Here is a 55,310-nt window from a genome sequence, read left to right as displayed (position 1 = left end):
GCCGCGGGTCATGACTACGCGCACTTCGGCGCCCTGGTCCAGAAGCCTGCGAACCAGCTCTGCGCTCTTGTAGGCGGCAATGCCGCCGCCGACGCCGAGAACGATGCGTTTCCGATACAGACGCTGCATTGGTTTGCCTTTCCAGTTCAGTGATGCCAGTTCAGTGACGCCTGCGATGCCCCCTCCCCAGGAGAAATCGCACGCAAAAAAGAGGGCTTAAGATAACACAGCGTCCGCCGGGCAACAGCGGCGCACATGCACACGGAGGTGGGATGAGTATTCGCGATTGGCCTGTGGCGGAACGTCCGCGGGAGAAGCTTTTGGAATGGGGCGCGGCAATGTTGTCGGACGCCGAACTGCTGGCGATCTTCCTGCGCACCGGGGTGTCGGGCAGAAGCGCGGTCGACCTGGCGCGCCATTTATTGGCGCAATTTGGTGGCCTTCGCCCGCTGCTGGAGGCCAACCAGACGCTGTTCAGCCAGCATTTGGGGTTAGGGCCGGCAAAGTTTGCCCAGTTGCAGGCGGTGCTGGAGATGTCCCGGCGGCACATGGCCGAGCGCCTGCGGGCGGACTCGGTGCTGGAAAGCCCGCTGGCCGTGCGTGATTACCTCAAGGCGCTGCTGCGCCATGAACCCCACGAGATCTTTGGCTGCCTGTTTCTCGACTCGAAGCACCGCGTTCTGGGGTTTGAGGCGCTGTCCCAGGGCACCATCGACACTGCCATTGTTTACCCGCGGCAAGTGGTCAAGCGTGCGTTGGCGTACAACGCTGCAGCGCTGATTCTGTGTCACAACCATCCTTCGGGGAGTGTCGAGCCGAGTGCGGCTGATCGAAAATTGACCAAGTTGCTGCAAAAGGCGTTGGAGGTGGTGGATGTGCGGGTGCTGGATCACATCATTGTCGGCGATGGTGATCCGTTGTCGATGGCGGAATACGGGTGGATGTAGCCCCGCCCACAAGGGCGGGGCTGGTCATCAGGGCTTGACGCTGACTTTCGAGAAGTCCTGGCGCCCGAACGGGCTCACCTGATAGCCCTCGACATTCTTGCGTGTCAGGGCAAACGCGGTCGGATGCGCCAACGGCAGCCACAACGCCTGCTGCTGGATCTGCGCCTGAGCCTGTTGATACAGCTTGGTGCGCACGCCTTGCTCGCTGGTGGTCTTGCCGGCGCTGATCAGTTTGTCCAGCGCGGGGTCGCAGTAGCGGGCGAAGTTGGTGCCGGATTTCACCGCCGCGCAAGAGAACTGCGGGGTCAGGAAGTTATCCGGGTCGCCGTTATCGCCGGCCCAGCCCATGAACAGCAGGTCATGTTCACCGGCCTTGGCGCGGCGAATCAGTTCGCCCCATTCGATCACACGGATCTCTGCCTGGATGCCGATCTTGGCCAGGTCTGCCTGCAACAGTTGTGCGCCCAGGTTAGGGTTGGGGTTCAGCAAGCTGCCGGTTGGGCGTGTCCAAATGGTGGTCTTGAAACCGCCTTTGAGCCCCGCGCGGTCGAGCAGCGTCTTGGCCTTGGCGATGTCCTGTGGATAACCCGGCAGGTCTTTGGCATAGCTCCAGGTATTGGGTGGATAAATGCCATTGGCCGCCTCGGCGGTGCCTTCAAACACAGCCTTGAGGTAGCTGTTCTTGTCAAAAGCCAGGTTGATTGCCTGGCGCACTTCCGGCTTGTCCAGCGGCGGATGCTGGCTGTTGATGGCCACGAATGCAGTCATGAAGGCAGCGGTTTTCTCCACCTTCAATGCCGGGTCTTTTTCGGCCTCGCCTACATCCAGCGGCTTGGGCGAGAGGGCGATCTGGCATTCGTCGCGATGCAATTTCTGCAGGCGCACGTTGGCGTCCGGGGTAATGGCGAACAGCAAGTTATCCACAGCCGGTTTGCCGGCGAAATAGTCCGGGTTAGCTTTGTAGCGAACCACGGCATCTTTCTGGAACCGTACGAAAACAAACGGGCCGGTGCCGATCGGTTGGCTATTGAGTTTCTCCGGGGTGCCGGCCTTGAGCAGCTTGTCGGCGTATTCGGCCGGGTAGATCGAGGCAAAACCCATGCTCAGCGCGGCGAGGAAGGTCGAGTCGGCGTGATCGAGCGTGAAGCGCACGGTCAGCGGGTCGAGGGCGTCGATCTTCTTGACCAGCGTCGGCAACTGTAGCGACTGGGCATGCGGGAAACCGCTCTGGGCGATCTTGTGCCATGGGTTGGCCGGATCGAGCATGCGCTCGAAACTGAAGCGCACATCTTCGGCGGTGAGAGTGCGGCTCGGGGTGAAGTATTCAGTGCGGTGGAATTTCACATCCGGGTGCAGCTTGAAGGTGTACGTCAGGCCATCTGGCGAAACGTCCCAACTGTCCGCAAGGCTCGGCACCAGCTTACCGCTGGCGGCGTCGTAATCCACCAGGCGGTTCATCAGGACGTCGGCCGAGGCATTGGTAGTGGTCAGCGAGTTGTATTGCACCACATCGAACCCTTCAGGGCTGGCTTCGGTACACACGCTCAAACTGGTAGCAGCCAGGGCCGTCGGCGTAATAAATAGAGGGGCTAGCAATAGCGGTAGGGCAGCGAGGCGCATGTTCGGTTTCCTTTGCAGATCGAAGGCCCATCTGCGAGTGCAGTCTGGAAAAAGCCTACCGTAGTGGTCTGATTGATAAATGACCAGTCCATTTTTGCCTGTGCTTTTGGCGCAAATGCTGTTTTGATGGCGCCTCAGCGCGTTTCGCCGTGCACTTCATCGTGCGTGCGGGCGCTGTAAATCATTCTGTGCGACGAGCGGTCGGCTGTGACAGCGGCCACTCCTGGCAACGGTTCAGGCGTCTGTCGCCAAGATTTACGCCGGTAAAAACACACGGGCTGTTGTTGCACCTTGGTCTTTCTGGTATAAAGCAGCGCTCTTTTCTAGGGGCCCGGTTCCTTCACTGTAGGTGTAGCCGGTAAGACCCTTAAAGAAACGCGGCGCCTGGCGCCAAATGACTGAGAGATTAAGCGGCCAACCCATGCCGGGTTGGGCATGTGGTTTTAGAGGGCTGAGGCATGTCGAGAGTCTGTCAAGTTACCGGTAAGGGTCCGGTGACTGGGAATAACATTTCCCACGCAAATAACAAAACCCGTCGTCGTTTCCTGCCGAACCTGCAGCATCACCGCTTCTGGGTTGAAGAAGAGAAACGTTTTGTTCGCCTGCGTGTATCTGCCAAAGGCATGCGTATCATCGACAAGCGCGGCATCACTGTCGTGCTGGCCGAAATCCGCGCCGCTGGCAAGATCTAAGGAGCTTTATCATGCGTGAATTGATTCGAATGATCTCTAGCGCCGGTACTGGTCACTTCTACACTACCGACAAGAACAAGCGTACTACCCCGGACAAGCTCGAAAAGAAAATGTTCGACCCGCGCGTTCGCAAGCACGTGATCTACAAAGAAGGCAAAATCAAGTAATTGATTTTCTTCCTTGTGAAAAAAAGCCCGTCTCTCACGAGTCGGGCTTTTTTTTGCCTGTGATTTGCTGATCAGGCTTTCTGTTCGAACACCACGTAGATCTTGCGGCACGGTTCCAGCACTTCCCAGGTGCCGCTGAAACCTGCGGGGATCACGAAACGGTCGCCCGCACGCAAGGTCTTGGCGTTACCGTCGGCATCGCGCAGCACCGAAACGCCCTGCACGATTTCGCAGTACTCATGCTCGCTGTAGTTGACCTTCCATTGCCCGACTTCACCTTCCCAGACCCCGGCGCTCATCTGGCCGCACGGGCTGTTGTAGTGGTTGTAGAGGGTTTGCTCGGGATCGCCCTTGAGGACTTTTTCGGCAGCAGGCCGGTAGCGTTCGGGGGCGGTATTGGCTTGGCTGAAGTCGACGATGTCCTGGATGCTCATGTGCGTGTCCCGTCTGGCCTGCGGTTGGAGAGTCCAAAGTCTATGTTTATTAAAATGAACATCGCAAGGGCGTTTACCGGCGTTGTGTCAAATATATTGAAACACCCCCAGCCGCTGGTTTAGGGTGGCAGCTGCCTTGAGCCGAACAGCAGGCTGGCCGGGCAAGAATTCTTTGAGGCTGCCGGGGGACATCACCTGGCCCTTGTATTCAATAAGAGGAGGACACTCGCATGACCACCCTGACCCGTGCCGACTGGGAACAACGCGCCAAGGATCTGAAGATCGAAGGCCGCGCCTACATCAATGGCGAATACACCGCCGCTGTTTCCGGTGACACGTTCGAATGCATCAGCCCGGTCGATGGCCGTCTGCTGGCAACCGTCGCCAGCTGCGACGCCGCCGACGCCCAGCGCGCTGTAGAAAATGCCCGCGCCACCTTCAATTCCGGCGTCTGGTCACGTCTGGCACCGGCCAAGCGCAAGTCCGTCATGATCCGTTTCGCCGCGCTGCTCAAGGCCAATGCCGAAGAGCTGGCCCTGCTCGAAACCCTGGACATGGGCAAGCCAATCAGCGACTCCCTGGGCATTGACGTGCCTGGCGCAGCCAACGCGCTGAGCTGGAGCGGCGAGGCCATCGACAAGATCTACGACGAAGTCGCCGCCACGCCGCACGATCAATTGGGCCTGGTGACCCGCGAGCCGGTCGGCGTTGTCGGCGCGATCGTGCCGTGGAACTTCCCTCTGATGATGGCCTGCTGGAAACTCGGCCCGGCGCTGTCCACCGGTAACTCGGTGATCCTCAAGCCGTCCGAAAAATCCCCGCTGACCGCCATCCGCATCGCGGCCCTGGCCGTTGAGGCCGGTATTCCAAAAGGCGTGTTCAACGTGCTGCCGGGCTACGGCCACACGGTTGGCAACGCGCTGGCGCTGCACATGGACGTCGACACCCTGGTGTTCACCGGTTCCACCAAAATCGCCAAGCAGCTGTTGATTCGCTCCGGCGAGTCCAACATGAAGCGCGTGTGGCTGGAAGCGGGCGGCAAGAGCCCGAACATCGTGTTCGCCGATGCTCCGGACCTGCAAGCGGCGGCCGAATCCGCCGCTGGCGCCATCGCCTTCAACCAGGGCGAAGTCTGCACCGCCGGTTCGCGTCTGCTGGTGGAGCGCTCCATCAAGGATAAATTCCTGCCGCTGGTGATCGAGGCCCTCAAAGGCTGGAAGCCAGGCAACCCGCTGGACCCGGCAACCAACGTCGGTGCGCTGGTGGACACCCAGCAGATGAACACCGTGCTGTCGTACATCGAAGCGGGCCACGCCGACGGCGCCAAGCTGGTTGCGGGCGGCAAGCGCACCCTGGAAGAAACCGGTGGCACTTACGTTGAGCCGACGATTTTCGACGGCGTGACCAACGCCATGAAGATTGCCCAGGAAGAAATCTTTGGCCCGGTTCTGTCGGTGATCACCTTCGACAGTGCCGAAGAAGCCATCGCCATCGCCAACGACACCCAATACGGCCTGGCCGCAGCGGTGTGGACGGCGGATATCTCCAAGGCGCACCTGACGGCCAAGGCCTTGCGCGCCGGTAGCGTGTGGGTCAACCAGTACGATGGCGGCGACATGACCGCGCCGTTTGGTGGCTTCAAGCAGTCCGGTAACGGTCGCGACAAGTCGCTGCACGCGTTCGACAAGTACACCGAGCTGAAGGCGACCTGGATCAAGCTGTAACCCTGTAGGAAACACCGCAGGCCAAATGTGGGAGCTGGCTTTTGTGGGAGCTGGCTTGCCTGCGATAGCATCACCGAGGTGTGACTGACACACCAAGGTGCTTGCATCGCGGGCAGGCCCGGCTCCCACCTAGGCTCGCTCCTACAGTTCGTTTGAAACCCTGAAAATTATCCACAGGAGCGTGGACATGCGTTGGGCGACTTATTTCGCCGTCCTGGCCTCGGTACTGAGCGTCGGCCTGGCCCTGGGCGTCAGCATGCCGCTGGTGTCCCTGCGCCTTGAAGGCTGGGGCTACGGCAGTTTCGCCATTGGGGTGATGGCCGCCATGCCGGCCTTCGGCGTACTGCTGGGCGCGAAGGTCTCCAGCCGCATGGCCTCATGGCTGGGCACCGCCAACCTGATGCGCCTGTGCCTGTGGGCCGGTGCAGTGTCCATCGGCCTGCTGGCAATCCTGCCCAGCTATCCGGTCTGGCTGGTGCTGCGGCTGATGATCGGGGTGATCCTGACCATCGTGTTTATCCTCGGTGAAAGCTGGATCAACCAATTAGTGGTGGAGCAATGGCGTGGCCGCCTGGTGGCGCTGTATGGCTGCAGTTATGCCTTGAGCCAGCTGTCGGGGCCGCTGCTGCTGGGTCTGATCGGCACCGACCATGATTACGGCTTCTGGGTGGGCGTAGGCCTGCTGATGGTCGCGCCATTGCTGTTGCTGGGGCGCTCCGGCGCGCCGACGGCTGAATCCTTCAGTGTCACCTTTGGCGACTTATGGCGTTTTTGCCTGAGCCTGCCGGCGATTGCCTGGGCGGTGGCTTTATTCGCGGCGTTCGAAGCGATGATTCTGACGCTGCTGCCGGTGTATTGCCTGCAACAGGGTTTCACGGCCGAGGTCGCCTTGGCCATGGTCAGCACGGTGGTGGTGGGCGATGCGCTGTTGCAATTGCCCATCGGCGCATTGGCTGACTACCTGCCGCGTCGCACGCTGTTCTTGAGCTGTGCGGTGCTGTTGCTGATCTCGAGCCTGGCGATTCCGCTGCTGATGCACACCCCGCTGATCTGGCCGGTGTGGGTGATCTTCGGCGCCAGTGCCGGTGGGTTGTTCACCTTGTCGCTGATCCTGATCGGCGAGCGTTACCGCGACGATGCGCTGGTGCGCGCGAATGCTCACGTGGCGCAGTTGTGGGGCATCGGTTGCTTGATAGGGCCGTTGGTGGCCGGTGCGGGCAGCCAGTGGATCAGCGGGCATGCGTTGCCGTTGCTGATGGCCGCCGGCGCGTTGGGGCTGGTGGTGCTGCTGTTGCGCCAGGGTGCATTTGGCGTCGCACAGCCCGCCTGATTTGAAACGGGATTGAATGTGGGAGCGGGCTTGCTCGCGAATACGGTGTGTCAGTTAACGGCAATATTGACTGATCCACCGCATTCGCGAGCAAGCCCGCTCCCACACTGGATCTTCATTGTTCCTAAAGCATCCGCTCCAGACCGACTGAAGTGGCAAACCAGGCATTAAACCGGCGCCACCAATTGCCGGGTTCATCGGTCAGCGTATGCAGTTGGCCGTTATCCTCAGTGACCCATACCACTTGGCCATCCTGCAATTTCGCCTGGTAGCTCAACGCCGGCGCCATACCTTGCAGCGCCAGGTTGCGCACGTGTTCCGCCAGCTCGGGGCTGTCCACCAGCACGCCGACTTCGGTGTTCCACAGCACTGAGCGCGGGTCAAAATTGAACGAGCCGATAAACGACTTTTCCCGATCAAAGATCATCGCCTTGCTGTGCAGGCTGGAGTCCGAGCCGTGCAGCGAGCCCCGGCGAAACAGATGCGGGCCGCTGCCTGCACTGGGGTCGCCGGGTTGGCGGCGCAGCTCGTAGAGTTTTACGCCGTGCTCCAGCAGTGCCTTGCGGTACGGCGCATAGCCGCCATGTACCGCCGGTACATCGGTGGCTTCGAGCGAGTTGGTCAGCAAGCTCACAGACACTCCCGCGTCAGCTCGGCCGGTCAGGTACACGAGCCCAGGCTGGCCGGGGACGAAATACGCCGAAATCATGATCAGCTCATGGTTGACGCCTTCAAGCTCCGGCGCCAGTTGAGTGGTCAGCAGCAACTGCGGGTCCGGGTCGGCCTTGGCCAGCACCTTGCTCGGCGCGTCCCACAGCGCCTGGTTCCAGGCCCAGATCAACTCGCGGCGCCAGATGTCCATGCGGGGTTGGGTCTGGTAGGTGCGCAAGCGGTTGTACAGCGCATGGTTCTGCTGGCGGGACTCGGCGAGCGAATCTTGCAGGCGCACGCGGGCGGCGGCCAGGTCACGTTTGGAGGGGCTGTTGGAGACGAAGTCATCAATCGGCTTGCTCAGTGCGCTGTTCCAGTACTGATCGAAGCTGTGCCCGAGTTGCTCGGCCACCGGGCCCACGCTGAGCATGTCGATATCGGTGAAATTCAAGTTGGGCTCGGCGTCGAAATACTCGTCGCCCAGGTTGCGGCCGCCGACGATGGCGACGCTGTTGTCCGCCAGCCACAACTTGTTGTGCATGCGCCGATGTTGCAGCGACAGGTTGAACAGGCGCCCCATGGCCCGCGTGACGCCGGTGCTGCGGCCCAGGTGCAGCGGGTTGAACAGGCGAATTTCGATCTGCGGGTGGGCGGCGAGGGTAGCGATGACCTGGTCGAGACCGTCGCTGGTGGTGTCATCCAGCAGGATGCGCACGCGCACGCCGCGGTCGGCCGCCTTGAGCAGTTCATCCACAAGCATGCGCGTGCTGATGCCGTCGTGGACGATGTAGTACTGCAAGTCGAGGCTGCTCTGGGCGTTGCGGATCAGTTCGGCGCGGGCCATGAAGGCTTCGCTGCTGTTGGGCAGCAAACGAAAACCTGAGCGGCCTTGATGCGGCGCCGCCTGCGCCTGGATCGACCGGCCGAATGAGGATTGCGCGGCGGGCAGGGCGTCGCTGGGGATGCGCGGCGTGTCGACTGTTGCGCAGCCGCCCAGCGCCAGAGCGCCCAGCAGGAAAAACGGTAAAAGCCGTTGGATCATCAAGGGCGCTGCTTCCAGGTCAGGGCGATTGTGGGCATATGACGGCTAATTCCGGCGAAAGGTCAGTCTGGCGTCTCGGCGAGCATCTTGATCGCGGCGGCGCCGACTTTGCGTACTGCTTCTTCAATTTGCGGCGTCGGCTTGGCAGCGTAGTTCATGCGCAGGCAGTTGCGGTATTTGCCGGAGGCGGAAAAGATACTGCCTACCGCCACCTGTACGCCCTGTTCGACCAACACGCGGTTGAGCTTGAGCGTGTCGAAGCCTTCCGGCAGCTCCACCCACAGCATGAAGCTGCCTTGAGGCCGGCTGGCGCGTGTGCCGGCCGGGAAGTAGCGGCTGACCCAGTCGAGCATCAGGTCGCGATTGCGCTGGTATTGAGTGCGCATCCGCCGTAAATGCGGTTCGAAATGGCCGTTTTTCAAGAACTCGGCAATCGCAATTTGTGGTTGGGTCGCGGTGGAACCGGTGCTGATGTATTTCATGTGCAGCACCCGCTCCAGGTAGCGCCCGGGCGCTACCCAGCCAATGCGTAAACCGGGCGCCAGGGTTTTCGAGAACGAGCTGCACAGCAGCACGCGGCCGTCTTCATCGAAGGATTTGATCGTGCGCGGGCGAGGGTAGCTGTAGGCCAATTCGCCATACACATCGTCTTCAATGATCGCCACGTCAAAGCGCTGGGCCAGGGTCAGCAACGCACGTTTGCGTGCCTCCGGCATGATGTAGCCCAACGGGTTGTTGCAGTTGGGCGTCAGCTGGATGACCTTGATCGGCCACTGTTCCAGCGCCAGTTCCAGCGCTTCAAGGCTGATGCCGGTGATTGGGTCCGTGGGGATTTCCAGGGCTTTCATGCCCAGGCCCTTAAGGGTCTGCATGGCGCCGTGAAAGCTTGGCGAGTCCACCGCGACGATATCGCCCGGTTCACAGATCGCGTGAATGCTGGCGGACAGCGCCTCATGGCAGCCGGTGGTGATCACAATGTCTTCGGCTGTCAGCTGGCAGCCGGAATCCAATGACAGGCGTGCAATTTGCTCGCGCAATTCCATACAGCCGAGGATGTTGTCGTAATACAGCCCCGGCAGATCCTGGCGGCGACTCACACGCGCCAGGCTGCGCAGCAAGGGTTTCATGGTCGGTGACAATACATCTGGCATGCCACGGCCCATCTGTATGACGTCTTTGCGTGGCACCGCGCGAATCAGTTCCAGCACTTGGTCCCATTGCGAAATTTCCACCGGCCGCTGGGCCGGGCGGCCTACTTCGGGCAGCGCCGGCAGCTCGCGCCCAACCGGCACAAAGTAGCCGGATTTGGGCTTTGGCATTGCCAGGCCGTTGTCTTCCAGCAAGCGATAGGCTTGTTGCACGGTGCTCAGGCTAACCCCATGTTCAACGCTCAATGCGCGCACAGACGGCAAGCGATCGCCGGGGCGATAGAAGCCCTGTTCGATGCGCGTGCCGAGCAATTCGGCGAGGTTGACGTAAAGGGTCATGGCGGTCGCTCCCGAGGACCAGTACAGATAGGCGGAAAATACAGGATTCAGGCGATCATGGGCAGTATCTGTATGGATTTAATAAAGATGCGTTGAATCTGTCATGGTTTTGCCGTTGCGCTCACGCTAGTCACTCATGGCAACAAGCAAATGAGGGGCAGCAAAATGAGCGGCATAAGCGATGTGCGTCTGATGTTACACAGTCAGGAATTGCAGGCAGGGCAAGAGCGCGCGACGGCGCCGCGGGATATCAGCCGCTGGCGTTTGTTCTGGCATCGCTGCCACACGCGCAAGGCTTTGCTGCATTTGACCCGCGAACAACTGCGCGACGTCGGGCTGAGCGTCGAGCAAGCGCGCGAGGAAGGCCTGAAACCGTTCTGGCGCGATTGATCAGACCAGCTCTTTGAACCGGTGCCAGAGCATTCCCAATGCCAGTAGCGGCGAACGCAAATGTTTACCGCCGGGGAAGGTGATGTGCGGCACTTGGGCGAACAAATCGAAACGACCCTGCTGCTGGCCGCTGATGGCTTCGGCCAGCAGCTTGCCGGCCAGGTGCGTGGCATTGAGGCCGTGGCCGGCGTAGGCCTGGGCGTAATACACATTGGGTTGATCGGCCAGCCGGCCAATCTGTGGCAAGCGGTTGGCGCCGATGCCGATCATGCCGCCCCATTGGTAGTCGATCTTCACGTCGGCCAGTTGTGGGAACACCTTGAGCATTTTTGGGTGCATGTAGGCACCGATGTCCTGTGGATCACGCCCGGAATAATGGCAGGCACCGCCGAACAACAGGCGGCGGTCAGCGGACAGCCGGAAGTAATCCACTGTCACCCGTTGATCACACACGGCCATGTTCTGCGGCAGTAGTTTGGCGGCCTGGGCTTCGCTCAATGGTTCGGTGGCGATGATGTAGCTGCCGGCGGGCAGCACTTTGCCGCTCAGGTGTGGGTTGAGGCCATTGAGGTAGGCGTTGCACGCCAACACCAGGGTCTTGGCGCGCACATTGCCAAGGGCGGTGTGCACGTTGACTTCAGGGCCATAGTCGATGCGTGTCACTTCGGACTGCTCGAACAGCTTCACGCCCAGCTTCTGCGCGGCGGCGGCTTCGCCGAGGGCCAGATTCAGCGGGTGCAAATGGCCGGAGCCCATGTCGATCATGCCGCCCACGTAGCGGTCGGAACCGATCACGCTGCTCATCTGGTTGGCTTGCAGCAGGCGCACTTCATGGCGATAGCCGAGGCTGCGCAGTTCTTCGGCATCTTCGGCCAGGTCGTGCAGGTGCTGAGGTTTGTTCGCCAGGTCGCAGTAACCCCAGGTCAGGTCGCAGGGGATTTGATAGCGCTCGACGCGCTCGCGCACGATCTCCACGGCTTCCAGGCCCATCAACTTCATCTGGCGCACACCGTCGGTGCCGATCACGTTGGCAAACTGGTCCAGGCCATGGCCGACGCCGCGAATCAGCTGGCCGCCGTTACGACCACTGGCGCCCCAGCCCATCTTGCGCGCCTCCAGCAACACCACGCTGTAACCGCGCTCGGCCAGTTCCAGGGCGGTGTTGAGCCCGGAGTAACCGCCGCCAATCACGCACACATCGGCGCTGACCTCGCCCGTCAACGCCGGGTAATCGGGTTGTGGGACGCTGCTGGCGGCGTAGTAGGAAGCGGTGTGCCGGGCGCTGGCGGTCATGGGGAGCATCCCTGTTTGGAAAATTTGACGCAGGATACAGCGGTCGGACGAAGCTGTCTGCGCAGGGCGTTTTGCGTCAGAATCCACGCCTATTCGCCGTCCGGTATGTGTTCCGATGAGTTGCAACAGTCAGAAAATCAGCGCGCTGCGTAGGCAGATTCCTTCGTTCGAGTGTGTTCCGGGTTGCCACGATTGCTGTGGGCCGGTGACCACCTCGCCCGAGGAAATGTCGCGCCTGCCACGCAAGACCGCAGCCGAGCAGGACGCCGCCATGGACGAGCTGAACTGCGTGCACCTTGGGCCCAACGGCTGCACGGTGTACGACGAACGCCCGCTGATCTGCCGGTTGTTTGGCACCACCAAGACCTTGCCGTGCCCCAACGGGCGGCGGCCGGTGGAGCTGATTCATCCGCGGGTTGAGAAGCAAATCCACGAATACATGGCCAGCACCCGGCAAGTCTTGGTCTAGGGATGTACTCGGTCAAAAATGTGGGAGCTGGCTTGCCTGCGATAGCGGTGTATCAATCACACCGCTATCGCAGGCAAGCCAGCTCCCACCTTTGCGCACGTTGAATCAGTTAATCCGGAATCGGCAGGTTCAAGCTTTCCTTCACCTCTTCCATCACGATATAGCTCTTTGATTCGCGCACATGGGGCAGTTTGAGCAGGATATCGCCGAGCAATTTTCGGTACGACGCCATCTCGGAAATGCGCGCTTTCACCAGGTAGTCGAAGTCACCCGACACCAAATGGCACTCCAGCACATGGGGCAGTTTGAGCACGGCGCGGCGGAATTCTTCAAAGGTGTCGCCGGACTTGTAATCGAGGCTGATCTCGACAAATACCAGCAAACTGCCCTTCAAATGCTGCGGATTGAGCCGCGCGTTGTAGCCCATGATGATCCCTTCGCGTTCCAGGCGGCGTACGCGCTCGGTGCACGGCGTGGTCGACAGCCCGACTTTTTCCCCCAGCTCCGTGAATGAAATGCGCCCGTCGGTTTGCAGGATGCGCAGGATATTGCGGTCGATCTTGTCCAGCTCCCGCTTGGTCTGGGTGTTGGTACGCATAGGGGATACGCCTCTGTGAAAAGGGTTTTTGCCGAGAATTGTCGCCAAATATAGGCATTTATATAGTGAAATGCACTGGCAATTGCTTTTTATACTGCGCTCATCATTGCTCCAATAACACACGTCAGCGGCCAAGCCCGCGATGAGGATATAAAAATGCGCGTTCTGGTCTTGGGTAGCGGCGTCATTGGTGTGACCAGTGCGTACTATTTGGCGCGGGCCGGCTTTGAAGTCGTCGTGGTCGACCGTCAGCCAGCCGCTGCCATGGAAACCAGTTTCGCCAACGCCGGCCAGGTGTCGCCTGGTTACGCCTCGCCCTGGGCGGCCCCGGGCGTGCCGCTCAAGGCGATCAAGTGGCTGCTGCAGCGCCACGCGCCGCTGGCGATCAAGGCCACCGCCGATATCGATCAATACCTGTGGATGGCGCAGATGCTGCGCAATTGCACCCAAAGCCGTTACGCAGTGAACAAGGAGCGCATGGTCCGCCTGTCCGAGTACAGTCGCGACTGCCTCGATGAACTGCGTGCCGAAACCGGCATTGCCTACGAGGGTCGCAGCCTCGGTACAACGCAATTGTTCCGCACCCAAGCCCAGCTGGACGGCGCGGCCAAAGACATCGCCGTGCTCAAAGAGTCTGGCGTACCGTTCGAGCTGCTCGACCGCGCCGGTATCGCCCGCGTTGAGCCGGCCCTGGCCAGTGTCACGGATATTCTTGCTGGCGCACTGCGCCTGCCGAATGACCAGACGGGCGACTGCCAGATGTTCACCACGCGCCTGGTCGACATGTGCAAACAGCTGGGCGTGGAGTTCCGCTTCGAGCAGGACATCCAGCGCCTCGACTGCGCAGGCGACCGCATCAATGGCGTGTGGATCGACGGCAAGCTGGAAACCGCAGACCGTTATGTACTGGCCCTCGGCAGCTACTCGCCGAAACTGCTCAAGCCGCTGGGGATCAAGGCGCCAGTGTACCCGCTCAAGGGTTACTCGCTGACCGTGCCGATCACCAACCCGGCGATGGCACCGACCTCGACCATTCTGGACGAGACCTACAAGGTCGCGATCACCCGTTTCGACAACCGCATCCGCGTTGGCGGCATGGCTGAAATCGCCGGTTTTGACCTGTCGCTGAACCCGCGCCGGCGTGAAACCCTGGAGATGATCGTCAACGACCTTTATCCTCAGGGCGGCGATTTGACCGAAGCCACGTTCTGGACCGGCCTGCGCCCGACCACACCCGACGGCACGCCGATTGTCGGTGCCACGCCTTTCAAGAACCTGTTCCTCAATACCGGGCACGGCACACTTGGCTGGACCATGGCCTGTGGCTCTGGTCGTCTGCTGGCCGACCTGATGGCGAAGAAAACCCCGCAGATCAGCGCCGAAGGCCTCGATATTTCCCGTTACGGCAACCACCAGGAGTCCGCAAAACATGTCAATCCAGCGCCAGCTCACCAATGAGCGCATGAGCCAGATCGTTGTTCACAGCGGTACCGTGTATCTGGCAGGGCAAGTCGGCGACGACATGAGTGCCGGGATTGAACAGCAGACCCGTGAAACACTGGCCAACATCGAGCGTTTGCTTGACTTGGCCGGCACCGACAAATCCAAGCTGCTGTCGGTGACGATCTACTTGAAAGACATCGACGCCGATTTCGCCGGCATGAACGCGGTGTGGGACAAGTGGCTGCCTAAAGGCGTTGCCCCGGCCCGTGCCACCGTTGAAGCCAAGCTGTGCGAACCGGAAATCCTGGTAGAGCTGTCCGTCGTGGCCGCGCTGCCTTAACCAACGATCCCTCTCCCGGTGCCGGCGCTGTCTGTCGGTGCCGGGTTTTTCTTCACTCTGCCGCCTAGAAGCCTGTCGCCATGCGTCCTGCCCGTGCCCTGATCGACCTCCAAGCCCTGCGCCACAATTACCAACTGGCCCGTGAAGTCACGGGGGCCAAGGCCCTCGCCGTGGTCAAGGCCGATGCCTATGGCCACGGCGCCGTGCGCGTGGCCCAGGCGCTGGAAGCTGAGGCGGATGGTTTCGCCGTGGCGTGCATCGAGGAAGCGCTGGAGCTGCGTGCCGCGGGGATTCGCGCGCCGGTGCTGTTGCTGGAAGGGTTCTTCGAAGCCGACGAGCTGCCGCTGATCATCGAGCATGATTTCTGGTGCGTGGTGCATTCGCTGTGGCAGTTGGACGCGATTGAGCAGGCCCGGTTGAGCAAGCCGCTGACCATCTGGCTCAAGTTGGATTCGGGCATGCATCGTGTCGGCCTGCATCCCAAGGATTACCACGAGGCTTATCAGCGCCTGCTGGCCAGCGGTAAAGTGGCGAAAATCGTATTGATGAGCCACTTCGCCCGTGCCGACGAGCTCGATTGTGTACGCAGCAATGAACAAGTGGCGGTGTTTGAAGCGGCGCGCCAAGGCTTGTCGGCCGAGGTGAGCCTGCGCAATTCGCCTTCCGTGATGGGCTGGCCGAACGTCTCCAGCGACTGGGTGCGCCCAGGCATCATGCTCTACGGCGCCACGCCATTTGGCGAAGACCAGGCCATTGCCGCCCGCTTGCAGCCGGTGATGACGCTCGAATCCAAAGTCATCTGTGTGCGCGAACTGCCGGCCGGCGAGCCGGTGGGCTACGGCGCCAAGTTCATCACACCCAAACCGATGCGGATCGGCGTGGTCGCCATGGGCTATGCCGATGGTTATCCACGTCACGCGCCCACTGGCACACCGGTGTTGGTGGCGGGCCAGCGCAGCCAGTTGCTGGGCCGTGTATCCATGGACATGCTGTGTGTCGACCTCACCGACGTGCCGCAGGCCGGGCTCGGTTCCACCGTGGAGCTGTGGGGCAAAACCATTCTCGCCAGCGACGTTGCGACTGCTGCCGAGACCATTCCCTACCAGATCTTCTGCAACCTGCGCCGCGTGCCAAGGCTCTATTCCGGGGCTTGAACAAGGCCTACGAGTGGAGCTGACCAGGATTTAGGCCCAAGTGTTGTAAATACTGAACGCTGTCGCCATGATAACGCTCAATTACAACAACGCCTGAATCCTAGGAGGCTCCTGCATTGGACGTCGGCGAACGACTGCAATCCATCCGTAAACTGAAGGGTCTTTCCCAGCGCGAGCTCGCCAAGCGCGCGGGTGTCACCAACAGCACCATTTCGATGATCGAAAAAAACAGTGTCAGCCCCTCAATCAGCTCCTTGCGCAAGGTGCTGGGCGGCATTCCCATGTCGATGGTCGAGTTCTTTTCCGAGGAGATCCTCCAGGAAAAACCGACCCAGATCGTCTATAAAGCCAATGAGCTGATCGACATATCGGACGGCGCCGTCACCATGAAACTGGTCGGCCGCGCACACCCCAGCCGGGCGATCGCGTTTCTCAACGAGATTTACCCGCCGGGCGCCGACACCGGCGAAGAAATGCTCACCCATGAAGGCGAGGAAACCGGAATTCTGGTGGAAGGTCGCCTGGAGTTGGTGGTCGGTCTTGAAACTTTTGTGCTCGAAGCCGGCGATAGCTACTACTTTGAAAGCACCAAGCCGCATCGTTTTCGCAACCCGTTCGACGTGCCGGCGCGACTAATCAGCGCAGCCACACCCGCGAACTTTTGACACAAGAGGCGTGCTGCCAGCGTTGCAGACACTCCCGTAGCTGTACGCCGCAGGGCTGAATCTCCCTTTATTTAATAGGGTTGTTTCGGCCGGACGGGCTAACCGTTATACTTTCGCCGCCTGCGAAACCGTGGCCGCAGGCGTGAATAGCCACCATTGAGGGTGAACGCGTGAACCTAATTATGAAAATGCTGGCTGCACCAGCAACCGTACTGGCCCTATGGGCTGTCAGCGCTCAAGCTGCGACCAATGATGAAATTGCCAAGCGCCTGGAACCTGTCGGCCAAGTCTGTGTTCAGGGCCAGGAATGCAAAGGGATGGAAGTGGCGGTGGCAACCGGTGGCGGCGGCGGTGCAAAAACGCCGGATGACGTGATCGCCAAGCACTGCAACGCCTGCCACGGCACCGGCCTGCTGGGTGCACCGAAAATCGGTGACACCGCTGCCTGGAAAGACCGCGCCGATCACCAGGGCGGCCTCGACGGCCTGCTCGCCAAGGCGATCACCGGCCTCAACGCCATGCCGCCTAAAGGCACCTGCGCTGATTGCTCGGACGACGAGCTTAAAGGTGCGATCGAGAAGATGTCGGGGCTTAAATAAACCGATCTTCGCCAAAAAGCCGCTGCCCAGCGGCTTTTTTGTGCCCGTGATTTAAGTTTGCAGGCTGTTCATTGCAGCAAAGACCCGGCAAGCTCGGTCCAACCCCTAATCATGGAATGTTCAGGAGGGTCGGATGGTGCAGTTGTGTTCAATCGAGCAAGCAGTTGACGACGTATTGGCGCGCTTGCCCGCGCATATCCACATGGGCATGCCCCTGGGCCTGGGCAAGCCCAACCTGTTCGTCAACGCGCTGTACCGGCGCATCGCCAAGTTGCCGGAGCGGGCGCTGACGATCTACACCGCGCTGGCCCTGGGTCGTCCGACCTTGGGCGACGGTTTGCAGAAGCGCTTTCTCGAGCCCTTCATCGAACGCGTATTTGGCGACTACCCCGAGCTGGATTTTCTCGCCGACCTGCACAAGGACAGCCTGCCCGCGAACATCCGCGTGCAGCAGTTCTTCATGCAGCCCGGCAGCCTGCTCCACAGCGCATCGGCGCAGCAGGATTACGTCAGCAGCAATTACAGTCACGCGGCGCGCGACATCAACGCCGCCGGCCTGAATCTGGTGGCGCAACTGGTGGCCAGCAGCACTGAGCATCCGGATCGCCTGAGCTTGAGCTGCAACCCCGACATCACACTCGACCTGCTGCCGATGATCGAAAAGCGCCGTGAGGATGGCGAAACCATCCTGATCGTTGGCCAAGTGCACTCCGATCTGCCCTACATGCCGGGCGATGCCGAACTGGGCATGGACGCGTTCGATTACCTGATCGACGAAAAGGACAGCACCACGCTGTTCTCCACACCCAATATGCCGGTGGGCTTGCAGGACCACTTTATCGGTGTGCATGCCAGCACGCTGGTGCGCGATGGCGGCACGTTGCAGATCGGTATCGGCTCCATGGGCGATGCGCTGACCGCCGCCTTGCTGGCGCGCCAGGCGGATAACGAGGCTTATCGACTGCTGCTCACCGAACTTGATGTGTATCAGTGGGCGCCCCTGATCAGCCGCGAAGGCGGTGTGTCGCCCTTTGCCCGTGGCCTGTATGGCTGCAGCGAAATGTTCGTCAACGGCCTGCTGGTACTGGCCGACGCCGGCATTATCCGGCGCAAGGTTTACCCGGATGTGGCGACCCAGGCGCAAGCCAATGCCGGCACGCTGGACGACGCGGCGCAACCTGACGGCGTGTCGATCCATGGCGGTTTCTTTCTCGGGCCGCGCAGTTTTTACCAGCGCCTGCAGGAAATGACGCACGCCAAGCGCCTCGAATTCAACATGACGCGCATCAGCTACATCAACGAGCTGTATGGCCAGGAAGAGCTCAAGCGCCTGCAACGCCTGGACGCGCGGTTTATCAACAGCGCGATCATGGTGACCTTGCTCGGCGCAGGTGTGGCCGATCAGCTGGAAGATGGCCGCGTGCTCAGCGGCGTCGGCGGGCAGTACAACTTTGTTGCGCAAGGCCATGCATTGGAAGGCGCGCGTTCGATCCTGATCCTGCGCAGCTGGCGCGAGTCGGCTGGCGAGGTCAGTTCCAATATTGTCTGGGAGTACGGCCACTGCACCATTCCCCGGCACCTGCGCGATATCGTCATCACCGAGTACGGGATTGCCGATTTGCGTGGGCAGACAGACGCCAAGGTGATCGAGGCGCTGCTGAATATCACCGACTCGCGCTTTCAGAACGACTTGATCGAACAGGCACAAAAGGCCGGCAAATTACCCAAGGATTTCCAGCTGGACCCACGCTTTGCCGACAATACGCCCGAGCGGCTCAAGGGCATTCAGGCGCGGCATCACCGGCTGTTTCCGGAGTATCCGCTGGGCACTGACTTCACGGATGAGGAGAAGGATTTGTTGCGCGCTTTGAACTGGCTCAAAAGCAAATTCAAGCTGACGGAGATTCTGGAGTTGGGCAAGGCGGCGCTGGATGCACCGGAGCCGGAGGCGTTTCCTGAGCATCTCAAACGGATGCGGTTGGATAAGCCGGACGGGCTGAAAGAAGATCTGTACCAGCGCCTGTTGCTCGCCGGCCTACAGGCCACCGCACACTAAAAATTTCCACGAAACCAAATGTGGGAGGGGGCTTGCCCCCGATTGCGGTGTATCAGTCACCCATGTGTTGGCTGACCCACTGCTATCGGGGGCAAGCCCCCTCCCACATTTTGATCTGTGTTCACTTGGGGTTTGCGGTGCTGCCCATTACTCGATGAACGTGACCACGCCACCGGCCAGCGACTTCACGCGCGCCAGCGATTCAACTCGATAACCCTGCGCATCCAGCTCGGCACGGCCACCCTGGAACGACTTCTCGATCACAATCCCCAAACCCGCAACAGTCGCGCCGGCTTGTTTGATGATCGAGATCAGCGCCTGGGACGCCTTGCCGTTGGCCAGGAAGTCATCGATCACCAGCACGCGGTCGCTGCTGGTTAAGTGACGCGGGGAGATCGCCACGGTGCTTTCGACCTTCTTGGTGAAGGAATACACGGTCGCCGACAGCAGGTTTTCCGTCAGGGTCAGGGACTGCTGCTTGCGGGCGAAAATCACCGGCACGCCAAGGTTAAGGCCGGTCATGATCGCCGGCGCAATGCCCGAGGCTTCGATGGTGACGATCTTGGTGATGCCCGAGTCCTTGAAGCGCTCGGCGAATTCGTCGCCGATCAGTTTCATCAGCGCCGGGTCGATCTGGTGGTTCAGAAAGGCGTCGACCTTGAGTACCTGATCGGAAAGCACGATGCCTTCTTCGCGAATTTTCTTGTGCAGTGCTTCCACGGAAAGCTTCCTCTAATGGCGCGGTGTGCGCCGAAAGTAGATTAAAAAGTAGTCGATTCTAGCGCTTTAACATCGCGCGTATGTCCGCCAAGGCGGTATTGCCGCGAACGGCCTTCACCTCGGTCGGGGTGTCGTCATTGCCTTCCCAGGCCAGATCGTCCGGTGGTAGTTCGTCGAGGAACCGGCTGGGGGCACAGTCGATGATTTCGCCGTATTGCTTACGCTTGGCGGCGAAGGTGAAGGCCAACGTCTGACGCGCGCGGGTAATGCCCACGTAGGCCAGGCGCCGTTCTTCTTCGATAGTGTCGGCTTCGATGCTGGAACGGTGCGGGAGGATTTCCTCTTCCATGCCCATGATGAACACGTAGGGGAATTCCAGCCCCTTGGAGGCATGCAAGGTCATCATCTGCACGCCTTCGGCGCCGTCTTCCTCTTCTTGCTGGCGCTCGAGCATGTCGCGCAGCACCAGCTTGCCGATGGCGTCTTCGACGGTCATCTCGCCGTCTTCGTCTTTTTCCAGGGTGTTTTTCAGCGCTTCGATCAGGAACCAGACGTTGCCCATGCGGTAATCCGCGGCTTTGTCGCTGGAGCTGTTGGTGCGCAGCCAGTTTTCATAGTCGATGTCCATGACCATGCTGCGCAGCGCGCTGATCGGGTCTTCGCCGGCGCACTGCTCGCGCACCTTGTCCATGAAGCGCTTGAAGCGCGACAGTCGGTCGGTGAAGCGTGTGTCCAAGTGCTCGCCCAGTCCGATTTCGTCGGTGGCGGCGTACATCGAGATTTTGCGTTCAGTGGCGTAGTTGCCGAGCTTTTCCAACGTAGTCGAACCGATTTCCCGGCGCGGCACGTTGATCACGCGCAGGAAGGCGTTGTCGTCGTCCGGGTTCACGATCAGGCGGAAGTAAGCCATCAGGTCTTTTACTTCCTGGCGTCCGAAAAAGCTGTTGCCGCCCGACAGGCGATACGGCACCTGGTGGTGCTGCAATTTCAGTTCGATCAGCTTGGCCTGGTAGTTGCCGCGGTACAGGATCGCAAAGTCGCTGTACGGGCGGTCGGTGCGCAAGTGCAGGCTGAGGATTTCCACGGCCACGCGTTCGGCTTCGGCGTCTTCATTGCGGCAGCGGATCACGCGGATTTCGTCGCCGTGGCCCATCTCGCTCCACAGTTGTTTTTCAAACTCGTGGGGGTTGTTGGAGATGAGCACGTTGGCGCAACGCAGGATGCGGCTGGTGGAGCGGTAGTTTTGCTCCAGCATCACCACTTTCAGGGACGGATAGTCGTCCTTTAGCAGCATCAGGTTTTCCGGGCGCGCACCGCGCCAGGCATAGATCGACTGGTCGTCGTCGCCCACCACGGTGAACTGGTTGCGCGTGCCGATCAGCATCTTCACCAGCAGGTATTGGCTGGCGTTGGTGTCCTGGTATTCGTCCACCAGCAGGTAGCGGACCTTGTTCTGCCATTTTTCGAGGATGTCGGCGTGTTCCTCGAACAGCTTTACCGGCAGCAGGATCAGGTCGTCGAAGTCCACCGCGTTGAACGCCTTGAGCGTGCGCTGGTAGTGGGTGTAGACGATGGCAGCGGTCTGTTCCTTGGGGTTGCGCGCGTTTTCCAGGGCCTGGGGCGGCAGGATCAGGTCGTTTTTCCAGGCGCCGATCATGTTCTTGATCTCATCCACGCCGTCGTCGCCTGCGTATTCCTTTTGCATGATGTCGGTCATCAGCGACTTCACATCGGTTTCGTCGAAGATCGAGAAACCGGGCTTGTAGCCCAGCCGCGCATGCTCCTTGCGGATGATGTTCAGGCCCAGGTTGTGGAAGGTACACACCGTGAGGCCACGGCCTTCGCCGCCCTTGAGCAGCGTGCCGACACGCTCTTTCATTTCGCGCGCCGCCTTGTTGGTAAAGGTCATGGCGACGATGTACTGGGCGCGGATGCCACAGTTCTGGATCAGGTGCGCGATCTTGCGGGTGATCACGCTGGTCTTGCCGGAGCCCGCGCCGGCGAGCACCAATAGAGGGCCGCCGACGTAGTTCACGGCTTCTTGCTGCCGGGGATTGAGTCGGGACATACAGAATTCAGGGAGTCGTTGTTCAAAAGGGCGGGCATTTTAACAGGCTCGCAGGATTCTGCTCTCACAGAACGACAGTGTGACGTACCACTCGATCTAAATTTGCCGGTTTTGATACTTTGCCGCAGGATGTGTGGGCCTTCTGTCCTGAAGATCGGGACGAATGCTTACAGTCAGCGTATTTGATAACCCTTATCATTGGTGATTATCAGGCCGCGCGTCATAATGCCCGCCGCCAACGAAATTTTGCAGAGTCTAGGGAGCTAGCTTGTCTACGCCTGTCGAACCCTTGCGTTTGCTGCTACTGGCCGATGAGCCAGCGTGGGCAGCGTTGTTGCGCGAGTGCCTGGCGCCGATGGGCGATGGGGCTGTGCTGATCAGTGCGCCCAACTGGGACTCGGTGAGTCGTCTGTTCGATGACGACCACTCGGCCGTGTTATTGACCACGCCCAGCCTGCAACCCTGCCCCGGCCGTTGCAACTTGCCGTGCATATTGTTGCTGGAGCAGGAACCTCTGGTTTCGCCGCTGGGTGTCAGCGATTGGTTGATCCGTGACGTATTGGATGCCGATACATTGCGCCGCTGCCTGCGCCATGTCCGCGAGCGCGGCGTGCTGGAGACCACCTTGCAGCGCCTGGCAGAACAGGACCCGCTCACCGGGATCGCCAATCGCCAGGGTTTCCAGACCCTGCTGGCGGCGCGTCTGGTTGAAAACGAAGGCCGCGGCCTGGCGCTCGGCCACCTTGACCTCGATAACTTTCGCCATGCCAACGACGCTTTAGGCCATCAGGCCGGTGACCGGTTGATCCTGCAAGTGGTCTCGCGCCTCAAGAGCCAGCTCGAAGCCGGGGACCAGTTGGCGCGTCTGGGCAGCGATGAGTTCGCCCTGCTGATTGATACGCGCCGCGCGCCCCAGCGCGCCGAATGGATGGCCGAACGCATCACCGAAGCCATGGCCGAACCCTATTGGGTGGATGGCGAAAGCCTGTTGATCGGCTGCAGCCTGGGCGTGGCGCATGCCCGCGCGCGCGCTGGCGCCGACCCGCTGATGTGGCACGCGCACATCGCCATGCAGCAAGCCAAAAGTACGCAAGGCTGCACCTTTCATATCTTCAACGAACGCATCAACCGCAACGCGCGCAGCCTGGCCGACCTGGAAAGTGAACTGCGCCGCGCATTGCGCCGCGACGAGCTGGAACTGCACTACCAACCGCGCCTGGACCTGGACGACGGGCATATTGTCGGCCTGGAAGCCTTGGTGCGCTGGCGCCATGGCGAACGCGGCCTGTTGCCACCCAGCGAGTTCGTGCCGCTGGCCGAACAGAGCGGCCTGATTGTGCCGCTGGGCTACTGGGTGATCTCCCGTGCCCTGCGCGACATGCAAGACCTGCGCGAACGCGGCCTGCCGCCGCTGCACATGGCGGTCAATCTGTCGTTTCGCCAGTTCCAGGACAGCCAACTGCTCTCGACCCTCAGCCGGCTGATTGCCGAGCGCGGCGTGGAAGCGCAGTGGCTGGAGTTCGAATTGACCGAAACCGCCGTCATGCGCCGCAGTGACTTGGTCAAACAGACCATGGACGCCCTCGGCCGCCTGGGCGTGCGGTTTTCCCTGGATGACTTCGGCACCGGATTTTCGTCGTTCGTGCACCTCAACAGCCTGCCGATTGCCTTGTTGAAGATCGACAAGAGCTTTGTCGGCGGCATGGAAGAGCGCGAAGAGAACCGCAAGCTGGTGCACGCCATGATCAACCTGGCGCACAATCTCAACCTGGAAGTGGTGGCTGAAGGCGTTGAAACGCCCGAGCAACTGGCGCTGTTGCGCTTGTTTGGCTGCGATCAGGCGCAGGGGTATTTGATCAGCAAGCCATTGCCGTTGCCGGAGTTGGTGGAATACCTGACATTCGGCAAAAGCCAGCAGGCTTTGCTGGGCTGAACTGGCTTGTGTGGGAGCTGGCTTGCCTGCGATGCAGACGCCTCGGTGTGTCAGGCATAGGCAGGTGAGGCCATCGCAGGCAAGCCAGCTCCCACATTGACCGAGTACAGTCTCTAGTCTGGCTGCATGGCTTGGAATTCAGCGCGAATTTCCGGCTCCCGCCGAATCATCCTTTTCATCTTCGCCTCAAACGCCCAGGTCAAACTGACGGCCGCGCAGGCCAGGCCCAACGCCAGGCCCCACCACACACCGGTCGGCCCCCAGCCGAGGGTGAACGCCATCAACCACGCCGCCGGCGCGCCGATCAGCCAGTAGCAGCCCAAGCCCACCAGAAAGGTCGTCTTGGCGTCCTTCAACCCACGGATGCAGCCCATGGCGATGGTCTGCACACCGTCGAACAATTCGAACCAGGCCGCCACGGCCAGCAGGCTGACGGCAAGGACGATGACGTCGTGGAAGGCTGGGTCGTTATGGTCGAGGAACAGCCCGATAAGCGCATCGGAAAACAGCCACAGCACTGCGGCAAATCCCAACATCACTGCCGCACCGAATCCGATGCCGACCCGCCCGGCCATGCGCGCTTGCAGCAACTGCCCGGCGCCGTAATGCTGGCCGATGCGCATGGTGATCGCGTACGACATCCCCGCTGGCACCATGAATGCTACCGAGACGATTTGCAGGGCAATCTGATGCGCCGCCAGTTGCGTACTGCCCATGGTGCCCATGCACAGCGCCGCGAAGGCAAACAAGCCGACCTCCACCGCATAGGTGCCGCCAATCGGCAGGCCCAGGCGCCACAGCTCGCGCAGATACAGGGTGTTGAGGCGCAGCAGGCCTGAACTCAGCGGGTAGGCGGCGTAAGCCCGGTTGCTGCGGATGTACCACATCAGCGCCAAGGCCATGCTGTTGGCGACAATCGCGGTGACCAGGCCAATACCCATCAATCCCAGTTTCGGCAGGCCGAACATGCCTTCTATCAAGGCGTGGTTGAGGACGTAGTTGAGCACCGTGCCGCACAGGCTGATCACCATCACTGGGGTGGCTTTGCCGATAGCGCTGGTAAAGCCGCGCAAGGCCATGAAGCTCAGGTAGCCGGGCAGGGCGAACGGCAGGATGGTCAGAAATTGCCCCGCCGCGTGCACGTTGGTTTCGGTCTGGCCGAACATCAGCAATACGGGCTTGAGGTTCCACAGCAGCAAGCCGGCCACCAGTGCCATCAGCCAGGCAAGCCACAGCCCGGCCTGGGTCAGGCGGGTGGCGCCTTCGATGTCGCCGGCGCCGTGGCGGATGGCCACAAGCGTGCCCACTGCAGCAATCACGCCGATGCAGAAAATCGCCACAAACGAATAGCTCGCCGCGCCCAGGCCGCCGCCGGCAAGGGCTTCGGGGCTCAGGCGGGCCATCATCAGCGTGTCGGTCAGCACCATCAACATGTGCGCCAACTGTGAGGCAATCAACGGCCCCGAAAGCCGCAGAATGGCCCAGAGTTCAGTACGCACCGGATGCTGCATGGTCATCACGCTCAAAAAGTCAGAAGGTTGGGGAGGGGTTGATTCTCGGCGCTCCCAACGCATTACACAAAAGGATAAAAGCGATCGTTCGCATGATTAAAACTCATGGTAGAGTTTGGGCTTGCTCTGTCGGAGGTTTCCCTATGCCACGTCGTCTCCCTCCGTTGTACGCCTTGCGCGCATTTGAGGCCGCTTCACGGCACAACTCCTTTACCCGCGCGGCAGAGGAGCTGTCGATCACGCAAAGTGCCGTCAGCCGGCATATCCGCACACTTGAAGAGCATTTTGCCTGCCGCCTGTTCCAGCGCAGCGGCCGCAACCTGCAGCTCACCGAAGCGGCGCGCTTGCTGCTGCCCGGCGTGCGCGAGGGTTTCGCTGCGCTGGAGCGCGCCTGCCACACCCTGAATGCCGAGGACGACATCCTGCGCATGAAAGCGCCGTCGACCCTGACCATGCGCTGGTTGCTGGCGCGGCTCAGCCGCTTCCGGGCGTTGCAGCCGGGCAATGAGGTGCAACTGACCAGTGCGTGGATGAGCGTGGACGAAGTGGACTTCAACCAAGAGCCGTTCGATTGCGCGGTATTGCTGAGCTACGGGCACTTTCCGGCGGACTGGGAGGCCAGTTACCTGTTCCCCGAACTGCTGATCCCCGTGGGCGCCCCCAACCTGCTGGCAGACGGGCCGTGGGACGTAACGCGCCTGGCGTGCGCTGAGCTGCTGCACCCCACGCCCGACCGCCGCGACTGGCGCAATTGGCTGCAGCGCATGGGGCTGGCATCTCAGGTCTCGCTCAAGGGCGGGCAGGTGTTCGACACGCTTGAGCTGGGCATGATTGCCGCAGCACGGGGTTACGGGGTGTCGATGGGCGATTTGCTGATGGTCGCCGAAGACGTGGCCCAGGGACGATTGAGCCTGCCGTGGCCGACCGCCGTGGCCAGTGGCGAAAATTACTATCTGGTGTGGCCGAAAACCCGCCCCGGTGGTGAGCGTTTAAGGCGCTTGGCGGAATTTCTCCAGGGTGAGGTCAAGGCCATGGAGTTGCCCCAGGTCGAGCGCCTCGACTGAAGCATTTGTGCAATCGTTTGCGCGATACCCCTGTGAATCGCTCAAGTATTCCCCGCGCCCGCCGAATAAGGTGTGTTGGAACAACCGTGCACCAACGTTTCCCACTCGATAATTTGCCGAGTAGCGCTATGAGATCAGGATGATCCTGGCCTCGGCCAGGAGCTGTCATGTCTCAACCTCGCGCTCGGATTGCCTCCCAGTTAGGCCTCGCATTAGCCGTGATACTGGCTGTCGTCATCAGCGGCAGTACGGTTTTCGCCCTGCGGTCGCTCGACTCCGCCAACCTCGACACCCGCGAGGAACACCTGGCCAGCGAAGCGCGTTTGCTCGCCGACCAACTCAATACCTTCCACAGCACCTTGCGCGAAAGTACCCAGCGTTTGAGCGGGCTGTTTGAAAAGCGCTTCGGTGCGGGGTTGAGTGTGCGCGGCGAGCAGCAGGTTGCAGTGGCGGGTGTACAAACCCCGAGCCTGTTCCTGGGCAACAACCTGTTGAACAACGATTTCGATGAGGTTGATGAATTCAAGGACACCTCCGGCGGCGTGGCCACCGTATTTGTGCGCAGCGGCGAAGACTTTGTCCGCATCAGCACGTCCCTGACCAAACAAGACGGCAGCCGCGCCATCGGTACGGCGCTGGACCACCAGCATCCGGCCTACCAACGCCTGCTTGCCGGGCAAAGTTACGTCGGCCGCGCCGTGCTGTTCGACCGCTCCTACATGACCCAATACACACCGGTGCGCGATGCCGGCGGCAAAGTGATTGCGGTGCTGTTTGTCGGTTTCGACTACACCGACGCCCAGAAAGCCCAGTTTGAAAACCTCAAGCGCTTCCGTATCGGCAAAACGGGTTCCCTTGCGCTGCTGGACGAACAGAAACACTGGCTGGTGCCCCCGGCCGGCGTGCAGGCGCTGGACCAGGCGGTACCGGTGATGCTCGACCTGGCCAAAAAGCCGGGCGAGGGGCGCTTCTGGAGCGACAAGAACGAAGATTTCTACAGCGTCTCGGTGCCGTTTGAAGGCGGCCCATGGTCGGTGGTGGCGAGCATGCCGAAATCCGAAATTCGCGAGGTGACCTGGGCCGTTGGTATTCGCCTGGTGATTGGCAGCGTGTTGGCAATGTTGTTCGCGGTGGGCGCGGCGGTCTGGCTGTTGCGCAGCAAGTTGCAGCCCTTGAGTGACCTGGTGCGTCAAGCCGAAGCCCTCGGCGCGGGTGACTTGAGTGTGCGCCTCAATGTGTCCAGTAATGACGAAATAGGCCAACTGGCACGCAGCTTCAACCAGATGGGTGAAGCCCTGTCGACCATGGTCTCGCATATCCGCAAGGCCGCCGAAGAGGTCAACAGCCGAGCCCAGGCCTTGTCCGGTTTGTCGGGTGGTGCCTATGAGGGCATGGAGCAGCAGTCCGGCGAAATCACCAGCATGGCCGGCGCGGTGGAAGAGTTCAGCGCCACCTCGCTGAACATCGCCGACAACATGGGCAACACCGAACGACTGGCCCAGGAAAACGCCCAGCAGACGCGCATCGGCCGTACCTCAATGCAAGAGGCGTCGTCGTCCCTGGAACATATCGCCACCGCGCTGAACAGCACGGCCACGGTGATCAATACCCTCGGCCAACGCTCCCAGGAAATCGGCGGGATTGTCGGCGTGATTACCTCGATCGCCGAACAGACCAACCTGCTGGCGCTCAACGCGGCCATCGAAGCCGCCCGCGCCGGTGAACAGGGCCGTGGTTTCGCCGTGGTTGCTGACGAGGTGCGCAACCTGGCCTCGCGCACCCGCCAGGCTACTGATGAAATCTCCGGGATGATCCACAGCATTCAGCAGGAAACCGGTAATGCCATCAGCACCATGGAACACGGCAATGCGTTGATGCAGGAAGGCCTGTCGCGCAACGCCGACGTGGCTTCGGCGCTGGCGCGTATCGACGAGCAAAGCCGCTCGGCCGGTCAGCAATTTGCGGCAATTACCACGGCAACCCAGGAACAGAGCAGCACCGCGACGTTGCTCAGCAGCAATTTGCAGAGCATTGCGCTGGCCAACAGCGAGCAGCGTGAAGTGGTGTCGAACCTGGCCGTTACCGCCAAAGAGCTGGAAACCCTGGCGGCTGGTTTGCGGCATGAGGTCGATCGGTTTCGTTGAGGCTTAGCGCTCGCCCGACGTTTTGCGCTGTGATCCGCCCCAACGTGCTGCCCGGCAGATCTTCGCCATGGCGATGGGGTATGCCGATGACTTGATGCTGAATCCTTCTACTGAGTCGGCAGAGGCGGCGCTGGATGAAGTGATGGAAGTGGCGAGGCTGTTGCTGGTTTTCACCGTATAAGTATCCACACTACTTTTGGCGGCCAGCATATTCCTCCGTGGCGAGCGGGCTTGCCCCGCGTTGGAGTGCGAAGCGCTCCCAGTGCGGCCGCCATGTTTCAACTGTTGGACCGCGTCGCCGGTTTTTAGGGCTGCTGCGCAGCCCAACGCGGGGCAAGCCCGCTCGCCACACCAAACCCGCTTGCCATGGATTTTGCGTTTTCAGGCTAGCTCACCGCCGCAGGCCGATATTGCAATGCCTCGGCCAAGTGATGCCGAGCAATATTCTCAACCCGCTCAAGGTCTGCCAGCGTGCGCGCCACCTTGAGCAAGCGATGTGCCGCGCGCAGCGACAGCGTCAGCCGCTCGCAGGCGCTTTCCAGCCAGCCTTCATCGGCTTTCGCCAATTGGCAGTGTTTGCGTAACCCTGGCAAATCCAGAAAGGCATTGGCGCAACCCTGGCGCTTGAGTTGGCGCTCGCGGGCGTCGGCCACCTGTGCCGAGGCCTTTGCCGTGTTATCGCCCGGCTGCTGGGTCGGGTTAAGTGCGGTGGTTTCCCGGGCGACGGTAAGGTGCAAGTCGATCCGGTCCAGCAGGGGGCCGGAAAGTTTGTTGCGATAGCGCTGAATCTGCTCCGGCGTACACCGACAGCGTCCACTGGGCTCGCCCATATACCCGCAAGGGCAGGGGTTCATGGCCGCCACCAGTTGAAAACGTGCGGGGAAACTCACTCGGTCGCGGGCACGAGAAATGACGATGTGTCCCGATTCAAGCGGTTCGCGCAGCACCTCCAGGACCTTGCGATCGAACTCCGGCAACTCATCCAGAAACAACACGCCGTGGTGGGCGAGGGTGATTTCCCCCGGTTGCGGTTTTGATCCGCCGCCCACCAGCGCCGGCCCCGAGGCTGAGTGGTGTGGCTGACGGAACGGGCGGTGCGGCCAATGGCTCAGTGGTGCGAGGCTGACCACTGACTGGATCGCCGCCACTTCCAGCGCTTCCTGCTCGCTCAACGGCGGCAGCAACCCCGGCAGCCGGCTGGCCAGCAAAGTCTTGCCGGTGCCGGGCGGCCCGCTGAACAGCAGGTTATGCGCGCCCGCCGCAGCGATCAGCAGCGCGCGCTTGGCCGCCAGTTGCCCTTGTACTTCGCTCAGGTCTGGATAGGGCTTGTTCAGGTACTGCAAGCCATCAGACTTGTAGGGCTCGATCGGCACCTGCCCATTCAGGTGCGCCACCACCTGCAGCAAGTGATCCACCGCAATCACCTTCAACCCAGAGGCCAGGCACGCCTCCTCGGCATTCGCCCGCGGCACTATCACGGTGCGCCCGGCCTTGCGGGCTGCCAGCGCTGCCGGCAACACGCCTTTCACTGCGCGTACTTCGCCGGACAATGCCAATTCGCCCAGGCATTCCACGTCATCGAGCATCAACGCCGGCACCTGCACACTGGCCGCCAGGATCCCTAAGGCAATCGCCAAATCAAAACGCCCGCCGTCCTTGGGCAGGTCGGCGGGCGCGAGGTTGAGGGTGATGCGCCGGGCTGGGTATTGCAGCGTGCAATTGAGGATGGCGCTGCGCACGCGGTCCTTGCTTTCCTTGACGGCGGTTTCCGGCAGGCCCACCAGTGTCAGGGACGGCAGACCATTGGCCATGTGCACTTCAACCGTGACGGCAGGGGCTTCGACGCCGATCTGGGCGCGGCTGTGGACGATGGCGAGGGACATGCTCGTTCCTTGAAAGAGAGGCCGCTTCCTGCGGGTTTTTCAAGGGTAGACGAGGTGGGGAAGAGCGAGGCGGGGGAGGTTTTACAGAACGTATCCGGAGTCGTTTACAGCGCTTTATGTGGGAGCTGGCTTGCCTGCGATGCAGACGCCTCGGTGTATCAGAAAGACTGAGGCGATGCTATCGCAGGCAAGCCAGCTCCCACATTGACCGTGTTTATTCAGCGGCAGGTGGCGTCAGCCGCGCTTCCAACTCCGCGACCTTCGCCTCGAGGCTCTCCAGCCGTGCACGCGTGCGGGCCAGCACCACCATTTGGCTATCAAACTCTTCCCGGCTCACCAGGTCGAGTTTGCTGAAGCCGCTTTGCAGCAGCGCCTTGAACTGGCTTTCGATTTCGTTGCGAGGCAGCGGGGTATCGCCGCTGAACAGGCGAGAGGCGTGGCCGCTCAGGGCGTCGAGGAGATCTTTGGGCGCGAGCATGGGAAACATTCCGGAAAAACTGTTGGCGGGCAGTGTATCACGCAGCGTCTATAGTCTTTTTCACCGCCTGGAGCGCACGCTTTTCGCGCAGTGCTCCGGGCGGCCGCGCACTGTTTTTGTGCGCATTGGCGTCGCCAAAACGCCCCGCAGGTGGGCATAAGTGGGCAAAGGACTGATTTCAGTGATTTTTACGGAGCTGGCAAGGTTTCTGCTTAGACGATCATGACCCATGCACTGATGCAGTCGCTGTGACGAATGCAGTGCGCCGACGGATCAGGGGTACAGGTTTCGTCACCAGTGGTTCGCTGGCGTCGCAACGGCAAATGCCGAGGCGACGACGCGTTACAAAGCCAGGCACTGCGCTTAGACTTGAGACGGGTTTGTTTTCCTGGGGCAAGTCCACCAATTCGGGAGAGAGTTTTCATGAAGCTAGTCACTGCCATCATCAAGCCGTTCAAGTTGGACGATGTACGCGAGTCGCTGTCCGAGATCGGCGTGCAGGGCATTACCGTTACTGAGGTCAAAGGCTTCGGTCGGCAGAAGGGTCACACCGAGCTGTATCGCGGCGCGGAATACGTGGTCGATTTTCTGCCAAAGGTGAAGATTGATGTCGCCATTGACGACAAGGATCTTGACCGGGTTATCGAGGCGATAACCAAGGCCGCCAACACCGGCAAGATCGGTGACGGCAAGATCTTCGTGGTCAATCTGGAACAGGCTATTCGCATCCGTACCGGCGAAACCGATACCGACGCAATCTAAGCCGCCAAACCCCAACGCCCCAGGAGAAAACAATATGACTCTGCGTAAATTCGCAGGGCTAGGAGCCCTGTTGTCCCTCGTAATGCCGGCCCTGGCCATGGCGGCGGACCCAGTACCTGCTCCAGTCCTCAATTCCGGCGACACCGCGTGGATGCTCACGTCCACCGCGCTGGTACTGTTCATGACCATTCCAGGCCTCGCGCTGTTCTACGGCGGCATGGTTCGCTCCAAAAACATTCTTTCCGTGATGATGCAGTGCTTCGCCATCACCGGTCTGATCACCATTTTGTGGTTCGTTTACGGCTACAGCATGGCGTTCGACACTACCGGTATGGAAGCAGGCGTCGTCAACCTCAACTCGTTCGTGGGCGGCCTGTCCAAACTGTTCCTGTCGGGTGTCACCCCGGCGAGCATCACCGGCCCTGCGGCGCTGTTCCCTGAGGCGGTGTTCGTCACTTTCCAGATGACGTTCGCCATCATTACGCCTGCGCTGATCGTCGGTGCCTTCGCCGAGCGTATGAAGTTCTCCGCGATGCTGATCTTCATGGGCGTCTGGTTCACCCTGGTCTACGCACCGATTGCGCACATGGTGTGGGGCGGTCCGGGTTCGTTGCTGGGCGATTGGGGCGTGCTGGACTTCGCCGGCGGCACCGTGGTGCACATCAACGCCGGTGTGGCTGGCCTGGTGGCGTGCCTGGTACTCGGCAAGCGTAAAGGCTTCCCAACCACGCCGATGGCGCCTCACAACCTGGGTTACACCCTGGTCGGTGCTGCCATGCTGTGGGTCGGTTGGTTTGGCTTCAACGCCGGTTCTGCGGCTGCGGCCAACGGCACTGCAGGTATGGCGATGCTGGTCACTCAGATTGCGACCGCTGCTGCCGCGCTGGGCTGGATGTTTGCCGAGTGGGTCACCCACGGTAAGCCAAGCGCACTGGGCATCGCCTCGGGCGTCGTCGCCGGCCTGGTTGCAATCACCCCGGCTGCGGGCACCGTGGGCCCAATGGGCGCCCTGGTGATCGGTCTGGCGGCGGGTGTAGTGTGCTTCTTCTGCGCCACTACCCTGAAACGCAAACTGGGCTACGACGACTCCCTGGACGCCTTCGGCGTGCACGGTATCGGCGGTATCCTCGGCGCGATCCTGACCGGCGTGTTCGCGGCGCCTTCTCTGGGCGGCTTCAACGCGGCGACCACTGACATCGCAGCGCAAGTCTGGATCCAGTGCAAAGGCGTCGGCTTCACCGTGATCTACACGGCTATCGTGACCTTCATCATCCTCAAGGTGCTGGACATGGTCATGGGCCTGCGGGTTACTGACGAAGAAGAGGCTGTGGGCCTCGACCTGGCACAACACAACGAGCGCGGCTACAACTTGTAAGTACGCGAAAAAAAGATGCCCGGCTTGCCGGGCATTTTTTTGTCTGGGGTTTGTCTGTGGCTAAAGGTGTACGGGTTTATGCCGACTTTGTGATGGGATCCACACGGCACTTTTAAGGGTGTGAATCTCTTACAGGCATGTAGGTGTATTCGGTACTTTGTTTTTTTCCAGAGCGCGCTAGAATGCGCGCCGATGGGCGGAGAACTGTATGTGGCAACAGACCCTGATAACCCTGCGGGCCAAGCCCCGGGGCTTTCACTTGGTGACGGATGAGTTGCTCGCCGGCCTGCCTGAGTTGAAGGCGTGCCGTGTGGGCCTGTTGCATTTGTGGTTGCAGCACACCTCGGCTTCGTTGACGGTCAACGAAAATGCCGACCCGGCGGTTCGCCGTGACTTCGAGCGTTTTTTCAACTCGCTGGTGCCGCAAGGGCGTGCAGGGTTCGAACACAACGACGAAGGTCCGGATGATCTGCCGGCGCACTTCAAGGCCAGTCTCCTGGGCTGCCAGCTGAGTTTGCCGGTCAAGGCCGGCCGCTTGGCGATGGGGACCTGGCAAGGTGTTTATCTGGGCGAGCACCGTGATCATGGCGGTGCTCGTAAAGTCCTCGCCACCTTGCACGGTGATGGGGCATAAGCCACTGGTAATCCGGTGGATGTTGATTTTTTTCCGGCGACCTCGACAGAGGGTGAAGCTGGGCTATAACTAATCTGCTTTTCGCAAGTCATGAGGTAGAACATGAGCGACGATGATCTGGAAAACGACGAACTCGAAGTCGGTGACGACGACGAGGCCGAAGAAGGTCTTGAGGCGGCAGCTGAGGACGTTGCTGACGACGACGGTGGTGATGATGCACCTGTCCCGGCAGCCAAAGGCAAAGCCAAGGCCGCTGTTTCGGTAGATGAACTGCCAAGCGTTGAAGCCAAGAACAAAGAGCGCGATGCGCTGGCCCGTGCGATGGAAGAATTCCTCGCCAAAGGCGGCAAAGTGCAGGAAGTCGAGGCCAACGTGGTTGCAGATCCACCGAAGAAGCCGGATAACAAGTACGGTAGCCGTCCTATCTGAGGTCAGCCGCTCGCTTGCATGAAAAAGCCCGCCGTCGCTGCGGGCTTTTTCATGGATGTAATAAATCCTACGGGTCACCACCCATCAAATGTGGGAGCGGGCGTGTTCGTGAAGTGCTCTGTCAGTTGCTGATGGGCTGACTGATACACCGCATTCGCGAGCAAGCCCGCTCCCGTATTTTGATTTTTAGTGTTGCCGCGATAGCGTTACTGCCAACTGCGAAGCAACGGCGGCAGCTCGTTCAAGCGACGAATTTCCGCATCCGGGCGCTTATCCGCTTCCCATGCCTTGCCCGTCGGGTTGAACCACACCGCCCGCAGCCCGGCCTGCTGCGCCCCGGCGATGTCATCGCCGGGGTGATCGCCAATATGCACGGCCTGACTGGCGTCCACGCCGGCGCGTTGCAGCGCTTCCTGAAACAGTCGCGCATCCGGCTTGGCGATGCCGATATCTTCGGCGCGCAGCGCAAAGTGGAAATAGTCTGCCAGGCCCACGCGCTGCACGTCGGCGTTGCCGTTGGTGATCACGCCCAGGAGGAAATGCTGGCGCAATGCTTGAAGCATCGGCTCGGCCTCAGGAAAAGGCGTGAGCTGGTGCCGGGCGTGAATGAACGCCTCATAGCACACGTCTGCCATTTGCGTGGCCTCGGGCTGTGGATAACCCGCCTCTTCAAACGCGTGCATCAGCACGCGGTGGCGCAGGAGGCTGATGCGGTACTTGAGCTCGGGATGGCGCTCCAACACCTTCTGGCGAAGGCTGGCGAAATGCTCAAGAGGCAAATCGCCGACCTTGGAGGCATGGGTCGCCAGCCATTCGCGCATCGACGCTTCGGCGCCGATGATGACGGGTACGTTGTCCCAGAGTGTGTCGTCCAGGTCGAAGGTGATCAGCTTGATACTCATGAGTCGCCGCCCTTGATGCGTTTGGCCCGTGGATGGGCGCTGTCGTACACCGTCGCCAGGTGTTGGAAGTCGAGGTGGGTGTAGATCTGCGTGGTCTTGATGTCGGCGTGGCCGAGCAGCTCCTGCACCGCGCGCAGGTCCTGGGACGATTCCAGCAGATGGCTGGCAAAGGAATGTCGCAGCATGTGCGGGTGCAGATTCTGCCCCAGCTCGCGCTCACCGGCGAGCTTGACCCGCACCTGGATCGCCCGTGGACCGAGGCGTCGGCCCTGCTGGCTGACAAACACCGCGTCGTCCGCGGGGTTGGTCAACAGACGCAGCGGCAACCACAGCTGCAAGGCTTCCCGAGCCTTGCGGCCGACCGGCAGCACACGGGTCTTGCTGCCTTTGCCGAGCACTTGCACCAGGCCGTCCGCCAGGTCCAGTTGATCGAGGTTCAGGCCGGTCAATTCTGACAAGCGCAGGCCCGAGGAATAGAACAGCTCGAGGATGGCCTGGTCGCGGTGGGCAAGGAAGTCGTCTTCGACGGCACCGTCGAGCAATTGCAGGGCGCGATCAGTGTCGAGGGTCTTGGGCAGGCGCCGTTCGCCCTTGGGCGGGGCCAGGCCATTGGCCGGGTCGTGATCGCACAGGCCTTCACGGTTGAGGTAGTGATACAGGCCGCGCACCGCCGAAAGCAATCGCGACAGGCTGCGTGAAGACTGGCCTTGCTGGTGCAGTCGCGCGATGAGGCTGCGCAGGCTCTGGATATCCAGGGCTTTCCAGCTGGCGATCTGTTGTTTTTCGCAGTACGCCAGGACCTTGTTCAAGTCCCGCCGATAAGCTTCCAGCGTATGGGGCGACACCTGGCGCTCGTTGCGCAGGTGAGCGCAATAAGCGTCCAGTTGCCGTTCCATGGCTAGCGCACCGCGCGCAGGGCGGTGGTGAAGCGCGGCAGTACCCGGCCGAGCACTTCAGCGATGTAGGTCAAAAACAGCGTGCCTACGGAGCTTTTGTAGTGCTGCGGGTCACGACTGGCAATCGCCAGTACGCCGTGCAGGCCTTGATGGCTGAGGGCGACTACGGCGGTGGAGCCGATCTGCTTGCGCTGTTCGGCGCCAAACAGGAAATCCAGCTCATGCTCACGCAAGGTGCCGCTGATGGTCTTGCCTTCAGAGAGCAAGCCGCCAATCGCGGTCTGCGCTTCGCCACCGCTGACCCAGCGACCCACCGGCATCGGGTTGTCGCTGAACAGGATCAGGCTCACAAACGGCACCTGGAAGTCCTGGCGCAGGCTGTCTTCCACGGCAATCACCGTTTCTTCCAGGCTGGTGGCGTCCATCAGGGTAAGAATCAGGCGACGGGTCTTGTCGAAAAGTCGGTCGTTGTCGCGGGCCACGTCCATCAACTGCGAGAGCCGATGACGCATTTCGATATTGCGCTCGCGCAGAATCTTCATCTGCCGCTCTACCAGCGACACGGTATCGCCGCGCTGGTGGGGAATGCGCAGGGCCGGCAACAGCTCTTCGTGTTCGACGAAGAAGTCCGGATTAGCCTCAAGGTACGCCGCGACAGCAGCGGCCTCCAGACTTTCGCTCGGGGATGCTTGGGCGGGTACTTGAGGCTTGTCGGTCATTAGCTTTGCTCACTCATAGGCGGACCTGTCCTTCGTATACGCGCGAGGCCGGCCCGGTCATCATCACCGGGTGGCCAGGGCCTGCCCATTCGATGGACAAGCGTCCGCCGGGCAGGTCGATCAACAGTGGCGAATCCATCCACCCCTGGCTGATCGCGGCCACGGCCGCAGCGCAAGCGCCGGTGCCGCAGGCCTGGGTTTCGCCGGCGCCGCGTTCCCACACACGCAATTGTGCGCGGGAACGGTCGATCACCTGCAGGAAGCCCACATTGACCCGTGCCGGAAAGCGCGGATGATGTTCGATTTTCGGCCCCAATTCATGCACCGGGGCGTTATTGATGTCGTTGACCCGCAGCACGGCGTGCGGGTTGCCCATCGACACTGCGGCGATATCCACGTGCTTGCCATCAACGTCCAGCGCATAACTGGTCGCCTGCTCGGTGGCCTGAAACGGAATATCCGCCGGCACCAGACGTGGCTCGCCCATGTTGACGCTGATCTGGCCGTCGCTGCGAATATCCAGCTCGATCACGCCGCTTTTAGTCTCGACGCGAATCTGGCGCTTGGCGGTCAAGCGCTTGTCCAGCACAAAACGCGCAAAGCAACGCGCACCGTTGCCGCACTGTTCCACTTCGGAACCGTCGGAGTTGAAGATCCGGTAACGGAAATCCACTTCCGGGTTGCTCGGCGCCTCAACGATCAGCAATTGATCAAAGCCAATGCCGGTGTGACGGTCGCCCCATTGTTTAGCGTGCTTGGGCAGGATGTGCGCGTGCTGGCTGACCAGGTCGAGGACCATGAAATCGTTACCCAGCCCGTGCATCTTGGTAAAACGCAGCAGCATGGCTTACTCCGGCAGCAGGCTTTCGCCAGCATACAACTCGGCTACCGTCTCGCGGCGACGCACTTCAAACGCTTGATCACCGTCCACCAGCACCTCGGCGGCACGGCCGCGCGTGTTGTAGTTGGAACTCATGACAAACCCATAGGCACCGGCCGAATGCACGGCCAGCAGGTCGCCTTCTTCCAGGGCCAGCTGACGCTCCTTGGCCAGGAAGTCACCGGTCTCGCAGATCGGGCCGACGATGTCGTAATTACGGCCTTCGCCAGCACGTGGCTTGACGGCTGTCACATCCATCCAGGCCTGGTACAGCGCCGGGCGGATCAGGTCGTTCATCGCCGCGTCGACGATGGCGAAGTCCTTGTACTCGGTGTGCTTGAGGTACTCGACCTGGGTCAGCAACACGCTCGCGTTGGCAACGATGTAGCGGCCCGGCTCGAACATCAGGGTCAGGCCGCGGCCTTCAGTGCGCTCGCGCACAGCCTGAATGTAGTCGGCGATCTGCGGCGGTTCTTCATCGCGATAACGCACACCCACGCCACCACCCAGATCGATGTGTTGCAGGTAGATGCCGCACTCGCCCAGGCGATCGGTCAACGCCAGCAGGCGGTCGAGCGCATCCAGGAACGGTGGCAGGCTGGTCAGTTGCGAGCCGATATGGCAGTCGACACCCAGCACTTCCAGGTTCGGCAACTGCGCGGCGCGGATGTACACGTCCTCGGCGTCAGCAATGGCGATGCCGAACTTGTTCTCTTTGAGACCGGTGGAAATGTAGGGGTGAGTGCCGGCGTCGACGTCCGGGTTGACGCGCAGCGAGATCGGCGCACGAACGCCCATCTCGGCGGCGACGACTTGCAGGCGCTCCAGCTCGTCGGTGGACTCGACGTTAAAGCAATGCACGCCGACTTCCAGAGCGCGGCGCATGTCTTCGCGGCTCTTGCCGACGCCGGAGAAGACGATTTTGTCAGCCTTGCCGCCGGCTGCCAGCACACGTTCCAGCTCGCCACGGGAGACGATGTCGAAACCGGCGCCCAGGCGCGCCAGGACATTGAGTACACCCAGGTTGGAGTTGGCCTTGACCGCGTAGCACACCAAGTGTGGAACGCCGTTCAGTGGGTCGGTAAACGAACGGTATTGGGCTTCGATGTGCGCACGCGAGTACACATAGGTCGGGGTGCCAAAGCGCTCGGCAATCGCGGACAACGCCACGCCTTCCGCGAACAGCTCGCCGTCCCGGTAGTTAAAAGCGTCCATGGGTTTCCCTTATTGATAGGTGTCGTGCTTATGCGCTTTTGACGGCTTTTGTGACGACTGCGCCTGGTCATTCGGGTCTTTGCTGTCATCGGGCAGGTAGAGCGGGCCTTTTTGACCACAGGCACTGACGAGGCAAGCGACCGCGACGAGCGCAGCAAGGGAAGAGATCAGGCGCTTCATGGCGAAATCCTTGAATATGCATTAATTGCGCCCGAGTATACCGACCACCCGCCAGCTTGCCTATGCGCCGAAATACCCGTCCGGCGGGGGTTTGCCGACTTGGGCGCGAAGCAGGCTACGCTGGCCGGGGATATTTCATACCTCCATCGGTAATGAACTCGGTATCCTTTGCAATCAGCGGGGCTCGCCCGTATCGTGCGGCGCTTGAGCAAAACCAGACACTTTTGAGGTTGCCACAATGAGTTTGACCGAAGCCCGTTTTCACGACCTGGTGGATGCGACCCAGCAGGCGCTGGAAGATATTTTCGACGACAGCGGCTTGGACGTGGACCTGGAAAACTCAGCCGGCGTGCTGACCGTCAAGTTTGAAAACGGCACCCAACTGATCTTTAGCCGTCAGGAGCCGTTGCGTCAGCTATGGCTGGCGGCCCGCACCGGTGGTTTTCACTTCGATTACGACGAAGAAGAAAACCGTTGGGCGCACGACACCACCGAGGAGCTGCTGAGCGAAATGCTTGCGCGCCTCACGAAGGAACAGTCCGGCGCTGACCTGGACTTCGACGAGATCTGATGGTGACCCACCCTGCACCCGTACGCCCGCCCAAGCCGCTGTTCAGCAATGTCAGCCCGGCGGTACCGTCACCTTGTATCAGTTTGTGTCGCCTGGACGAGCAGAAAGTCTGCCTCGGGTGCTTCCGCCATGTGGAAGACATTCGTGAATGGCGCTCCGCCGACGATAACCGGCGCCGGGTGATCTGCGCAGAGGCCGAGCAACGCAGGGAGCGTGCCTGAGGTCGTCTTGTTTATTTGTGTCGCTGTGGTAGTGTCCGGGTACACCTCAACTCATCGAGGTCCGTGAGAACCCCGCCTTTTTCTGGCGGGGTTTTGCTTTTTTGTGCAGAAAAAAGGAGTCTGCCTGAATCATGACCGCACCTTCCATCATACTTACCCGTCTCGACGTGCAGCGTCTTGAGCAATTGATCGACCGTGTAGGCGAGGACTCGCCGGGCGTCGAAGCCCTGCAGCACGAACTCGACCGCGCCGAAGAAGTGGTTGGCCACGAGGATGTGCCTGCAAGTGTGGTGACGATGAACTCCAGCGTGCATTGCCGTGAGCAAGGCAGCGGCAAGGACTATCACCTGACCCTGGTTTACCCCAAGGATGCCAACGCAGACGAGGGCAAGATCTCGATCCTCGCGCCGGTAGGCAGTGCGTTACTCGGCCTGAAAGTGGGCCAGCATATCGACTGGCCTGCACCCGGCGGCAAAACCCTCAAGCTTGAACTGCTCAGCGTTGAAGGCCAGCCTAAAGACGGCGGCGCGTTCTCTCTGTAACAAGAGCCGCTTTAAACCTGCTTCAGTGCGTTGTTGAGCGACAGCTCCAGCTCGGCCTTGTAACGCAGGTACAGGTTGCTCGGGCTTTGCACATCACCGAGCAGGCCGGACAGGTCCAGGTCGGTGATGTAGCAGCGGTAACGTTCGGTTTCTCGACGTTGCCCGACGATTTCCTGGGCGACCACGGCAAACAGCTGGTCGCCAAACTCCAGTTCGCAAAACTCCCGCTGGTTGCAGTACAGGGTGATGCCCACTTGGCCGGGCGCCGCCTTGCCGATAATCGCCTGCACGTCATAAAACGGCTTATTGGCCGGGTTCTGCGGCGCGGGGCGCGGCTCGATGCCGCGTGCGCGATTGCTGCCTGATGGCAACAGTTGGTAATACAAGATTTGCACTTCGCCCAACGGCTGCTGCGTATCCAGCGGCGCCAGCGCTTCGCGGCGATAGATGATCGATTGCAGAAAACGCTGCAACGGCGCCAACAGGCTCTGCTCATCATGAAACGGCAGGCGTTGCTGCCAGAGCGCGTTGAACTCATCCAGCACATACAACTCGGCAAAACCTTCATTGACCCGGTAGAACACCTGCACGCAATCGGCCAGGCCCATCGGCAGCAGCAGCGCCAGATCGTGGTCTTCCAGGGCCATGGCGTCCAGGTGCAGTGGGCTGTAGCTGGCCAGTTCTTCGCTGAGGTAGGCAATCAGCGCGTCCTGGGTCGGCAGTGACACATGGGTGGCCTGACCCGGCATCAGCTCCATCACGTGGTAGTGCTGCTGCACCTGCAACAGGTAGCGGTGATTGGACTGGCTAAGCAGCAGGTTTTGCGCGGTGTCGAAAATTTCTTCTACCCGCTGGGCAATGAACTGCGCACGGTTGTGACAGAAGCAGCGCACTCGCAGGCGTGGCAAGTAGTCCGACGGCAATTGATTGAGGTAGTCACGCAGGCAATCGAGCAGTGCGTGGGGGCCGTTGTAGCGGCTGACCATGACCTCGTTCCAGCTATTGAGCGTGACCTGATCCAGAGTCAGCACCAGGTTGTCGCGCACGCCGGCATAGCTCAGGGAGTCGGTGCGTTCGGTGGTCATCAGGATGTTCAAGTCGCGATGATGTTTGAGCGGGTCGACACCAACGTTGATCAGCAACAGCACTTCTTTCGGCACCGCCGAGCGCAACAGGCGATCCTCATCGACGCTGGCCAACGGCAGGGCGATAGTTTGTTGCAGGCTGCCCAGCAGGTTGAACAGCTCGAATTCGGTCATGTCACTGACGCCCGGGTGCAGTGCCAGGCGGGTGCTGCTGTCGATCACGCCGTTGCGATGGCACCAGGTGAGCATTTCCAAGAGGTCGCGGCTGCGCTTGATCGGCGCGAAGTGCTCCCATTCCAGCGCCGTAAGGTTGCCGTTGTACAGGCCCCAGTGATACTGGCCCGGTTCCTTGCGATTGGGGGACTGCACCAGCGTGAGCGTGTCTTCGGCCAAGTCGGGCGCGATGCCGGGGTTGATGAACTCAACCTTGCCGGCCTTGCGTTCGAACGCTGCATAGAGGCGCCGGCCCAGCACGTTCAGATCGCGCTTGTTGATCAGGCTGGCGGTTTGCTCGGTGCGGGCGAACTGGGTGAGGAAGCGGTAGCTGTAATTCAGTTCGTTGACCAGTGCGCGGCGCTCGGAGGCGACCTGGCGCACTTTCCACTGGCTGCGGCTGTCCAGCAGAGCCAGTTGGCGTTGGTTCCAGCCCCATTCATTGGCCAGGCGCTCCAGCAGACGGCGTTGCCAGCCGGTGCTGCGTTGGCCGACGCTGAGCTTGCGATTGACCTTCAGGTACAGCGCGCGCCGCACCAGTTCGAGGCGCTCCGGCTCATTGCGCGCCTTGAGGTATTCCTCGATGCGGCGGTAAACCACGATGTACGGGTCCAACTCGTCCAGATCCACCTGATTGGCGAATACGGCGCGCTTGAAGCGCAGGCTCAGGCAGTACACGTTCGGGTGCTCGCTGGCATAAACCTCGGTCAGCAGCAGCTTGAGCACCGATTTGTAGGGCGACTCGATGCCCTTGAACAACTGCCACAGCCCGGCGCCGATGAATTCGCCCGGAGGGATGTGGGCCAGGTGCCCAAGGTCCAGGGTTTCGTCGGCGCGGATAAAGCGTTTGGAAATCAGCGTATGGGTGAACTCGGCGTAGCGGCGTTCCTCGTACACCGGCACCAGCCACCAGATCGGCGTGCGCCCGGCCAGCCAGATGGCGGTGCGGTAGAACTCATCCAGCAGCAGGTAATGCTGGGTGGTGCCGCAGTCGTCGGAGCTCAGTTGCGTGTCGCGTTCGCCCAGTACAAAGCGCGTCGGTTCGATCAGAAAAAAATGCGCCTCGGCGCCCATGGTCAGGGCCCAGGCTTCCAGCAACTGGCACTTTTTGCGCAGCTCGGCCAGTTCGGTTTCGCCAAGTTCGGGCGAGTGGCAGACCCACACGTCCATATCGCTCTGGTCCGCTTGAGCCAGGGTGCCAAGGCTGCCCATCAGGTACAGGCCGAGGATGGGCCGTGGCGGATTGCCATGGCGTGGCTTGTAGGAGAACGAACGGGTCAGGCGCTGAGCTTCAGTGAGGGCCTGGGCGTCCGGTTCGAAATTGGACAGCCCGGCGGGCGTGCTGCCCGAGACATAACCGGGCAGCAGGGGGTGGTTGACGTGGAAAAACAGCGGCAACAGCGTCAACACGCTTTGCTGGCGCGGGGTCAGACCTTCGACGGCCCGGGCCATGCGGCCTTCATTGAGGGCCATGAAGCGCGCGCGCAATTGGGCCAGCACCTTGCGGTCGATGCCTTCGTCCAGGTCGGGGCGGATTTCATGGGTGCGGGTCATGTCGAACTCGTTGGCTCGCAGGGCCCGACGTGGGCGGCCGTCTAGGAGTTTACAGACACAAGCGTAGGACGTTTAGAGGGAAATGGTTTCTGGCGTCAGAATTTTGTGCCATCCACAGCAATGCCCTCGGAATCCGCAGAAAGCGGACTCCATGGGCGGTATCAGGGATCAGGCAGCTTCTTTGGTGGTAGCAGTCGTCAGAATGGTCAGCAGGGTTTGGGCCTGCTCTGCAGCGTCCCGGCCAAGGCTGGTCAGGTAGCCCCCGTCTGGCTGGTCGATAAGGCCTTTTGCATGGAGGCGCTTGGCTGCGGCGATGGCAGTGGGAGCGGCGGTCTGGTGGACTTTCAGACCTTCCTTGGTGCTGTCCAAGGGGAAGAGTACAAGGATTTCCAGTTCGGCAACCAACTCAGGGGTATACGACATAAGGACTCCAGACTTTCTAAAATTTATTAGAGGCTAGCAGGGCATAAGGTGAACGCACTTTGCCAGGCTGTCCAGTGAGAAAGTCGTGGGTCTTGATATGGCGCAGGTTTGTGGCGAGGAAGCAGGCTTCCCGGCCACGAAAGTGCTCGAATCAGTCGTTTTCCGGGGGTAATTCCGGCAGTGCGCGCAGCGCGGTTTCATACCATTGGGTATCGAAGGCGCGGTCTTCTTCAAGCATCTTGTCGATTTCCACCGCCAGCACGTGGGCCATGAGATTCAGAATGTCTTCGCGCTCGTAGCCCACCAGGGTCAGCTTGTTGAAGGTGGCTTTGGCGGCAGGCGGGTTGTCGCTTTCGATCTGGTTTTCGATGGCCTGGGTCAGCGTGCTTTCGGTGAATTCTTCTTCGTCGTTGTCGATATCGGTCGGCTCGCTCATGGCGGGGCTCCTCAAGGAAAGGGCGCCAGTCTACCCCCATTCAGGCAGGTGATGCTGCTGGTCAGGTCGGGCCGCACGCTCTATAACTTCCGCAGCCAACCCCACACCCGGCCTGGAGGCATTCGCGATGCTCAAGCTTTACGGATTTTCGGTCAGCAACTACTACAACATGGTCAAACTGGCGCTGCTGGAGAAAGGCCTGCCGTTTGAAGAAGTGCCATTTTATGCAGGCCAGACGCCTGAAGCGCTTGCAGTAAGCCCGCGAGGCAAAGTGCCGGTGCTGGGCGTCAAGCAAGGCTTTATCAATGAAACCAGCGTGATTCTGGAGTACATCGAACACACTCAGGAAGGCCCTTCGTTGCTGCCGGCCGAGCCTTTTCAGCGGGCTCAGGTGCTGGCGCTGTGCAGGGAAATCGAGCTGTACATCGAGTTGCCCGCCCGCGCGTGTTTCGCCGAGGCGTTCTTCGGTATGCCGGTGCCGGAGGCGATCAAGGAAAAATCCAGGGCTGAGTTGCTGTTGGGGATCAGTTCTTTAGGCCGCCACGGCAAGTTTGCGCCGTACGTGGCGGGGGAGAGCTTCACGCTGGCCGATCTGTATTTCATGTACAGCGTGAACCTGGCCTGTGCCGTGGGCGAGAAGCTGTTTGGCCTGGATCTGCTGGCTGAGTTGCCGAAGGCGAAAGCGCTGCTGGAGCGACTGCACGCGATGCCCAACGCGCAGAAAGTGGCGGCGGACAGGGAGGCGGCGATGCCGGCGTTTATGGCGATGATTGCGGCCAAGAAGTAATCAGCCGTGCACAAATCAAATGTGGGAGCGGGCTTGCTCGCGAAAGCGGTGTATCAGTCAATACATATAGCGACTGGTCTACCGTATTCGCGAGCAAGCCCGCTCCCACATTTTTGACCGCGCGGGTCTGAGGCTTTTTAGCGGCTGGCGAGCAGTGCCTGGCCACGCACGACCGCGGCCTTGACCTGCGCCGGTGCAGTCCCGCCCACGTGATTGCGCGCATTCACCGAGCCTTCCAGGGTCAGCACGGCAAACACGTCCTGCTCGATCTGGTCGCTGAATTGGCGCAGCTCTTCCAGGCTCATTTCCGCCAGGTCCTTGCCGGTGTCTACGCCGTACTTAACGGCGTGGCCGACGATTTCGTGGCAGTCGCGAAATGGCAGACCACGGCGCACCAGGTAGTCCGCCAGGTCGGTTGCCGTGGAGAACCCGCGCAAGGCCGCTTCACGCATAATCGCGTGCTTGGGCTTGATCGCCGGGATCATGTCGGCAAACGCACGCAGCGAATCGCGCAGGGTGTCGGCGGCGTCGAACAGCGGCTCTTTGTCTTCCTGGTTGTCCTTGTTGTAGGCCAATGGCTGGCCCTTCATCAAGGTCAGCAAGCCCATCAGCGCGCCGAATACACGGCCGCTTTTGCCACGCACCAGTTCGGGCACGTCGGGGTTTTTCTTTTGCGGCATGATCGAGCTGCCGGTGCAGAAGCGGTCCGGCAGGTCGATGAACTGGAATTGCGCACTGGTCCACAGCACCAGTTCTTCGGAGAAACGCGACAAGTGCATCATCGCGATGCTGGCGGCAGCGCAGAATTCGATGGCGAAGTCACGGTCCGACACGCCGTCCAGGGAGTTGCCGCCAACCGCGTCAAAACCCAGCAGTTGTGCGGTGTATTCGCGGTCGATCGGGTAGGTAGTGCCGGCCAGTGCGGCGCTGCCCAACGGCATGCGGTTGGCGCGCTTGCGGCAATCCACCAGGCGCTCGTAGTCGCGGCTGAGCATCTCGAACCAGGCCAGCAAGTGGTGGCCGAAGGTCACCGGTTGCGCAGTTTGCAGGTGGGTGAAGCCGGGCATGATGGTGCCGGACTCACGCTCGGCCTGCTCCAGCAAACCTTTTTGCAGGCGGGTGATTTCGCCCAGGATCAGGTCGATTTCGTCACGCAGCCACAGGCGGATATCGGTAGCCACCTGGTCGTTACGGCTGCGACCGGTGTGCAGTTTCTTGCCGGTCACACCGATGCGATCGGTGAGGCGGGCTTCGATGTTCATGTGCACGTCTTCCAGGTCGACGCGCCAGTCGAACGTGCCGGCCTCGATTTCACCGCGAATGGTGGTCAGGCCATCGATGATGCTGTCGCGCTCGGCGTCGGTCAGTACGCCGACCTTGGCCAGCATCGTGGCGTGGGCGATCGAGCCCATGATGTCGTGGCGGTACAGGCGCTGGTCGAAAGTGACGGAGGCGGTGAAGCGCGCGACGAAGGCGTCGACGGGTTCACTGAAGCGGCCGCCCCAGGACTGGTTGGTCTTGTCGGTGCTCATGGATTCGCTCGTGATCTGCTTAAAAGAGGCGTGAAGGTGTGTCGCCGATAATAACAGGGTTGCACTTGGAGGCGGTGCTGCGGGTGGTCGGCATTTTTATTTGTGCCAAGGATGGCTAAGTGCCTTGCCGCCGGACGCTTCCGGGAAGAGACTGGAGCGGGCCCTAATTGAAACGATATTTGACGATTGAGCAATATCGTCTCAGCGAGCGTCTACAGTTGCACTGATAGAGCGTGAATGCACCAAAGTCGGGTGATGCGGTCATAGCCCAGACTATCCATTAAAAAAGGGGGGTATTCGGATTGTGTATCAGCAAACCCTACGACGATGCCCGAAGGCAGCAGGTCTTGGGCGCAATTGAACAGGTCCGGGTAAATATGGGTGCCGCTGCCGGGGCACTTTTTGCCGCTCGCGCTAGTCTTAGCGTGGATCGCTGTGACGCAAGTCACCGCACCTGTCTACGCTATCCTTGTGCGAGACTCACGCAGGAATCCAGCGCAATATGAATGTCCTGATCGTTGATGACGAACCCCAAGCCCGCGAGCGACTGAGCCGTTTGGTCAGTGAACTCGAGGGTTATACAGTCCTTGAACCGAGCGCCACCAACGGCGAAGAGGCGTTGACGCTGATCGACAGCCTCAAACCGGATGTGGTGTTGCTCGATATTCGCCTGCCAGGCCTTGATGGCTTGCAAGTGGCCGCCCGCCTGAGCGAGCGAGAATCGCCGCCAGCCGTGGTGTTGTGTGCAGCTCACGAAGAGTTTTCTGCGCAGACCCTGGAAGACAGCGGTGTCAGCTTTCTTGCCAAACCGGTGAGTGCTGAGGCGCTGCTCAAAGCCTTGAAAAAGGCCGAGCGTCCCAACCGCGTCCAGCTCGCCGCTTTGACCCAGCCAGCCGCTCAGAGTGGTAACGGGCCACGCAGCCATATCAGCGCGCGGACCCGTAAAGGTATCGAGCTGATTCCGCTGAACCAGGTGGTCTACTTTATCGCCGACCACAAGTACGTGACCTTGCGTCACGAGACGGGTGAAGTGTTGCTCGATGAGCCGCTCAAGGCCCTTGAGGACGAATTCGGCGACCGCTTTGTGCGCATCCACCGCAATGCGCTGGTGGCCCGCGAGCGAATAGAACGCTTGCAGCGCACGCCCCTGGGGCACTTTCAGTTGTTCCTCAAAGGGCTTAACGGCGATGCCTTGATCGTCAGCCGGCGCCATGTCGCCGGTGTGCGCAAGATGATGCAGCAGCTTTAGCCAGGGGCTTTGGCGAGGTCTGCATTCTGTATCCCGGTGCGACGCGGCCAGGGAGGCCCCGCACTTGCTGATTCAAATCAAAGCGTGTTTGCCTGAGCTGTTATTATCTGCCGTATCTATTCAGTACGGATTGATCCATGTCCTCTCGCGAAATCCGCATCGCCACCCGTAAAAGTGCCCTGGCCTTGTGGCAGGCCGAATACGTCAAAGCACGCCTTGAGCAAGCCCATCCGGGGTTGAAAGTGTCTCTGGTGCCCATGGTCAGTCGCGGCGACAAGCTGCTCGACTCGCCATTGTCGAAGATTGGCGGCAAGGGCTTGTTCGTCAAGGAACTGGAAACCGCACTGCTGGAAAACGAAGCCGACATCGCCGTGCATTCGATGAAAGACGTGCCGATGGACTTCCCCGAAGGTCTTGGCCTGTATTGCATCTGCGAGCGCGAAGACCCGCGTGACGCGTTTGTTTCCAACACTTACGCGTCGCTGGATGAACTGCCCTTGGGCAGTGTCGTCGGCACCTCGAGCCTGCGTCGCCAAGCGCAGTTGCTGACTCGCCGGCCGGACCTGCAAATTCGGTTTCTGCGCGGCAACGTCAATACCCGTCTGGCGAAGTTGGATGCGGGCGAATATGACGCGATTATTCTCGCGGCGGCTGGCCTGATTCGCCTGGGCTTCGAAGACCGCATCACCTCGGCCATCAGCGTAGAAGACAGCTTGCCCGCGGGCGGACAAGGCGCTGTGGGTATCGAATGCCGCACCGCTGACAGTGAAATTCACGCCCTGCTCAAACCCCTTGATCATCAAGACACCGAAGTCCGTGTCACGGCCGAACGCGCGCTGAACAAACGCCTCAACGGTGGCTGCCAGGTACCAATCGCCTGTTACGCCGTGCTTGAGGGTGAAAACCTGTGGCTGCGTGGCTTGGTAGGCGACCCCGCAGGCGGCACGCTGCTCACCGCCGAGGTTCGCGGGCCGCAGCGTGATGCTACCGCGCTGGGAATTCAGGTGGCAGAAGAGCTGCTGGAAAAAGGCGCCGGTGTGATTCTGCAAAAAATCTACGGCGAGGCTGGCCCGCAGTGACCGACTGGCGTCTGTTGCTGACGCGGCCTGCCGAGGAAGCCACGGCCCTGGCCGCGACGTTGTCCGAGGCCGGCATTTTCAGCAGCAGCCTGCCATTGTTGGCGATCCAGGCCTTGCCGGTGACGGCTGAGCAACAAGCGGTCTTTTGTGATCTGGGCCGTTATAGCGCGGTCATCGTGGTCAGCAAGCCTGCCGCGCGCCTGGCCTTGCAACAGCTGGATCGGCATTGGCCGCAGCTGCCCTGGTTCAGCGTCGGCGCGGCCACCGCGCAAATACTGGCCGATCACGACCTCACTGTTCATTATCCGCAAACCGGCGACGACAGCGAGGCCTTGCTTGCACTGCCCGCCTTGCGCGAGGCTATCGCACGCCCCGATGCCCGGGTATTGATCCTGCGTGGCGAAGGCGGGCGAGAGCTGCTGGCTGAGCGTTTACGCGAGCAAGGTGCTAGTGTCGATTATCTGGAGTTGTATCGTCGCACCCTTCCGGCTTACGACACCGGGGAGCTGATGCAACGCATCCAGTTGGAACGCTTGAACGGCGTGGTGGTCAGCAGTGGGCAGGGTTTTTTGCACCTGCAAGCGTTGGCTGGCCCCGATTGGCCGCAGGTGGCGCGGCTGCCATTGTTCGTGCCCAGCCCCCGCGTCCATGAAATGGCGCGGGCCGCTGGCGCAGAAAAAGTTGTGGATTGTCGCGGTGCGAGTGCCGCGGCTTTGTTAGTGGCGTTGCGCAGCGCTGCCTTGTGAGGCAAGCCGCGCCCACTCTCTGATACGCAAAGGACGGATACGTGAGCGAAACAGCCTTGCCTAAAGATGAAACCCAGCCCGCACTTGATGCGCCGGCTGAGTCACCGGTCGCCGCGCCACGCCGTGGCAATGGCCTGGCAATCGTGGCCTTGTTGCTCGGCGCCGCAGGTGTTGCCGCTGGCGGATGGGGCATTTGGCAGGTCCGCGCCCTGCAAGCCGGCAGTCAACAGCAGTCGAGCCAGGTGCAGGCACTCGACGAGCAATCCCAGTCCCTCAAGCAGAGCCAGCAACAGCTGACTACCCGGCTGGCGCAATTGCCCGGTGCAGATGAGCTGGAAGAACGCCGCCGTCTGGTAACCCAGTTGCAGGGCGATCAGCAGCGCTTGAGCCAGCGCCTGGAAACCGTGCTGGGTGCCAGTCGCCAGGACTGGCGTCTGGCCGAAGCCGAGCATTTGATCCGTCTGGCCAGCTTGCGTTTGTCTGCCCTGCAGGACATCAACAGCGCTCAGTCTCTGGTCCAGGGGGCTGACGAAATTCTGCGTGAGCAAAGCGATCCGGGTTCCTACGCCGCACGCGAGCAACTGGCCAAGAGCCTTGCCGCGTTGCGCAGTACCGAGCAGCCGGACCGCACCGGGCTTTACCTGCAACTCGCCGCGCTGCGCGATCAGGTTGTACAGCTGGCGGCTATTGCCCCGGAATACCAACTCAGCGAGCCGGCCTCTCAAGGTCACCCGACCAGCGATACGCAAGGTCGCCTGAGCCAATGGTGGGAGGAGATTTCCCGCTACTTCCGCATCGATTTCAACCCGGACGACAACATTCGACCGTTGCTCGCCGGTCAAGGCTTGAACCAGGTACGCCTGGCGCTGAGCCTGGCCCTTGAGCAGGCGCAATGGGCTGCGCTCAATGGTGAAACGGCGGTGTACAGCCGTTCCCTGGGCGAGGCGCGCAGCGTGCTGCAAGACAACTTCAACCAGGACAACCCGCAGAGCAAAGCGATGCTCGCGCGTATTGCCGAGCTTGAGCCCAAGGCCGTTTCCGTGGCCACGCCTGACCTGGCGGCCAGCCTGGCCGCGGTGCAGGCCTACCTCGAACGTCGTCATCTGTCTGCCGATGAAGCCAAGGCGTCGGCGGGCACGCCGGCGACCCAGGAGTAGAGCCGATGAAGCGTTTCTATGTGATCCTGGTCCTGGCAATTGCAATCGCCCTGGCGCTGGGCGTGGGCATTTCCAAGCACACCGGCTACGTGCTGATTACCTATCCCCATCTGCTGCATTACGAGTCGAGCCTGTGGGCGACGCTGGTGGCCGTGTTTGCCGTCGGCCTGGCGATCTATCTGATCCGTGTGTTGCTGAGCCTGCTCAGCACCTCCGGTGGTGTGGTCAACCCATGGTCGCGACGTAACCGCAGTCGCCGGGTACAAATTGCGATTGAGCAGGGCCAGATGGACCTCGCTGAAGGTCGCTGGGCCAGTGCCGAACGCCACCTGCACCGCGCCGCCGAAGCGGAGCGCCAGCCATTGTTGTACTACCTTGGCGCGGCACGTGCGGCCAATGAGCAGGGCCGTTATGAAGAGTCCGACGGTTTGCTGGAGCGCGCTCTGGAGCGCCAGCCTCAGGCTGAGCTGGCGGTTGCCTTGAGCCATGCGCAATTGCAGATGGACCGTGGCGATACAGAAGGCGCCCTGGTGACTTTGCAGGCGATGCACGAGCGTCATCCGCACAACCCGCAGGTGTTGCGCCAGTTGCAGCGTCTGCATCAGCAGCGGGGCGATTGGTCTTCAGTGATTCGCTTGTTGCCGGAGCTGCGAAAAGACAAAGTCCTTCCCGCCAGCGAGCTGGCCGAGCTGGAGCGTCGCGCTTGGGGTGAAAACCTCGGGCTGGCGGCCCAGCGTGAAGAGCAGGGCGAGGCAGGCTTGCAGTCTCTTGAGCGGGCGTGGGAGCAACTCACTTCCGCCCAGCGCCAGGAGCCACAGCTGGTTCTGGCTTACGCCGAGCAACTGCGCCGGCTGGGAGCCGACGCCAAGGCTGAGGAGGTGCTGCGCAGCGCCATCAAACGCGGCTATGACAGCCACTTGATCCGGCTTTATGGTTTGTTGCGAGGCGCTGATTCGGCCCGCCAATTGAAGTTTGCCGAAGGCTGGCTCAAGGATCACCCGGGTGATGCCAGCTTGTTGCTGACCCTGGGCCGCCTGTGCCTGCAAAACAGTTTGTGGGGCAAGGCGCGCGATTACCTTGAAAGCAGCCTGCAGGTGCAACGCAACCCTGAGGCCTGCGCTGAGCTGGCACGGCTGTTGGCCCAATTGGGTGACACCGAGCGCAGCAACCAGCTGTTCCAGGAGGGTCTGGGGCTGCTTGACAGTCGCTTGCTGGCCTCGCCGTTGCCCATGCCCGCGCGCGTCTGAAGTAGGAAAGAGGGCGAAGGTTGGCTCGGATGTTTCTGAGAGCCAACCCTTCGTTAGCCTGTAAATACTGGGTCTAAAGCGCTACGTAGTAAATTCCTACTGATAGCTGCTTAAAGTCATCCAGGGTCTGACGAGATATCCCTATGCTCTCGCGGAATTGCCTGCTCTAACGAGTATTGAAAGGGGTCAGGCCTTTCCTCTACCGTGACGGCCTATCTCTTGCGGTACGGATAACAATGTCTTTGGCCCCTTCACGCTCCTTGTTTTTCCTGGCGTTCATGGCTGGTGTGCTGACGTTGGGCGCGTCGTTTTATCTCGAGTACGGCGCGCTGCTACGCCCGTGTTTCCTTTGCCAGCTGCAACGTATCTTTCTGGCAGCCTTCACGCTGATCAATCTGGTCGCGGCGATTCATAATCCAAAGCGCTCTGCGGTTTACCTCTACGGGTTTGCCAGCATGGGCTGCGCATTGCTCGGCGCTATCACTGCCGTACGCCAGGTGCTGCTACAAAATGCCGCACCGGAGCAGGCCACCGATTGCTGGCCAAGCCTGCACTACATGATTGAAAACCTGTCGCTGTGGCAAGCACTGCAATTGACCGTCAAAGGCACTGTCGATTGCGTTGAGATCAACTGGACACTGTTCGACCTCAGCGTTCCCGAATGGAGCTTGCTGTTCTTTTTGGCCATGCTGATGCTGGGCATCCTGCAGTTTTCACGGTCGTTGTTAAGTCGCAGATGGGGCGTCGCAAGGCCTTGAACGTGTGTCGCGGGTCGTAGGACGGGATTAAACACTTGTATGAACTTTCTCTCCTGCGTACCTTGAAGCCATAGTCATGCGGGCATAATCTGGCCCGCACGCATTATCGAAACCGTTTGCCAAATGCGGCCTTGTCCGGCTGCTGCTTTTATCCTTGAGTGTTGCGCGGGCACAGGCGGCAGCGCCCCCTATAGGGAAGAGAGATCATCATGCTGGAAAGTTGTCAGAATGCTCAGGAACGCTGGGGTGGGGTGCACAAGCTGATCGACAGCTGGTTGAAGGCACGTCACGAACTGGTTCGGGCCTTTGATGCTCTCGGCGCCAAGCCCGAAGCATTGGGTGAGAATCGCGAGCCGCTGCAAGACTTTTGCGCTGTGTTGGTGGACTACGTGTCTGCTGGACATTTCGGCGTCTACGAACAACTGACCAAAGAGGCGGAAGCCTTTGATGATCAGCGTGGTCTGGACTTGGCCGAGACCATCTACCCGCGCATCGATGTCATCACGGAAAAACTGCTGGTGTTCACCGAGTTGTGCGATGCCGGCAAATGCGTTGCCGAAAAATTCAAAGAGCTTGGCGGGTTGTTGCACGAACGTTTCGAGCTGGAAGATTGCCTGATCGAAGTGTTGCACAACGCTCACAAAGAAGAGGCCGCCACCCAGGCCTGAGCCTTGGCGGCGAGACAAAAAAACGGTGCGCATGGCGCACCGTTTTTTATTGGGTCAGTGGCGAGTACCGAGCAATTCGATCTCGAACACCAGCGGCGTATAAGCGGGGATCAACTCGCCAGCACCGTCGGCGCCATAGGCTTGGGCGGATGGGATCACCAGACGCCATTTCGCGCCGACCGGCATCTGTTGCAGCGCGCTGCTCCAGCCGCTGATCACACTGTCCAGGCGAAACCATTGCGGTTGCGTGCTCTGATCGAAGACAGTCCCGTCGGGCAACCGCCCTACGTATTTCACTTGCACCTCATCACTGGCCAACGGCTTGCTGCCGGTGCCAGGCGTCAGCTCCGTGAGCAGGATGCCATTCGATAACTCACGCACGCCGGCTGCTGCTTTTTCCTTGGATAAAAATTGCTGTTCGGCAGCGAGTGCTTTTTCACTTTGCGGCGCCTCAGCCTCGGCCGCGCTCTGTGCTTCGTGCTCGGCGAGGATCTGCTCGATACGTGCATTGTCCAGCGCCAATGGTTTGCCCTGATAGGCTTGTTTAAGGCCATCGATCAACGCCTGAATCTGCAGGTCGGGCACTTCCTGGCGCAGTCGTTCGCCGAGGCTGGCGCCCAGGCTGTAAGCAAGGTCGTGCGGGTCTTGGGCAGTAGTTTTTGACGGCGATTGTTCTGCCGCATGGGTCATGGAAACCACCAAGCCAAGCATTAAAAAAAGGTAACGCGACATGGTTATTCTCCCGCCGAAAGTGCGACGGATTATGCCAGTGTGAGTGCGCAAAAAGTGCCGTGGTTTTTCGTTATATCGATAAGAATTTTCCTACGGTGCAACGCAAGGCAAACGATACTGTCAACATGCCCTAGCGGCGGTAAGAGCAGAGGGCTAGTATGAGCCGCACCCACGTCAGCCAGGAGGTAAACCATGTCGGCCAAACAGAAGCCTGTAAATACCCCGTTGCATTTACTCCAACAACTTTCGGGCAGCTTGCTCGAACATCTGGAAAGCGCGTGTTCCCAAGCCTTGGCTGATGCAGAAAAACTGCTCGCCAAATTGGAAAAACAACGCGGTAAAGCGCAAGAAAAGCTGCACAAATCCCGTACCAAACTGCAAGACGCCGCCACTGCCGGCAAGGCCAAGGCACAAGCCAAAGCCAAAGACGCCGTTAAGGAACTTGAGGATCTGCTGGATGCCCTCAAGGATCGCCAAGCTGAAACCCGCACCTACATTTCCCAACTCAAACGCGATGCTCAGGAAAGCCTGAAACTGGCCCAGGGCGTTGGTCGTGTGAAAGAAGCCGTGGCTAAAGCACTGGGCGCTCGCTCGCCAGCAAAAGCCGTTGCGTCGAAGGCTTCGACTAAGGCAGCGTCCAAATCCGCTGCTGCAAAACCAGCTGCCAAGCCAGCCGCTAAAACGGCTGCTGCAAAACCAGCTGCCAAGCCAGCCGCTAAAACGGCTGCTGCAAAACCAGCTGCCAAGCCAGCCGCTAAAACGGCTGCTGCAAAACCAGCCGCCAAGCCAGCCGCTAAAACTGCTGCTGCCAAACCAGCCGCCAAGCCAGCTGCCAAAACTGCTGCTGCAAAACCAGCCGCCAAGCCAGCCGCTCAAACTGCTGCTGCAAAACCAGCTGCCAAGCCAGCCGCTAAACCCGCTGCTGCAAAACCAGCCGCCAAGCCAGCCGCTAAGACTGCTGCTGCAAAACCAGCCGTCAAGCCAGCCGCTAAAACTGCTGCTGCAAAACCAGCCGCCAAGCCAGCCGCTAAAACTGCTGCTGCCAAACCAGCCGCCAAGCCAGCTGCCAAAACTGCTGCTGCAAAACCAGCCGCCAAGCCAGCTGCCAAAACGGCTGCTGCAAAACCAGCTGCCAAGCCAGCCGCTAAACCCGCTGCTGCAAAACCGGCGGCCAAGCCAGCTGCCAAACCGGCTGCTGCAAAACCAGCTGCTAAGCCAGCCGCAAAACCCACTGCTGCAAAGCCAGCCGCCAAGCCTGCACCGGCCAAGCCGGCAACCCCGGCAGCTCCGGCTACTACCCCGGCAGCGTCCACCGCTCCAACTGCGCCGGCCAGCAGCACGCCTGCACCGGCAGCGCCAAGCACCACCCCAACCAGCGCTTCCTAAGTGCCGGTGGCCTCGACGCGCAGCGACTGC

56 protein-coding genes and 2 pseudogenes (2 of these 58 running past the window's edge) are annotated in these 55,310 nt (G+C 60.7%); 34 read left to right on the top strand and 24 right to left on the bottom strand.

What is annotated here, in order from left to right:
- Window positions 1–129, bottom strand: partial view of a bifunctional phosphopantothenoylcysteine decarboxylase/phosphopantothenate--cysteine ligase CoaBC gene (gene coaBC / locus ABWL43_RS28490; protein WP_010207499.1) — the beginning only. It extends 1,080 nt beyond the left edge of the window; 129 of the gene's 1,209 nt are visible here — the first part of the coding sequence; the start codon lies at window positions 127–129; the stop codon falls past the left edge of the window.
- Window positions 130–272: 143 nt separating this feature from the next.
- Between coaBC and radC the strand changes: the two genes are divergently transcribed.
- Window positions 273–947 (top strand): DNA repair protein RadC, encoded by a 675-nt coding sequence (gene radC / locus ABWL43_RS28485; RefSeq protein WP_404485945.1) that lies wholly within the window; start codon window positions 273–275, stop codon window positions 945–947.
- Window positions 948–974: 27 nt separating this feature from the next.
- Here the strand turns inward: radC and ABWL43_RS28480 are convergent, their stop codons facing one another.
- Window positions 975–2,567 (bottom strand): ABC transporter substrate-binding protein, encoded by a 1,593-nt coding sequence (locus ABWL43_RS28480; protein WP_404485942.1) that lies wholly within the window; start codon window positions 2,565–2,567, stop codon window positions 975–977.
- A 458-nt stretch (window positions 2,568–3,025) separates the two neighbouring features.
- Here ABWL43_RS28480 and rpmB point away from each other — a divergent pair, with 458 nt between their 5' ends.
- Together rpmB and rpmG are read left to right on the top strand one after the other, a co-directional pair.
- On the top strand, window positions 3,026–3,259 hold the full coding sequence (gene rpmB / locus ABWL43_RS28475) for a 50S ribosomal protein L28 (RefSeq protein ID WP_003176907.1): 234 nt from the start codon (window positions 3,026–3,028) through the stop codon (window positions 3,257–3,259).
- Between the two features lie 11 nt (window positions 3,260–3,270).
- Entirely contained in the window at window positions 3,271–3,426 is a 156-nt protein-coding gene (gene rpmG, locus ABWL43_RS28470; protein ID WP_003176906.1) for a 50S ribosomal protein L33, read from the top strand.
- 71 nt (window positions 3,427–3,497) lie between these two features.
- Here the strand turns inward: rpmG and ABWL43_RS28465 are convergent, their stop codons facing one another.
- Window positions 3,498–3,860, bottom strand: coding sequence for a cupin domain-containing protein (locus ABWL43_RS28465; protein ID WP_145158135.1), 363 nt, complete (start codon window positions 3,858–3,860; stop codon window positions 3,498–3,500).
- A 230-nt stretch (window positions 3,861–4,090) separates the two neighbouring features.
- On the opposite strand from ABWL43_RS28465, the gene ABWL43_RS28460 reads away from it, so the two are divergent.
- Window positions 4,091–5,584: an aldehyde dehydrogenase gene (locus ABWL43_RS28460; RefSeq protein WP_145158132.1), complete on the top strand. Its 1,494-nt coding sequence runs from the start codon at window positions 4,091–4,093 to the stop codon at window positions 5,582–5,584.
- Between the two features lie 187 nt (window positions 5,585–5,771).
- Window positions 5,772–6,914: an MFS transporter gene (locus ABWL43_RS28455; protein WP_145158129.1), complete on the top strand. Its 1,143-nt coding sequence runs from the start codon at window positions 5,772–5,774 to the stop codon at window positions 6,912–6,914.
- Between the two features lie 124 nt (window positions 6,915–7,038).
- Here ABWL43_RS28455 and ABWL43_RS28450 read toward each other — a convergent pair whose 3' ends face one another.
- Both ABWL43_RS28450 and ABWL43_RS28445 read right to left on the bottom strand, forming a co-directional pair.
- Window positions 7,039–8,607, bottom strand: a complete 1,569-nt coding sequence (locus ABWL43_RS28450; protein ID WP_369301875.1) for a phospholipase D family protein — start codon at window positions 8,605–8,607, stop codon at window positions 7,039–7,041.
- A 62-nt stretch (window positions 8,608–8,669) separates the two neighbouring features.
- On the bottom strand, window positions 8,670–10,094 hold the full coding sequence (locus ABWL43_RS28445; RefSeq protein WP_242199581.1) for a PLP-dependent aminotransferase family protein: 1,425 nt from the start codon (window positions 10,092–10,094) through the stop codon (window positions 8,670–8,672).
- A 165-nt stretch (window positions 10,095–10,259) separates the two neighbouring features.
- Between ABWL43_RS28445 and ABWL43_RS28440 the strand changes: the two genes are divergently transcribed.
- Entirely contained in the window at window positions 10,260–10,484 is a 225-nt protein-coding gene (locus tag ABWL43_RS28440; RefSeq protein ID WP_145158120.1) for a DUF1127 domain-containing protein, read from the top strand.
- On the opposite strand, the gene ABWL43_RS28435 is transcribed toward ABWL43_RS28440, so the two are convergent.
- Window positions 10,485–11,777 (bottom strand): NAD(P)/FAD-dependent oxidoreductase, encoded by a 1,293-nt coding sequence (locus ABWL43_RS28435; RefSeq protein WP_404485934.1) that lies wholly within the window; start codon window positions 11,775–11,777, stop codon window positions 10,485–10,487. It lies immediately after the preceding gene.
- Between the two features lie 115 nt (window positions 11,778–11,892).
- Here ABWL43_RS28435 and ABWL43_RS28430 point away from each other — a divergent pair, with 115 nt between their 5' ends.
- Complete coding sequence (locus tag ABWL43_RS28430; protein ID WP_016975913.1) at window positions 11,893–12,246, top strand: YkgJ family cysteine cluster protein; 354 nt, start codon at window positions 11,893–11,895, stop codon at window positions 12,244–12,246.
- A 109-nt stretch (window positions 12,247–12,355) separates the two neighbouring features.
- Here ABWL43_RS28430 and ABWL43_RS28425 read toward each other — a convergent pair whose 3' ends face one another.
- Window positions 12,356–12,844 (bottom strand): Lrp/AsnC ligand binding domain-containing protein, encoded by a 489-nt coding sequence (locus tag ABWL43_RS28425; RefSeq protein ID WP_003176896.1) that lies wholly within the window; start codon window positions 12,842–12,844, stop codon window positions 12,356–12,358.
- A gap of 156 nt (window positions 12,845–13,000) precedes the next feature.
- On the opposite strand from ABWL43_RS28425, the gene dadA reads away from it, so the two are divergent.
- From dadA to ABWL43_RS28395, 6 genes are all read left to right on the top strand, one after another.
- A complete protein-coding gene (dadA, locus tag ABWL43_RS28420; RefSeq protein ID WP_145158114.1) occupies window positions 13,001–14,302 on the top strand; it encodes a D-amino acid dehydrogenase in 1,302 nt (433 codons plus the stop codon).
- Window positions 14,274–14,627, top strand: coding sequence for a RidA family protein (locus tag ABWL43_RS28415; RefSeq protein ID WP_145158111.1), 354 nt, complete (start codon window positions 14,274–14,276; stop codon window positions 14,625–14,627). The genes dadA and ABWL43_RS28415 overlap by 29 nt, the downstream gene beginning before the upstream one ends.
- Window positions 14,628–14,707: 80 nt before the next feature.
- Complete coding sequence (gene alr / locus ABWL43_RS28410; protein ID WP_145158108.1) at window positions 14,708–15,781, top strand: alanine racemase; 1,074 nt, start codon at window positions 14,708–14,710, stop codon at window positions 15,779–15,781.
- 116 nt (window positions 15,782–15,897) lie between these two features.
- A complete protein-coding gene (locus ABWL43_RS28405) occupies window positions 15,898–16,446 on the top strand; it encodes a cupin domain-containing protein (protein ID WP_017135864.1) in 549 nt (182 codons plus the stop codon).
- Between the two features lie 182 nt (window positions 16,447–16,628).
- Window positions 16,629–17,045 carry a c-type cytochrome gene (locus ABWL43_RS28400; protein ID WP_404488504.1) on the top strand — a complete coding sequence of 139 codons (417 nt, stop codon included), beginning with the start codon at window positions 16,629–16,631 and terminating at the stop codon, window positions 17,043–17,045.
- Between the two features lie 133 nt (window positions 17,046–17,178).
- Window positions 17,179–19,101, top strand: coding sequence for an acetyl-CoA hydrolase/transferase C-terminal domain-containing protein (locus ABWL43_RS28395; protein ID WP_404485927.1), 1,923 nt, complete (start codon window positions 17,179–17,181; stop codon window positions 19,099–19,101).
- A 147-nt stretch (window positions 19,102–19,248) separates the two neighbouring features.
- Here ABWL43_RS28395 and ABWL43_RS28390 read toward each other — a convergent pair whose 3' ends face one another.
- Window positions 19,249–19,821: a xanthine phosphoribosyltransferase gene (locus tag ABWL43_RS28390; RefSeq protein WP_094948722.1), complete on the bottom strand. Its 573-nt coding sequence runs from the start codon at window positions 19,819–19,821 to the stop codon at window positions 19,249–19,251.
- Between the two features lie 58 nt (window positions 19,822–19,879).
- Window positions 19,880–21,889, bottom strand: coding sequence for a DNA helicase Rep (gene rep / locus ABWL43_RS28385; protein ID WP_053258644.1), 2,010 nt, complete (start codon window positions 21,887–21,889; stop codon window positions 19,880–19,882).
- A 268-nt stretch (window positions 21,890–22,157) separates the two neighbouring features.
- Here rep and ABWL43_RS28380 point away from each other — a divergent pair, with 268 nt between their 5' ends.
- The gene (locus ABWL43_RS28380; RefSeq protein WP_145158102.1) at window positions 22,158–23,822 is read left to right on the top strand and encodes a bifunctional diguanylate cyclase/phosphodiesterase; all 1,665 of its coding nucleotides are present in this window, start codon (window positions 22,158–22,160) and stop codon (window positions 23,820–23,822) included.
- 113 nt (window positions 23,823–23,935) lie between these two features.
- Here ABWL43_RS28380 and ABWL43_RS28375 read toward each other — a convergent pair whose 3' ends face one another.
- Window positions 23,936–25,339, bottom strand: a complete 1,404-nt coding sequence (locus ABWL43_RS28375; protein WP_404485924.1) for a NorM family multidrug efflux MATE transporter — start codon at window positions 25,337–25,339, stop codon at window positions 23,936–23,938.
- Between the two features lie 137 nt (window positions 25,340–25,476).
- Between ABWL43_RS28375 and ABWL43_RS28370 the strand changes: the two genes are divergently transcribed.
- From ABWL43_RS28370 to ABWL43_RS28360, 3 genes and pseudogenes are all read left to right on the top strand, one after another.
- A complete protein-coding gene (locus ABWL43_RS28370; protein ID WP_124418743.1) occupies window positions 25,477–26,397 on the top strand; it encodes a LysR substrate-binding domain-containing protein in 921 nt (306 codons plus the stop codon).
- A 167-nt stretch (window positions 26,398–26,564) separates the two neighbouring features.
- Window positions 26,565–28,541, top strand: a complete 1,977-nt coding sequence (locus ABWL43_RS28365; RefSeq protein ID WP_145158097.1) for a methyl-accepting chemotaxis protein — start codon at window positions 26,565–26,567, stop codon at window positions 28,539–28,541.
- 19 nt (window positions 28,542–28,560) lie between these two features.
- Window positions 28,561–28,722: pseudogene (locus tag ABWL43_RS28360) on the top strand (TetR/AcrR family transcriptional regulator); the annotation flags it as partial.
- Between the two features lie 205 nt (window positions 28,723–28,927).
- Here ABWL43_RS28360 and ABWL43_RS28355 read toward each other — a convergent pair.
- Window positions 28,928–30,424 carry a YifB family Mg chelatase-like AAA ATPase gene (locus ABWL43_RS28355; RefSeq protein ID WP_404485921.1) on the bottom strand — a complete coding sequence of 499 codons (1,497 nt, stop codon included), beginning with the start codon at window positions 30,422–30,424 and terminating at the stop codon, window positions 28,928–28,930.
- A 214-nt stretch (window positions 30,425–30,638) separates the two neighbouring features.
- Window positions 30,639–30,902: an accessory factor UbiK family protein gene (locus ABWL43_RS28350; RefSeq protein WP_145158091.1), complete on the bottom strand. Its 264-nt coding sequence runs from the start codon at window positions 30,900–30,902 to the stop codon at window positions 30,639–30,641.
- Between the two features lie 423 nt (window positions 30,903–31,325).
- Between ABWL43_RS28350 and glnK the strand changes: the two genes are divergently transcribed.
- From glnK to sutA, 4 genes are all read left to right on the top strand, one after another.
- On the top strand, window positions 31,326–31,664 hold the full coding sequence (gene glnK, locus ABWL43_RS28345; protein ID WP_002555808.1) for a P-II family nitrogen regulator: 339 nt from the start codon (window positions 31,326–31,328) through the stop codon (window positions 31,662–31,664).
- A 34-nt stretch (window positions 31,665–31,698) separates the two neighbouring features.
- Window positions 31,699–33,039, top strand: a complete 1,341-nt coding sequence (locus ABWL43_RS28340) for an ammonium transporter (RefSeq protein ID WP_145158088.1) — start codon at window positions 31,699–31,701, stop codon at window positions 33,037–33,039.
- 208 nt (window positions 33,040–33,247) lie between these two features.
- Complete coding sequence (locus ABWL43_RS28335) at window positions 33,248–33,673, top strand: secondary thiamine-phosphate synthase enzyme YjbQ (RefSeq protein ID WP_071485166.1); 426 nt, start codon at window positions 33,248–33,250, stop codon at window positions 33,671–33,673.
- Between the two features lie 102 nt (window positions 33,674–33,775).
- Window positions 33,776–34,102 carry a transcriptional regulator SutA gene (gene sutA / locus ABWL43_RS28330; protein WP_106575834.1) on the top strand — a complete coding sequence of 109 codons (327 nt, stop codon included), beginning with the start codon at window positions 33,776–33,778 and terminating at the stop codon, window positions 34,100–34,102.
- A gap of 206 nt (window positions 34,103–34,308) precedes the next feature.
- Here the strand turns inward: sutA and ABWL43_RS28325 are convergent, their stop codons facing one another.
- Genes ABWL43_RS28325 through ABWL43_RS28300 form a run of 6 tightly spaced genes read right to left on the bottom strand, consistent with a single transcriptional unit; the run spans window position 34,309 to window position 38,894 of the window.
- On the bottom strand, window positions 34,309–35,004 hold the full coding sequence (locus ABWL43_RS28325) for an HAD family hydrolase (RefSeq protein WP_404485915.1): 696 nt from the start codon (window positions 35,002–35,004) through the stop codon (window positions 34,309–34,311).
- On the bottom strand, window positions 35,001–35,900 hold the full coding sequence (xerC, locus tag ABWL43_RS28320) for a tyrosine recombinase XerC (RefSeq protein ID WP_124418740.1): 900 nt from the start codon (window positions 35,898–35,900) through the stop codon (window positions 35,001–35,003). Before xerC ends, ABWL43_RS28325 begins: the two co-directional genes overlap by 4 nt.
- Before the next feature lie 2 nt (window positions 35,901–35,902).
- Window positions 35,903–36,619 (bottom strand): DUF484 family protein, encoded by a 717-nt coding sequence (locus tag ABWL43_RS28315; protein ID WP_242199630.1) that lies wholly within the window; start codon window positions 36,617–36,619, stop codon window positions 35,903–35,905.
- A 13-nt stretch (window positions 36,620–36,632) separates the two neighbouring features.
- Window positions 36,633–37,463, bottom strand: coding sequence for a diaminopimelate epimerase (gene dapF, locus ABWL43_RS28310; protein ID WP_242199631.1), 831 nt, complete (start codon window positions 37,461–37,463; stop codon window positions 36,633–36,635).
- A gap of 3 nt (window positions 37,464–37,466) precedes the next feature.
- On the bottom strand, window positions 37,467–38,714 hold the full coding sequence (lysA, locus tag ABWL43_RS28305) for a diaminopimelate decarboxylase (protein WP_242199633.1): 1,248 nt from the start codon (window positions 38,712–38,714) through the stop codon (window positions 37,467–37,469).
- Window positions 38,715–38,723: 9 nt separating this feature from the next.
- Window positions 38,724–38,894, bottom strand: coding sequence for a lipoprotein (locus ABWL43_RS28300; protein WP_106575828.1), 171 nt, complete (start codon window positions 38,892–38,894; stop codon window positions 38,724–38,726).
- A gap of 238 nt (window positions 38,895–39,132) precedes the next feature.
- Here ABWL43_RS28300 and cyaY point away from each other — a divergent pair, with 238 nt between their 5' ends.
- From cyaY to rnk, 3 genes are all read left to right on the top strand, one after another.
- Complete coding sequence (gene cyaY / locus ABWL43_RS28295; RefSeq protein ID WP_094948747.1) at window positions 39,133–39,465, top strand: iron donor protein CyaY; 333 nt, start codon at window positions 39,133–39,135, stop codon at window positions 39,463–39,465.
- Between the two features lie 2 nt (window positions 39,466–39,467).
- Window positions 39,468–39,686 (top strand): DUF1289 domain-containing protein, encoded by a 219-nt coding sequence (locus ABWL43_RS28290; RefSeq protein ID WP_404488502.1) that lies wholly within the window; start codon window positions 39,468–39,470, stop codon window positions 39,684–39,686.
- A gap of 131 nt (window positions 39,687–39,817) precedes the next feature.
- On the top strand, window positions 39,818–40,228 hold the full coding sequence (gene rnk, locus ABWL43_RS28285) for a nucleoside diphosphate kinase regulator (RefSeq protein ID WP_369301884.1): 411 nt from the start codon (window positions 39,818–39,820) through the stop codon (window positions 40,226–40,228).
- A gap of 11 nt (window positions 40,229–40,239) precedes the next feature.
- Here the strand turns inward: rnk and ABWL43_RS28280 are convergent, their stop codons facing one another.
- The 3 genes from ABWL43_RS28280 to ABWL43_RS28270 form a co-directional block, all read right to left on the bottom strand.
- Window positions 40,240–43,080 carry a class I adenylate cyclase gene (locus ABWL43_RS28280; protein ID WP_404485907.1) on the bottom strand — a complete coding sequence of 947 codons (2,841 nt, stop codon included), beginning with the start codon at window positions 43,078–43,080 and terminating at the stop codon, window positions 40,240–40,242.
- 168 nt (window positions 43,081–43,248) lie between these two features.
- Window positions 43,249–43,503 (bottom strand): TIGR02647 family protein, encoded by a 255-nt coding sequence (locus ABWL43_RS28275; protein ID WP_010207442.1) that lies wholly within the window; start codon window positions 43,501–43,503, stop codon window positions 43,249–43,251.
- 151 nt (window positions 43,504–43,654) lie between these two features.
- Complete coding sequence (locus ABWL43_RS28270) at window positions 43,655–43,939, bottom strand: hypothetical protein (protein ID WP_106575823.1); 285 nt, start codon at window positions 43,937–43,939, stop codon at window positions 43,655–43,657.
- A gap of 127 nt (window positions 43,940–44,066) precedes the next feature.
- Here ABWL43_RS28270 and ABWL43_RS28265 point away from each other — a divergent pair, with 127 nt between their 5' ends.
- Entirely contained in the window at window positions 44,067–44,726 is a 660-nt protein-coding gene (locus ABWL43_RS28265; protein ID WP_145158067.1) for a glutathione S-transferase family protein, read from the top strand.
- A gap of 137 nt (window positions 44,727–44,863) precedes the next feature.
- On the opposite strand, the gene argH is transcribed toward ABWL43_RS28265, so the two are convergent.
- Window positions 44,864–46,258, bottom strand: coding sequence for an argininosuccinate lyase (gene argH, locus ABWL43_RS28260; RefSeq protein WP_145158064.1), 1,395 nt, complete (start codon window positions 46,256–46,258; stop codon window positions 44,864–44,866).
- Between the two features lie 389 nt (window positions 46,259–46,647).
- Here argH and ABWL43_RS28255 point away from each other — a divergent pair.
- From ABWL43_RS28255 to rsd, 8 genes and pseudogenes are all read left to right on the top strand, one after another.
- A pseudogene (locus ABWL43_RS28255) lies at window positions 46,648–46,764 on the top strand (sensor histidine kinase); the annotation flags it as partial.
- Window positions 46,761–47,507 (top strand): LytTR family DNA-binding domain-containing protein, encoded by a 747-nt coding sequence (locus ABWL43_RS28250; protein ID WP_145158061.1) that lies wholly within the window; start codon window positions 46,761–46,763, stop codon window positions 47,505–47,507. The pseudogene ABWL43_RS28255 and the gene ABWL43_RS28250, both read left to right, overlap by 4 nt.
- A 137-nt stretch (window positions 47,508–47,644) precedes the next feature.
- Window positions 47,645–48,586, top strand: coding sequence for a hydroxymethylbilane synthase (gene hemC, locus ABWL43_RS28245; RefSeq protein ID WP_119737271.1), 942 nt, complete (start codon window positions 47,645–47,647; stop codon window positions 48,584–48,586).
- Entirely contained in the window at window positions 48,583–49,332 is a 750-nt protein-coding gene (locus ABWL43_RS28240; protein ID WP_262207185.1) for a uroporphyrinogen-III synthase, read from the top strand. The genes hemC and ABWL43_RS28240 overlap by 4 nt, the downstream gene beginning before the upstream one ends.
- Before the next feature lie 41 nt (window positions 49,333–49,373).
- Window positions 49,374–50,489, top strand: coding sequence for a uroporphyrinogen-III C-methyltransferase (locus ABWL43_RS28235; protein WP_404485900.1), 1,116 nt, complete (start codon window positions 49,374–49,376; stop codon window positions 50,487–50,489).
- Between the two features lie 5 nt (window positions 50,490–50,494).
- Window positions 50,495–51,736 (top strand): heme biosynthesis protein HemY, encoded by a 1,242-nt coding sequence (locus tag ABWL43_RS28230; protein ID WP_369301889.1) that lies wholly within the window; start codon window positions 50,495–50,497, stop codon window positions 51,734–51,736.
- 236 nt (window positions 51,737–51,972) lie between these two features.
- A complete protein-coding gene (locus ABWL43_RS28225) occupies window positions 51,973–52,494 on the top strand; it encodes a disulfide bond formation protein B (RefSeq protein ID WP_404485896.1) in 522 nt (173 codons plus the stop codon).
- A 209-nt stretch (window positions 52,495–52,703) separates the two neighbouring features.
- Window positions 52,704–53,162: a sigma D regulator gene (rsd, locus tag ABWL43_RS28220; protein ID WP_106575814.1), complete on the top strand. Its 459-nt coding sequence runs from the start codon at window positions 52,704–52,706 to the stop codon at window positions 53,160–53,162.
- Between the two features lie 54 nt (window positions 53,163–53,216).
- On the opposite strand, the gene ABWL43_RS28215 is transcribed toward rsd, so the two are convergent.
- The gene (locus ABWL43_RS28215) at window positions 53,217–53,894 is read right to left on the bottom strand and encodes an FKBP-type peptidyl-prolyl cis-trans isomerase (RefSeq protein WP_145158047.1); all 678 of its coding nucleotides are present in this window, start codon (window positions 53,892–53,894) and stop codon (window positions 53,217–53,219) included.
- A gap of 192 nt (window positions 53,895–54,086) precedes the next feature.
- Between ABWL43_RS28215 and ABWL43_RS28210 the strand changes: the two genes are divergently transcribed.
- Window positions 54,087–55,280, top strand: a complete 1,194-nt coding sequence (locus ABWL43_RS28210) for an AlgP family protein (protein WP_404485892.1) — start codon at window positions 54,087–54,089, stop codon at window positions 55,278–55,280.
- Here the strand turns inward: ABWL43_RS28210 and ABWL43_RS28205 are convergent.
- Window positions 55,277–55,310 carry the final stretch of a TIGR02444 family protein gene (locus ABWL43_RS28205; protein ID WP_404485889.1) on the bottom strand. Its footprint extends 431 nt past the window's final position, so the window shows 34 of its 465 coding nt (coding positions 432–465); its start codon lies beyond the right edge, outside the window; the stop codon is at window positions 55,277–55,279. The genes ABWL43_RS28210 and ABWL43_RS28205 overlap by 4 nt on opposite strands.

The sequence above is a fragment of the Pseudomonas sp. HT11 genome, from assembly GCF_044875395.1.
In the GTDB taxonomy this organism is placed as follows: domain Bacteria; phylum Pseudomonadota; class Gammaproteobacteria; order Pseudomonadales; family Pseudomonadaceae; genus Aquipseudomonas.
The sequence above is the reverse complement of the archived record's forward strand: the minus strand, read 5'-3'. Positions and strand labels throughout refer to the sequence as shown.

Bases quoted from the DNA above. Each gene is read 5' to 3' on its own strand.
- radC (WP_404485945.1), top strand. From the start codon at position 273: ATGAGTATTCGCGATTGGCCTGTGGCGGAACGTCCGCGGGAGAAGCTT.
- ABWL43_RS28480 (WP_404485942.1), bottom strand. From the start codon at position 2,567: ATGCGCCTCGCTGCCCTACCGCTATTGCTAGCCCCTCTATTTATTACG.
- rpmB (WP_003176907.1), top strand. From the start codon at position 3,026: ATGTCGAGAGTCTGTCAAGTTACCGGTAAGGGTCCGGTGACTGGGAAT.
- rpmG (WP_003176906.1), top strand. From the start codon at position 3,271: ATGCGTGAATTGATTCGAATGATCTCTAGCGCCGGTACTGGTCACTTC.
- ABWL43_RS28465 (WP_145158135.1), bottom strand. From the start codon at position 3,860: ATGAGCATCCAGGACATCGTCGACTTCAGCCAAGCCAATACCGCCCCC.
- ABWL43_RS28460 (WP_145158132.1), top strand. From the start codon at position 4,091: ATGACCACCCTGACCCGTGCCGACTGGGAACAACGCGCCAAGGATCTG.
- ABWL43_RS28455 (WP_145158129.1), top strand. From the start codon at position 5,772: ATGCGTTGGGCGACTTATTTCGCCGTCCTGGCCTCGGTACTGAGCGTC.
- ABWL43_RS28450 (WP_369301875.1), bottom strand. From the start codon at position 8,607: ATGATCCAACGGCTTTTACCGTTTTTCCTGCTGGGCGCTCTGGCGCTG.
- ABWL43_RS28445 (WP_242199581.1), bottom strand. From the start codon at position 10,094: ATGACCCTTTACGTCAACCTCGCCGAATTGCTCGGCACGCGCATCGAA.
- ABWL43_RS28440 (WP_145158120.1), top strand. From the start codon at position 10,260: ATGAGCGGCATAAGCGATGTGCGTCTGATGTTACACAGTCAGGAATTG.
- ABWL43_RS28435 (WP_404485934.1), bottom strand. From the start codon at position 11,777: ATGACCGCCAGCGCCCGGCACACCGCTTCCTACTACGCCGCCAGCAGC.
- ABWL43_RS28430 (WP_016975913.1), top strand. From the start codon at position 11,893: ATGAGTTGCAACAGTCAGAAAATCAGCGCGCTGCGTAGGCAGATTCCT.
- ABWL43_RS28425 (WP_003176896.1), bottom strand. From the start codon at position 12,844: ATGCGTACCAACACCCAGACCAAGCGGGAGCTGGACAAGATCGACCGC.
- dadA (WP_145158114.1), top strand. From the start codon at position 13,001: ATGCGCGTTCTGGTCTTGGGTAGCGGCGTCATTGGTGTGACCAGTGCG.
- ABWL43_RS28415 (WP_145158111.1), top strand. From the start codon at position 14,274: ATGTCAATCCAGCGCCAGCTCACCAATGAGCGCATGAGCCAGATCGTT.
- alr (WP_145158108.1), top strand. From the start codon at position 14,708: ATGCGTCCTGCCCGTGCCCTGATCGACCTCCAAGCCCTGCGCCACAAT.
- ABWL43_RS28400 (WP_404488504.1), top strand. From the start codon at position 16,629: ATGAAAATGCTGGCTGCACCAGCAACCGTACTGGCCCTATGGGCTGTC.
- ABWL43_RS28395 (WP_404485927.1), top strand. From the start codon at position 17,179: ATGGTGCAGTTGTGTTCAATCGAGCAAGCAGTTGACGACGTATTGGCG.
- rep (WP_053258644.1), bottom strand. From the start codon at position 21,889: ATGTCCCGACTCAATCCCCGGCAGCAAGAAGCCGTGAACTACGTCGGC.
- ABWL43_RS28375 (WP_404485924.1), bottom strand. From the start codon at position 25,339: ATGACCATGCAGCATCCGGTGCGTACTGAACTCTGGGCCATTCTGCGG.
- ABWL43_RS28370 (WP_124418743.1), top strand. From the start codon at position 25,477: ATGCCACGTCGTCTCCCTCCGTTGTACGCCTTGCGCGCATTTGAGGCC.
- ABWL43_RS28365 (WP_145158097.1), top strand. From the start codon at position 26,565: ATGTCTCAACCTCGCGCTCGGATTGCCTCCCAGTTAGGCCTCGCATTA.
- ABWL43_RS28355 (WP_404485921.1), bottom strand. From the start codon at position 30,424: ATGTCCCTCGCCATCGTCCACAGCCGCGCCCAGATCGGCGTCGAAGCC.
- ABWL43_RS28350 (WP_145158091.1), bottom strand. From the start codon at position 30,902: ATGCTCGCGCCCAAAGATCTCCTCGACGCCCTGAGCGGCCACGCCTCT.
- glnK (WP_002555808.1), top strand. From the start codon at position 31,326: ATGAAGCTAGTCACTGCCATCATCAAGCCGTTCAAGTTGGACGATGTA.
- ABWL43_RS28340 (WP_145158088.1), top strand. From the start codon at position 31,699: ATGACTCTGCGTAAATTCGCAGGGCTAGGAGCCCTGTTGTCCCTCGTA.
- ABWL43_RS28335 (WP_071485166.1), top strand. From the start codon at position 33,248: ATGTGGCAACAGACCCTGATAACCCTGCGGGCCAAGCCCCGGGGCTTT.
- sutA (WP_106575834.1), top strand. From the start codon at position 33,776: ATGAGCGACGATGATCTGGAAAACGACGAACTCGAAGTCGGTGACGAC.
- ABWL43_RS28325 (WP_404485915.1), bottom strand. From the start codon at position 35,004: ATGAGTATCAAGCTGATCACCTTCGACCTGGACGACACACTCTGGGAC.
- xerC (WP_124418740.1), bottom strand. From the start codon at position 35,900: ATGGAACGGCAACTGGACGCTTATTGCGCTCACCTGCGCAACGAGCGC.
- ABWL43_RS28315 (WP_242199630.1), bottom strand. From the start codon at position 36,619: ATGACCGACAAGCCTCAAGTACCCGCCCAAGCATCCCCGAGCGAAAGT.
- dapF (WP_242199631.1), bottom strand. From the start codon at position 37,463: ATGCTGCTGCGTTTTACCAAGATGCACGGGCTGGGTAACGATTTCATG.
- lysA (WP_242199633.1), bottom strand. From the start codon at position 38,714: ATGGACGCTTTTAACTACCGGGACGGCGAGCTGTTCGCGGAAGGCGTG.
- ABWL43_RS28300 (WP_106575828.1), bottom strand. From the start codon at position 38,894: ATGAAGCGCCTGATCTCTTCCCTTGCTGCGCTCGTCGCGGTCGCTTGC.
- cyaY (WP_094948747.1), top strand. From the start codon at position 39,133: ATGAGTTTGACCGAAGCCCGTTTTCACGACCTGGTGGATGCGACCCAG.
- rnk (WP_369301884.1), top strand. From the start codon at position 39,818: ATGACCGCACCTTCCATCATACTTACCCGTCTCGACGTGCAGCGTCTT.
- ABWL43_RS28280 (WP_404485907.1), bottom strand. From the start codon at position 43,080: ATGACCCGCACCCATGAAATCCGCCCCGACCTGGACGAAGGCATCGAC.
- ABWL43_RS28275 (WP_010207442.1), bottom strand. From the start codon at position 43,503: ATGTCGTATACCCCTGAGTTGGTTGCCGAACTGGAAATCCTTGTACTC.
- ABWL43_RS28270 (WP_106575823.1), bottom strand. From the start codon at position 43,939: ATGAGCGAGCCGACCGATATCGACAACGACGAAGAAGAATTCACCGAA.
- ABWL43_RS28265 (WP_145158067.1), top strand. From the start codon at position 44,067: ATGCTCAAGCTTTACGGATTTTCGGTCAGCAACTACTACAACATGGTC.
- argH (WP_145158064.1), bottom strand. From the start codon at position 46,258: ATGAGCACCGACAAGACCAACCAGTCCTGGGGCGGCCGCTTCAGTGAA.
- ABWL43_RS28250 (WP_145158061.1), top strand. From the start codon at position 46,761: ATGAATGTCCTGATCGTTGATGACGAACCCCAAGCCCGCGAGCGACTG.
- hemC (WP_119737271.1), top strand. From the start codon at position 47,645: ATGTCCTCTCGCGAAATCCGCATCGCCACCCGTAAAAGTGCCCTGGCC.
- ABWL43_RS28230 (WP_369301889.1), top strand. From the start codon at position 50,495: ATGAAGCGTTTCTATGTGATCCTGGTCCTGGCAATTGCAATCGCCCTG.
- ABWL43_RS28225 (WP_404485896.1), top strand. From the start codon at position 51,973: ATGTCTTTGGCCCCTTCACGCTCCTTGTTTTTCCTGGCGTTCATGGCT.
- rsd (WP_106575814.1), top strand. From the start codon at position 52,704: ATGCTGGAAAGTTGTCAGAATGCTCAGGAACGCTGGGGTGGGGTGCAC.
- ABWL43_RS28215 (WP_145158047.1), bottom strand. From the start codon at position 53,894: ATGTCGCGTTACCTTTTTTTAATGCTTGGCTTGGTGGTTTCCATGACC.
- ABWL43_RS28210 (WP_404485892.1), top strand. From the start codon at position 54,087: ATGTCGGCCAAACAGAAGCCTGTAAATACCCCGTTGCATTTACTCCAA.